The organism is Prosthecodimorpha hirschii (genome assembly GCF_001305515.1).
Taxonomy (GTDB): Bacteria; Pseudomonadota; Alphaproteobacteria; order Rhizobiales; family Ancalomicrobiaceae; genus Prosthecodimorpha; species Prosthecodimorpha hirschii.
In genome coordinates this window covers 57672-115342 of sequence record NZ_LJYW01000001.1, presented here as the reverse complement: position 1 = coordinate 115342, position 57671 = coordinate 57672, and the positions used below count along the sequence as shown (strand labels likewise).

At 65.7% G+C, this 57671-nt stretch carries 46 protein-coding genes and 1 tRNA gene (2 of these 47 cut by a window edge); 14 read left to right on the top strand and 33 right to left on the bottom strand.

The genetic code is table 11. From position 1 onward, the window contains the following. The 3 genes from gatA to ABB55_RS00440 form a co-directional block, all read right to left on the bottom strand. Positions 1-814 carry the 5' portion of an Asp-tRNA(Asn)/Glu-tRNA(Gln) amidotransferase subunit GatA gene (gatA, locus tag ABB55_RS00450; RefSeq protein ID WP_054357045.1) on the bottom strand. The gene continues 665 nt to the left of window position 1, outside the view, so only the first 814 of its 1479 coding nucleotides appear in the window; its start codon is at positions 812-814; the stop codon falls past the left edge of the window. 49 nt (positions 815-863) lie between these two features. Beyond that, positions 864-1151: an Asp-tRNA(Asn)/Glu-tRNA(Gln) amidotransferase subunit GatC gene (gene gatC / locus ABB55_RS00445; RefSeq protein ID WP_054357044.1), complete on the bottom strand. Its 288-nt coding sequence runs from the start codon at positions 1149-1151 to the stop codon at positions 864-866. A gap of 95 nt (positions 1152-1246) precedes the next feature. Further along, positions 1247-1969 (bottom strand): metal-dependent hydrolase, encoded by a 723-nt coding sequence (locus ABB55_RS00440; RefSeq protein ID WP_054357043.1) that lies wholly within the window; start codon positions 1967-1969, stop codon positions 1247-1249. Between the two features lie 256 nt (positions 1970-2225). On the opposite strand from ABB55_RS00440, the gene ABB55_RS00435 reads away from it, so the two are divergent. The 5 genes from ABB55_RS00435 to ABB55_RS00425 all read left to right on the top strand — a co-directional run bounded on the left by ABB55_RS00435 (position 2226) and on the right by ABB55_RS00425 (position 5432). Further along, positions 2226-2666 carry a hypothetical protein gene (locus tag ABB55_RS00435; RefSeq protein ID WP_054357042.1) on the top strand — a complete coding sequence of 147 codons (441 nt, stop codon included), beginning with the start codon at positions 2226-2228 and terminating at the stop codon, positions 2664-2666. Positions 2667-3012: 346 nt separating this feature from the next. Beyond that, entirely contained in the window at positions 3013-3309 is a 297-nt protein-coding gene (locus ABB55_RS29445; protein WP_152981858.1) for a hypothetical protein, read from the top strand. After that, positions 3306-3881 carry a hypothetical protein gene (locus tag ABB55_RS29440; RefSeq protein WP_152981857.1) on the top strand — a complete coding sequence of 192 codons (576 nt, stop codon included), beginning with the start codon at positions 3306-3308 and terminating at the stop codon, positions 3879-3881. Before ABB55_RS29445 ends, ABB55_RS29440 begins: the two co-directional genes overlap by 4 nt. Before the next feature lie 307 nt (positions 3882-4188). Beyond that, positions 4189-4689, top strand: coding sequence for a Holliday junction resolvase RuvX (gene ruvX, locus ABB55_RS00430; RefSeq protein ID WP_054357041.1), 501 nt, complete (start codon positions 4189-4191; stop codon positions 4687-4689). Between the two features lie 122 nt (positions 4690-4811). After that, the gene (locus ABB55_RS00425; RefSeq protein WP_054357040.1) at positions 4812-5432 is read left to right on the top strand and encodes a glutathione S-transferase family protein; all 621 of its coding nucleotides are present in this window, start codon (positions 4812-4814) and stop codon (positions 5430-5432) included. Between the two features lie 41 nt (positions 5433-5473). Here ABB55_RS00425 and dprA read toward each other — a convergent pair whose 3' ends face one another. From dprA to ABB55_RS00400, 5 genes are all read right to left on the bottom strand, one after another. Beyond that, entirely contained in the window at positions 5474-6697 is a 1224-nt protein-coding gene (gene dprA, locus ABB55_RS00420) for a DNA-processing protein DprA (protein ID WP_244471934.1), read from the bottom strand. Between the two features lie 435 nt (positions 6698-7132). Further along, positions 7133-10801 (bottom strand): transcription-repair coupling factor, encoded by a 3669-nt coding sequence (gene mfd, locus ABB55_RS00415; protein WP_083463222.1) that lies wholly within the window; start codon positions 10799-10801, stop codon positions 7133-7135. 120 nt (positions 10802-10921) lie between these two features. Beyond that, positions 10922-11221: an FAD assembly factor SdhE gene (locus tag ABB55_RS00410; protein ID WP_054361750.1), complete on the bottom strand. Its 300-nt coding sequence runs from the start codon at positions 11219-11221 to the stop codon at positions 10922-10924. A 160-nt stretch (positions 11222-11381) separates the two neighbouring features. Further along, positions 11382-13730, bottom strand: a complete 2349-nt coding sequence (locus ABB55_RS00405) for a leucine-rich repeat domain-containing protein (protein ID WP_054357039.1) — start codon at positions 13728-13730, stop codon at positions 11382-11384. A gap of 431 nt (positions 13731-14161) precedes the next feature. Next, positions 14162-15184, bottom strand: coding sequence for an AraC family transcriptional regulator (locus ABB55_RS00400; RefSeq protein ID WP_054357038.1), 1023 nt, complete (start codon positions 15182-15184; stop codon positions 14162-14164). Between the two features lie 203 nt (positions 15185-15387). Between ABB55_RS00400 and ABB55_RS00395 the strand changes: the two genes are divergently transcribed. Continuing rightward, complete coding sequence (locus ABB55_RS00395; RefSeq protein ID WP_054357037.1) at positions 15388-16875, top strand: flavin-containing monooxygenase; 1488 nt, start codon at positions 15388-15390, stop codon at positions 16873-16875. Between the two features lie 44 nt (positions 16876-16919). After that, complete coding sequence (locus tag ABB55_RS00390) at positions 16920-17369, top strand: cupin domain-containing protein (RefSeq protein WP_054357036.1); 450 nt, start codon at positions 16920-16922, stop codon at positions 17367-17369. A 63-nt stretch (positions 17370-17432) separates the two neighbouring features. Here the strand turns inward: ABB55_RS00390 and ABB55_RS00385 are convergent, their stop codons facing one another. Beyond that, positions 17433-18542: an anhydro-N-acetylmuramic acid kinase gene (locus tag ABB55_RS00385; RefSeq protein ID WP_054361749.1), complete on the bottom strand. Its 1110-nt coding sequence runs from the start codon at positions 18540-18542 to the stop codon at positions 17433-17435. Positions 18543-18672: 130 nt separating this feature from the next. On the opposite strand from ABB55_RS00385, the gene tyrS reads away from it, so the two are divergent. Both tyrS and ABB55_RS00375 read left to right on the top strand, forming a co-directional pair. After that, positions 18673-19926, top strand: a complete 1254-nt coding sequence (gene tyrS, locus ABB55_RS00380; protein WP_054357035.1) for a tyrosine--tRNA ligase — start codon at positions 18673-18675, stop codon at positions 19924-19926. A 255-nt stretch (positions 19927-20181) separates the two neighbouring features. Next, positions 20182-20946 carry a helix-turn-helix transcriptional regulator gene (locus tag ABB55_RS00375; protein ID WP_054357034.1) on the top strand — a complete coding sequence of 255 codons (765 nt, stop codon included), beginning with the start codon at positions 20182-20184 and terminating at the stop codon, positions 20944-20946. A 176-nt stretch (positions 20947-21122) separates the two neighbouring features. Here the strand turns inward: ABB55_RS00375 and iaaH are convergent, their stop codons facing one another. The 6 genes from iaaH to ABB55_RS00345 form a co-directional block, all read right to left on the bottom strand. Then, positions 21123-22613 (bottom strand): indoleacetamide hydrolase, encoded by a 1491-nt coding sequence (gene iaaH / locus ABB55_RS00370; protein ID WP_083464023.1) that lies wholly within the window; start codon positions 22611-22613, stop codon positions 21123-21125. A gap of 519 nt (positions 22614-23132) precedes the next feature. After that, entirely contained in the window at positions 23133-23453 is a 321-nt protein-coding gene (locus ABB55_RS00365) for a hypothetical protein (protein WP_054357033.1), read from the bottom strand. A gap of 185 nt (positions 23454-23638) precedes the next feature. After that, positions 23639-24367 carry a helix-turn-helix transcriptional regulator gene (locus ABB55_RS00360; RefSeq protein ID WP_054357032.1) on the bottom strand — a complete coding sequence of 243 codons (729 nt, stop codon included), beginning with the start codon at positions 24365-24367 and terminating at the stop codon, positions 23639-23641. Between the two features lie 16 nt (positions 24368-24383). After that, a complete protein-coding gene (locus tag ABB55_RS00355; protein WP_054357031.1) occupies positions 24384-26471 on the bottom strand; it encodes a molybdopterin oxidoreductase family protein in 2088 nt (695 codons plus the stop codon). Positions 26472-26600: 129 nt separating this feature from the next. After that, positions 26601-28220 carry an NAD(P)H-hydrate dehydratase gene (locus ABB55_RS00350; protein WP_083463220.1) on the bottom strand — a complete coding sequence of 540 codons (1620 nt, stop codon included), beginning with the start codon at positions 28218-28220 and terminating at the stop codon, positions 26601-26603. Between the two features lie 91 nt (positions 28221-28311). Then, positions 28312-29169 carry a dienelactone hydrolase family protein gene (locus ABB55_RS00345; RefSeq protein ID WP_054357030.1) on the bottom strand — a complete coding sequence of 286 codons (858 nt, stop codon included), beginning with the start codon at positions 29167-29169 and terminating at the stop codon, positions 28312-28314. Between the two features lie 470 nt (positions 29170-29639). Between ABB55_RS00345 and ABB55_RS00340 the strand changes: the two genes are divergently transcribed. The 3 genes from ABB55_RS00340 to ABB55_RS00330 all read left to right on the top strand — a co-directional run bounded on the left by ABB55_RS00340 (position 29640) and on the right by ABB55_RS00330 (position 32857). After that, complete coding sequence (locus tag ABB55_RS00340) at positions 29640-29978, top strand: P-II family nitrogen regulator (protein ID WP_054357029.1); 339 nt, start codon at positions 29640-29642, stop codon at positions 29976-29978. A gap of 96 nt (positions 29979-30074) precedes the next feature. Further along, the gene (gene glnA, locus ABB55_RS00335) at positions 30075-31484 is read left to right on the top strand and encodes a type I glutamate--ammonia ligase (protein ID WP_054357028.1); all 1410 of its coding nucleotides are present in this window, start codon (positions 30075-30077) and stop codon (positions 31482-31484) included. Positions 31485-32200: 716 nt separating this feature from the next. Next, positions 32201-32857 (top strand): pyridoxamine 5'-phosphate oxidase family protein, encoded by a 657-nt coding sequence (locus ABB55_RS00330; protein ID WP_054357027.1) that lies wholly within the window; start codon positions 32201-32203, stop codon positions 32855-32857. 182 nt (positions 32858-33039) lie between these two features. Here ABB55_RS00330 and ABB55_RS00325 read toward each other — a convergent pair whose 3' ends face one another. Both ABB55_RS00325 and dnaE read right to left on the bottom strand, forming a co-directional pair. Then, positions 33040-33879 (bottom strand): aldo/keto reductase, encoded by an 840-nt coding sequence (locus ABB55_RS00325; RefSeq protein ID WP_054361747.1) that lies wholly within the window; start codon positions 33877-33879, stop codon positions 33040-33042. Between the two features lie 41 nt (positions 33880-33920). Next, positions 33921-37370: a DNA polymerase III subunit alpha gene (dnaE, locus tag ABB55_RS00320; protein ID WP_054357026.1), complete on the bottom strand. Its 3450-nt coding sequence runs from the start codon at positions 37368-37370 to the stop codon at positions 33921-33923. Positions 37371-38005: 635 nt separating this feature from the next. Between dnaE and ABB55_RS00310 the strand changes: the two genes are divergently transcribed. Further along, positions 38006-38080 (top strand) — tRNA-Glu (locus ABB55_RS00310). 240 nt (positions 38081-38320) lie between these two features. On the opposite strand, the gene ABB55_RS00305 is transcribed toward ABB55_RS00310, so the two are convergent. The 6 genes from ABB55_RS00305 to ABB55_RS00270 form a co-directional block, all read right to left on the bottom strand. Then, entirely contained in the window at positions 38321-38983 is a 663-nt protein-coding gene (locus tag ABB55_RS00305) for a DarT1-associated NADAR antitoxin family protein (RefSeq protein WP_054357024.1), read from the bottom strand. Between the two features lie 660 nt (positions 38984-39643). Next, positions 39644-40459, bottom strand: a complete 816-nt coding sequence (locus ABB55_RS00295) for an NAD-dependent epimerase/dehydratase family protein (RefSeq protein WP_054357022.1) — start codon at positions 40457-40459, stop codon at positions 39644-39646. Further along, positions 40456-40830 (bottom strand): MarR family winged helix-turn-helix transcriptional regulator, encoded by a 375-nt coding sequence (locus tag ABB55_RS00290; RefSeq protein ID WP_244471933.1) that lies wholly within the window; start codon positions 40828-40830, stop codon positions 40456-40458. Before ABB55_RS00290 ends, ABB55_RS00295 begins: the two co-directional genes overlap by 4 nt. Positions 40831-41171: 341 nt before the next feature. Next, a protein-coding gene (locus ABB55_RS28600) for an IS630 family transposase (RefSeq protein WP_152981856.1) occupies positions 41172-42234 on the bottom strand; the annotation gives its coding sequence in 2 pieces (ribosomal slippage) (positions 41172-41748 and positions 41747-42234; 1065 coding nt in all). An 83-nt stretch (positions 42235-42317) separates the two neighbouring features. Continuing rightward, positions 42318-43130, bottom strand: a complete 813-nt coding sequence (locus ABB55_RS00275) for an alanyl-tRNA editing protein (protein ID WP_054357019.1) — start codon at positions 43128-43130, stop codon at positions 42318-42320. A gap of 77 nt (positions 43131-43207) precedes the next feature. After that, positions 43208-44305, bottom strand: coding sequence for a TauD/TfdA family dioxygenase (locus ABB55_RS00270; RefSeq protein WP_054357018.1), 1098 nt, complete (start codon positions 44303-44305; stop codon positions 43208-43210). 132 nt (positions 44306-44437) lie between these two features. Between ABB55_RS00270 and ABB55_RS28595 the strand changes: the two genes are divergently transcribed. Continuing rightward, positions 44438-46831, top strand: a complete 2394-nt coding sequence (locus ABB55_RS28595) for an NACHT domain-containing protein (RefSeq protein ID WP_160321135.1) — start codon at positions 44438-44440, stop codon at positions 46829-46831. 152 nt (positions 46832-46983) lie between these two features. On the opposite strand, the gene ABB55_RS00265 is transcribed toward ABB55_RS28595, so the two are convergent. From ABB55_RS00265 to ABB55_RS00230, 10 genes are all read right to left on the bottom strand, one after another. Continuing rightward, the gene (locus ABB55_RS00265; RefSeq protein WP_244471932.1) at positions 46984-48060 is read right to left on the bottom strand and encodes a tyrosine-type recombinase/integrase; all 1077 of its coding nucleotides are present in this window, start codon (positions 48058-48060) and stop codon (positions 46984-46986) included. An 11-nt stretch (positions 48061-48071) separates the two neighbouring features. Beyond that, positions 48072-49138 (bottom strand): IS630 family transposase gene (locus tag ABB55_RS28590; protein WP_152981855.1). Its coding sequence is split into 2 segments (ribosomal slippage): positions 48072-48652 and positions 48652-49138, totalling 1068 coding nucleotides; the frame shifts between segments, so codons are not numbered across the junction. Between the two features lie 398 nt (positions 49139-49536). Next, the gene (locus ABB55_RS00250) at positions 49537-49884 is read right to left on the bottom strand and encodes an ArsC family reductase (RefSeq protein ID WP_054361745.1); all 348 of its coding nucleotides are present in this window, start codon (positions 49882-49884) and stop codon (positions 49537-49539) included. A 517-nt stretch (positions 49885-50401) separates the two neighbouring features. Continuing rightward, positions 50402-51313: a nucleotidyl transferase AbiEii/AbiGii toxin family protein gene (locus ABB55_RS00245; protein WP_054357015.1), complete on the bottom strand. Its 912-nt coding sequence runs from the start codon at positions 51311-51313 to the stop codon at positions 50402-50404. Continuing rightward, the gene (locus ABB55_RS00240; protein ID WP_054357014.1) at positions 51303-51914 is read right to left on the bottom strand and encodes a type IV toxin-antitoxin system AbiEi family antitoxin domain-containing protein; all 612 of its coding nucleotides are present in this window, start codon (positions 51912-51914) and stop codon (positions 51303-51305) included. The genes ABB55_RS00245 and ABB55_RS00240 overlap by 11 nt, the downstream gene beginning before the upstream one ends. 112 nt (positions 51915-52026) lie before the next feature. Further along, positions 52027-53010 (bottom strand): DUF4365 domain-containing protein, encoded by a 984-nt coding sequence (locus tag ABB55_RS28585; protein WP_083463217.1) that lies wholly within the window; start codon positions 53008-53010, stop codon positions 52027-52029. 58 nt (positions 53011-53068) lie between these two features. Then, positions 53069-53695, bottom strand: coding sequence for a hypothetical protein (locus ABB55_RS29435; RefSeq protein ID WP_152981854.1), 627 nt, complete (start codon positions 53693-53695; stop codon positions 53069-53071). After that, on the bottom strand, positions 53692-55443 hold the full coding sequence (locus tag ABB55_RS29430; protein ID WP_152981853.1) for an Eco57I restriction-modification methylase domain-containing protein: 1752 nt from the start codon (positions 55441-55443) through the stop codon (positions 53692-53694). Before ABB55_RS29430 ends, ABB55_RS29435 begins: the two co-directional genes overlap by 4 nt. Further along, positions 55406-56242 carry a phospholipase D-like domain-containing protein gene (locus ABB55_RS00235; RefSeq protein WP_054357013.1) on the bottom strand — a complete coding sequence of 279 codons (837 nt, stop codon included), beginning with the start codon at positions 56240-56242 and terminating at the stop codon, positions 55406-55408. Before ABB55_RS00235 ends, ABB55_RS29430 begins: the two co-directional genes overlap by 38 nt. Continuing rightward, a protein-coding gene (locus ABB55_RS00230; RefSeq protein ID WP_054357012.1) for a hypothetical protein crosses the window boundary here: on the bottom strand, positions 56239-57671 show its 3' portion. The gene runs 808 nt beyond the window's last position; 1433 of the gene's 2241 nt are visible here — the last part of the coding sequence; its start codon lies beyond the right edge, outside the window; its stop codon occupies positions 56239-56241. Before ABB55_RS00230 ends, ABB55_RS00235 begins: the two co-directional genes overlap by 4 nt.

The window sequence follows — 57671 nt, the reverse complement described above, 5'->3', positions numbered from 1 at the left end:
GATATTCCTTCGGGATGCCGATCACCATGCCCTTGACCGAGCGGCCGACCGCGGCCTCGTAGTCGGGCACCGGCCGATCGGCCGAGGTCGTGTCCTTCGGGTCGACCGAGGCGAAGCTCTTCAGGAGGATGGCGGCGTCGCGCACGGTCCGGGCGAAGGGGCCGGCCTGATCGAGCGAGGACGCGAAGGCGACGATGCCCCAGCGCGAGCAGCGACCATAGGTCGGCTTGATGCCGACGATGCCGGTGAAGGCCGCTGGCTGGCGGATCGAGCCGCCGGTGTCGGTGCCGGTCGCGCCCGCGCAGAGCCAGGCCGAGACCGCCGTTGCCGAGCCGCCCGACGAGCCGCCGGGCACCAGGGACCGGTTGTCGCCCTGGCGCCGCCACGGGTTGGTGACCGGTCCGAAGGCCGAGGTCTCGTTGGACGAGCCCATGGCGAATTCGTCGTTGTTCAGCTTGCCGAGCATCACGGCGCCGTCGGCCCACAGATTGGCGGTGACGGTCGATTCATAGGACGGCACGAAATTGCCGAGGATGCGCGAGCAGGCGGTGGTGCGGACGCCCTCGGTGCAGAACAGGTCCTTGACGCCGAGCGGGATGCCTTCCAGCGCCCTGCCCTCGCCGCGCGCCAGCCGCTCGTCGGAGGCCTTGGCCATGGCACGCGCCTTCTCGGGCGTTTCCAGCACATAGGCGCCGAGGCTGCGGCCCTTCTCCATGGCGGCGAGATAGGCCTCGGTCAGTTCGGTCGCCGTGAAGGCCTTGGCCTTCAGCTGGTCGCGCGCGTCTGCGATGGACAGGTGGGTCAGATCGGTCACGGTCGGGACATCCGGGAGGGCGGAAACGGGCGGGCTGCGCGGCGGCGGATTATTCGACCACCTTCGGAACGACGAAGTAGTGGTCCTCCGTCATCGGCGCATTGGCGACGATCCGCTCCGGATAGCCGCCGTCGGTCACGGCATCCTCGCGCATCTTCATCACCATCGGGGTGACCGAGGTCATCGGCTCGACGGCCGAGACGTCGACCTCGCCGAGTTGCTCGACGAAGCCCAGGATCGAATTGATCTCGCCCTGCAGCTTGGCGACTTCGGCCTCGTCCACGGCGATGCGGGCGAGATGGGCGACACGGCGGACGGTGTCGAGATCGACGGACATGGGCGCGGCTTCCGGCGGATGGAGGATGGCGAGCCTTCTAGCACCGGCCGGCGCGCCGGCGCAACGCCGCCGCCCCGTGCCGGTCCTGCGGCGCCTCAGCCGATCTCGACGCTGCCGCCGGGTTCGGGGGTGTGGATGCGGACGCCGGAGCCGTGCATGGCGGCCACGAAGGCGTCTGGGGTCTGGTCGAGCAGGCCGAAGGTCATGTAGTGGCAGGGAATCACGTCCGTGAAGGCGAAGAAGCGCCGTGCGGCCAGCGCCGCCGAGCGCGCCCCCATGGTGAACCGGTCGCCGATCGGCAGGATGCCGATGGTCGGCTCGTACAGTTCGGCGATCAGCGCCATGTCGGAGAAGATATCGGTGTCGCCGGCATAATAGAGCGTCGGGCCGGTCTTCGGCGCGATCACCACGCCGTGCGGGTTGCCGAGATAGGCGAAGGTGCCGTCGCCATTCGACTTGGCGGAGGAATGATGCGCCGGCGTCAGGCTGACCGCGAAGGCGCCGAGATCGACGGTTCCGCCGGAATTCATCGGGTTGATGGTCTCCACGCCATGGGAATTGGCCCACATCGCGATCTCCCAGTTGGCCGTCACGGCCGCCCCAGAGGCCTTCGCGATCGGGATGAGGTCGCCGATATGGTCGTCATGGCCGTGGCTGATGACGATATGGTCGAGGCCGATCGCGGCCTCCTCCGGCGTGATGGTCGCCTTCGGATTGCCGGTCAGGAACGGGTCGATCAGGATTTCGACCTTGCCCTTGTCGGTGTCGGCCGGGATTTCGAGGCGGAAGCAGGAATGTCCGTACCACGTGATCTTCATGCGGGTCCCCCGGCGGCCATGGCGGTGCGTCCGTTGCTGCCGCTCAACAGTCTGGCGCCACTATAGCGCCGCGCGCCCGGCCGTCCATGCGCCCGCGATGCTGGTCATCGATGCCGGTCATCGATGCCGGGCCGGCGCGACTTGCCGTTGCGGCGCCGGTGAAGGATGCTGGCAGCGGCTGCAGCCCGGACGGCGTTCCCGTCCACAAGGCCGCCCCTCGATCGAACCCGGCCCCATCCCTCCAGCGAGGCCAGCGATGACCAGCTTCGGTTCCTTTGCCGCACCGTCCTTCTGGCTGCCCGGAAATTTCCAGACCATCGCCCCGGCGACCAACTGGGGCACCCAGATCACCGTCAACTACCAGGGCAACGCCGCCATCGAGCGCGACGTGCAGAGCGAGGTGGCGAGCTTCGGCAAGCAGCTCGGCATCGTCACCGAGGCGGTTCTGGCGCTGGCCGGCCCGCTCACCGGCGCCCTCGACGCGGATGCCGATGCCAAGGAGAAGGTCGTCCGGCTGGCGACGCTGGCGGCCCGGGTCGACGCCGTCAAGGCACGCCACGGCGCGGCGATCGAGACCCAGATCCGCGAGCAGGTCCAGTCGCTGGCCGCCACCGACCGCGATGCGGCCGACCGGCTGCTGCAGACCCTCCGCCGCGAACTGGCCGAAAGCGCCGATCCCGACGACAAGCCGGTCTGACGCACGCGGGAACACGTGGCACCGGCTCGCGCGAATGCGGATTGTGTCTAGCAGGCCGTTGAAAAGCGAACATATTCATGGTTCGAAATTAACGCATTCTTTAAAGACCCATACAGAAAACCAAGTTTCGTCTGACGAGCGAGTTCCCCTCCAGTTTGCGCAACAAACTGCAAGCAGTCCGGCCTAAACGCCCTTCTTTTCAACAGCCTGCTAGCCAATTGCTCTTTATCGTCGGAGCACAATTTGCCCCCTTTTAATACAATGAGATGTGCGCTATCGTATTCCGTCGGGTAATGGGAGCGTATTTTGAGAATTATGTATTGACAGTAACTGTGGAGGATTGAAAATGGCGGGGAGATCGAAGAAAAAAATTGGCGTTTCTAAATTCATAAAAAGTCTATTTTTGAGAATATCTGTCGGCTTCGGAGCGTTAATGGCGGCATGGGGTGGTACAATCGCTGTTATGGAAGACATAGAGAAAAAATTCTCGTCTACTAAGCATATTTATGAAGATTTAATATACGTCGGAGACACACTTAAATATTTGGCGACCTGTAAGTACGTCTCAGGAAATCGTATATACACATGTGGCGATCTAGAAGATATATTCTCGGCAGAAAGAGTCAACGGAGATGCAAAATGAATTACTTTGGTATATTCGGAGCTGCGTTGTTATTGAGCTGCGCCAATACTATGGCGGAGGATTGCTCATCCGAACAGTTGGTAAACAAGCCCGGTATTGGAAAGAAGATGATTGAATGTATGATCCAGTTAAACAAGGAAAATGAGGCGTTGAAGAAACGAGTTGATGAATCTGAAAAGAACGTTCTGATTTTTGGTAGGGTTGGCGTCAGTGGAGTAGCTCAAGGTTATATAATTGTTTCAAATAGTCAAGTTGAAGCTGAGATTAAGAGAATCGATATTGTACCTGATAAGAAGAATTCAAATATTATGTTGTCGGCTAAGGGTGCTTACCAATTAACGATCAGAGCGTCAAGTATACGTAGTTTTGATGTTCATAAATGCTATTTTTCTGCTATTAGTAGAATAGATAGAGAGGGCATGGATAATAATGAGCCGCCTGTTTATATGAGGACATTTTTCGCTGAGACAAATGATGGACCAACGATAATATTCAACCCGGTGAGTATTGTTTCGAAGGATAGCGTGAACGCGGAATTTGAGTTTTTCGGTGTATGTAGGATGAAGGGCTAGTTTTGAGATTCTGATGGATTTCCCCAATTACGTGTTTATGTTAATAATTGTGTCGTGCCATGCGTAGTGGGCGCCGGCACCTTAGCAGTCTGCCGAAACGCAATAGTGGCCATGGTTCGACAGGATTGCATTCCTAGAATAGCCGATACGGAGAACCAAAGTTCGTCTTGCGAGCGGAATCCCTCCTTCAGTTTGCGCTCAAAAACGCAAGCAGCGCGGCCTTTACGCCTTTTTCAATAGCATGCTAGTGCTTCGGTCGACCGGGTGGACCCCGCGTCCCCTTCGATCGAACCGCGAGACCCCGCCCTTGGCCCAGGACCATGCCGTCGCCCTCGAAGACCTGACCGCCGGGCTGAAACCCGGGGCGCGGCTGATCGGGATCGATCTCGGCACCAAGACCGTCGGGCTCGCCCTGTCCGATCCAGGCCGGCGCATCGCCACGCCGCTGGAGACCATCCGGCGCACCAAGTTCACCGCCGATGCCCAGGCGCTGATCGCGATCTGCGCCAGGCATGCCGTCGGCGGCCTGGTCATCGGCCTGCCGCTCAACATGGACGGCAGCGAGGGGCCGCGCGTGCAGTCGACCCGCGCCTTCGTCCGCAACCTTGCCCCGCTGACCGCCCTGCCGATCGCCTTCTGGGACGAGCGCCTGTCGACGGCCGCCGTCACCCGCACGCTGATCGAGGCCGATGCCAGCCGGGCGCGCCGGGCCGACGTGGTCGACAAGCTCGCCGCCGCCTTCATCCTGCAAGGTGCGCTCGACCGCCTCAACCGGCCCGCGCGCGGCTGGGCCACCGAAGAGGATTGAACCGCTCCGGGCCGGGTGGACAGGGGTGAGTGTTCACTTTATGTTCTAATTACGGTATCGCGTTCGCGCCCCGTGTCGGGGGCCGATCGATCCGATAGCAGTCTGAACCGGGAGTTCGAGGAATGGTCACGCTGTATTGGGCGCCGCAGACGCGCTCGCTTTCGATCCTGTGGCTGCTGGAAGAACTGGGCATCCCCTACCGGCGGGAGCTGGTCGACATCCGCGCCGGCCGGCAGTCCGACCCGGAATTCCGGGCGATCAATCCGATGATGAAGGTGCCGGCGCTGACCGACGGGCCGGTCAAGGTCGCCGAGACCGGGGCGATCGTCGCCTATCTGGCCGACCGCTATACGGCCGCCAGCCTCGCGCCCGCGGTCGACGATCCCGCGCGCGGCGACTATCTGCGCTGGCTGTTCTTCGCGGGCTCGTCGATCGAGGCGGCCTATGTGCAGATCTTCACCAAGCTGGAGATGAACCCGACCTCGGCCGGCTGGGGCAGCGCCGAGCGCGTGTTCGACGTGATCGAGGCCGGCATCACCGGCAGCGGCGGCCCCTGGCTGCTCGGCGAGACCTTCTCGGCGGCCGACATCTCGGTCGGCTCCGGCCTTCGCTTCGGTCTCCTGTTCAAGATCGTCGAACCGCGCCCGGCCTTCACCGCCTATGTCGAGCGCTGCACCGCCCGGCCCGCCTTCGCCCGCGCGCAAGCGATCGAAGCCGAAGCCCTGGCGGCGCGCGGCGGCTGATCGCACACGGAGGGCGCCGTCCGGATGCGACGGCGCTGCCGTCACATCAGCAGGCTGACCTTGCCGCCGGCATGGCGTTCGAGCCGGCCGGCGAGCGACAGTTCGAGCAGGACGAGCTGGACCAGGCCCGGCCGGGCGCCGGTCGCGCGGATGATCTCGTCGACCGCCACCGGGGTCGGGCCGAGCGCCTCCAGGATCGCGGCCCGCAGATCGGCCGGGGCGTCGCCGGTCGCCCCGTCGCCCTCCCCCGGCCCGGCCGGCGGCTCCCAGGCGGACGGCGGCGGCGGATCGCGACCGAGCTGGGGGCCGAGCGCCTCGACGACATGCTCGGCCGAGGCGACCAGGGTCGCGCCGTTGCGGATCAGGTCGTTGGTGCCCTCCGCGCGCGGATCGAGCGGCGAGCCGGGCACGGCGAAGAGATCGCGGCCCTGCTCGCCGGCGAAGCGGGCGGTGTGCAGCGAACCGGACCGGCGCGCCGCCTCGACCACGACCAGCCCCATGGAAATGCCGGAAATCAGCCGGTTGCGACGCGGGAAGTCGCGGGCGCGCGGCTCCCAGCCGAAGGGCAGCTCGCTGACGATCGCGCCGCCGGTCGCGACGATCCGGGCGACCAGATCGGCATGTTCCGGCGGATAGACCCGATCGAGCCCGCCGGCGAAGACGCCGATCGTGCCGGTCTCCAGGCTGGCCATGTGGGCGGCGGCATCGATGCCGCGCGCCAGCCCCGAGACGATCGCAAAGCCCTGCGCGCCGAGGTCGCGCGCGAACTGCCCGGCGATCTTGCGGCCGGCCAGCGAGGCATTGCGCGAGCCGACGATGCCGACGGCCGGCCGGGTGAAGACGCCGGCATCGCCGGCGACCGCCAGGATCGGCGGCGGCCCCTCCACGGCGCGCAGATAGGCCGGATAGTCCGCCTCGCCGAGCGCGACGAAGCGCGCGCCGGCACGCTGCGCGGCCGCCCATTCGAGATCGATCTCGGCATCGGTCGGGATGCGGATGCGGTTCGCGCCGCCGCGCCGCGCCAGATCCGGCAGCGCGTCGAGCGCATCGGCGGCCGAGCCGAACCGATTGAGCAGCTGGATGAAAGTGTTCGGCCCGACATTGTCGGCGCGGATCAGTTTCAGCCAGCTGCGACGCTGCCGCTCGGTCAGCCGGATGTGGAACTGCCCCTCGGGCGGCCGGGTTTCCTCCGCCAGCCCGATCGGGGCCAGGGCGGCCATGGCGCGCCCCTGCGGGCGCTCGGACGGAAACAGGGGCACTGTCACGCGGCACTCTCCAAAGCCGACATCTTCGCCCGGCTGCGGAGAGAATACAACTCCAGGATACATATTTGCATCATAGGTCGCCGGCTCTCCGCTTCGCGACGGCCGGGGATCCGCCGAGAGATCCGACCGCATCCGGCGGCTTCGCGCCCCGCACCATCCCACCCCGCACCATCCCCTCAGAACCGCAATCCCGGACAAGGCCCGCAGGGCCGCCGATCCGGGACCTACTCGCTTCGCAACCGAGTCAAGATCACGCGCGAACTTGGGGCCTCGAGACATGTCACCGTGAGAGCAGGTCCCGCGTCGGGTCCGGCCCGGATCGGCCCTGGCTTGGCCGAGGCCTCCTGCCCGCGCGCGCCGCATGCGATCCGGCGCGCCGCGCCCCGCCGACAGGTCGCGCCCCACGGGCAGGCCACCCAACGGCAGGCCGGCGGACTATCGCCCGCGCTTGCCCTTGCCGATCGAGCTCAGCGACGGGAACCGGCCGCGCGGGACGACCGGCGGCGGGGCCGGCGGCGGCGTCGGTTTCAGGTTGAGCCGCTTCGGGTCCGCCGGCGCGCTCGCGGCCGGGGCCGGCTTGCCCTTCTGGGCGGCCGGAACCGGCACGTCCTTGCCCTCGGCGATGCGCACCAGCTGAGTCAGCACAACGGCAGCGCCCTTCAGCCGCTGCTCGGCCTCCGGCCAGTCGCGCGACAGGACGATCTTCTGGTCGGGCCGGATCTTGGCGAGCGAGCCCTGCTCGCCGATCCAGCGCACCAGACCGGCGCCGTTGGCGAACTTGTTCTCGCGGAACGAGACCACCACGCCCTTCGGCCCGACATCGATCTTGTCGACATGGGCGCGCCGGCACAGGCCCTTGATGAAGACGATCTTCAGGAGATGCTCGACCTCCTCCGGCAGCGGGCCGAAGCGGTCGATCATCTCCGCCCCGAAGGCGTCGATCTGCTCGGTCGTCTCCAGGTCGGCGAGGCGCCGGTAGAGGCCGAGGCGCAGTTGCAGGTCGGCCACATAGGTCTCGGGGATCAGCACCGGCGTGCCGACCGTGATCGAGGGCGACCACTGCTCCTCGGCGACCGCGTCCGGCTCGCCGGACTTCAGCGAGGCGACCGCCTCCTCGAGCATCTGCTGGTAGAGCTCGTAGCCGACCTCCTTGATGTGACCGGACTGCTCGTCGCCGAGCAGGTTGCCGGCGCCGCGGATGTCGAGGTCGTGGCTGGCCAGCTGGAAGCCGGCGCCGAGGCTGTCGAGCGACTGCAGCACCTTCAGCCGCCGCTCGGCCTGCTGGGTCAGCGGCCGGTCGGCCGGCACGGTGAACAGCGCATAGGCGCGCAGCTTCGAGCGGCCGACGCGGCCGCGCAGCTGGTAGAGCTGGGCGAGGCCGAACATGTCGGCGCGGTGGATGATCAGCGTGTTGGCGGTCGGGATGTCGAGGCCGGATTCGACGATGGTCGTCGACAGGAGCACGTCGTACTTGCCCTCGTAGAAGGCGTTCATCACGTCTTCCAGCTCGCCCGCCGCCATCTGGCCATGGGCGGTGCAGACGCGCACCTCCGGCACATGCTCGGCCAGGAACGTGGCGCGCGCGGCGAGATCGGAGACGCGCGGCACGACATAGAAGCTCTGGCCGCCGCGATAATGCTCGCGCAGCAAGGCCTCGCGGATCACCAGCGGATCGTAGGGCGAGACGAAACTGCGCACCGCGAGCCGGTCGATCGGCGGCGTGGCGATGACCGAGAGTTCGCGCACGCCGGTCAGGGCCAGCTGCAGGGTGCGCGGGATCGGCGTCGCGGTCAGCGTCAGCACATGCACGTCGGCCTTGAGCTCCTTCAGCCTTTCCTTGTGCTTGACGCCGAAATGCTGCTCCTCGTCGACGATCAGCAGGCCGAGATCGCGGAACTTGACGCTCTTGGCGAGGATCGCGTGGGTGCCGACGACGATGTCGCAATGGCCGCTTTCGAGCTTCTGGCGGGTCAGGTCGGCATCCTTGGCCGAGACCAGCCGCGAGAGCTGGCCGACGCGGAACGGCAGGCCCTTGAAGCGCTCCGAGAAGGTGCGGAAATGCTGGCGCGCCAATAGCGTCGTCGGCACCACGACGGCGACCTGCTTGCCGGAACCCGCCACCGTGAAGGCCGCGCGCAGCGCCACTTCGGTCTTGCCGAAGCCCACGTCGCCGCAGACCAGACGATCCATCGGCCGCCCGGCGGCCAGATCCTCGTGCACGGCCTCGATCGAGGCCAGCTGGTCGTCGGTCTCCTCGTAGGGGAAGCGCGCCGCGAACTCGTCGGCGAGGCCTTCGACCGGGGTCAGCACCGGAGCCGGCTTCATCAGGCGGGCGGCGGCGGTCTTGATCAGGCTGTCGGCGATCTCGCGGATGCGGCTCTTCATGCGCGCCTTGCGCGCCTGCCAGGCGACGCCGCCGAGCTTGTCGAGCTGCACCTCGGTGTCGTCCGAGCCGTAGCGGGTCAGGAGTTCGATATTCTCGACCGGCAGATAGAGCTTGTCGCCGCCCTGATAGACCAGTTCCAGGCAGTCATGCGGTGCGCCGACCGCCGTGATGGTCTTCAGGCCGGTGAAGCGGCCGATGCCGTGATCGACATGGACGACGATGTCGCCTTCCGAGAGGCCGGAGACCTCGGTCAGGAAGTCCGAGCCCTTGGCGCGGCGCTTCTTCGGGCGGACCAGACGGTCGCCGAGAATGTCCTGCTCGCCGATCACGGCCACGTCGTCGAGCTCGACGCCGGCCTCGATGCCGAGCACGCCGACCCCGACCGCGCCCTTCGGCAGGGCCAGCAGTTCGGGGAAGGTCTTGACCGGCTTCAGGTCCTTCAGGCCGTGGTCGCCGAGCACCTGGGACAGGCGGTCGAGCGCGCCGTCGCTCCAGGCGGCGATCATCACGCGCCGGCCGGCCTTCAGCAGTTCGCCGACATGGGCGACGACCGCGTCGAACACGTTGACGTCGCCGGCCTGGCGCTCGGTCAGGAAGCTGCGCCCCTGCCGGCCGCCGAGATCGACCGTGCGGGTCGGACCGTCCGGCACCGCGAAGGGGGTCAGGGCCGCCGTGCGCCGGTCCACCATCCGGCTGCGCCATTCCTCGGCCGTCAGATAGAGCGCGGCCGGCTCGACCGGCTTGTAGGGCACGGCCCCCGGCTGCGGCGTGGACTGCGCCTCCCGGCGGGCCTGGAAATGCTCCTCGATCTGCCCGAGCCGCTCGGTCAGCGTCTCCTCGACATGGGCTTCCAGCGCGACGGTCGCCTCGCCCAGATAGTCGAACAGCGTCTCCAGCCGCTCGTGGAACAGCGGCAGCCAATGTTCCATGCCGGCATAGCGGCGCCCCTCGGAGATCGCCGCATAGAGCGCGTCGTCCTTGGTGGTGGCGCCGAAGCGGGCGACATAGGCGCGGCGGAAGCGGCTGATCGTCTCCGGGACGATGGTCACCTCCGACATCGGCAGCCATTCCAGCCGCTTCAGCTGGCCGGTGGTGCGCTGGCTCTCGGCATCGAACTTGCGCACCGATTCCAGCGTGTCGCCGAAGAAGTCGAGCCGCACCGGGCTGTCGGTTCCGGGCGCGAAGAGATCGAGAATGCCGCCGCGCACGGCATATTCGCCGGTCTCGCGCACGGTCGGGGTGCGGTTGAAGCCGTTATTCTCCAGCCAGCGGACGAGGTCCGCCATGTCGACGCGGTTGCCGGGCGCGGCCGCGAAGGTCTCGGCGGCGACCATGCTGCGTTCCGGCACGCGCTGGACGATCGCATTGACGGTCGTCAGCAGCACGACCGGCCTGGTCGTCGCCTGCGGGCGGACCAGGCGCGACAGTGTCGCCATCCGGCGCGCGACGATCTCCGGCGTCGGCGAGACCCGGTCATAGGGCAGGCAATCCCAGGCCGGGAAGGTCATCACCTGGATGTCGGGCGCGAAGAAGCCGAGCGCGGCCTCCAGGCCCGCCATCCGGTTGCCGTCGCGGGCCACCGCGACAAGGCTCGGGCGCCCGTCCTTGGCGCCGGAGGCCCGTGCCAGATCGCCGATGGCCAGCGCTTCGAGGCCGTCCGGCAGGCTCGCCAGCGTGACATGGTCGGTGCGGTCGAACAGACCCTTGAGCGGCTTCATCGGAGCGTCCGGACTGGAAGGGGGAATGTCTGCGGGTGGTCTCGCACCGCGCCGCGCGAGAGGTGCGTGGCGCGAGGGGCGCGCGTGCGGTCGGCGCACGCGGCCCGGACGATCGGTGGATCAGCGGAACACGATCCCGCCCGGCGCTGTCTGGAAGGCCTTCAACTGGCGGAAGACCGGCGTGTCGTAGTTGCCGGGCGTATCCTGGCGGTCGATGATCCAGGCGAAGAGGTCGGTGTCGGGCACCTCCATCAGCTGGACGAAATCCTCGAAATCCGCCTCCGACAGGTCCGCCAGATGCGCGTCCGCGAAGGTGCCGAGCAGGAGATCCATCTCCTTCGTCCCGCGATGCCAGGCGCGAAACAGCGCCCGCTTGCGCGCGGGCGCAAGCCCGTCGGAGGAGATCTGCGTGCCGGACATGGAGAAAGCCTCGCGAAAATAGCAGACGGCCGCCGGCGCCGGATCGGGCACCGTCGGTGATGGACGGCATCCGCCGCGAGCCGAGATATAGCGCGGGACGGCGGGGATGTCAGGTGGGGGGAAGGGCGCGGGACTTGCGGAATTCGTCGGCTTCGCTTTCCTAATAGTCGAACCAGGGCGTAGCATCTCCTGCTAATCGATGCACCGCACCATCCGGATCGATCCGGCAGGGAACATCGGGCAAGGGCCGGTCGGGCGGCCAGGTCGCCTCTCGCAGATCCAGTTCTTCCAAGGAGGCGGGGAGCGATGCCGCTGACCGGCGCAGGTCGAGCCCCGTCAAGCGCAGTTGAGCAAGATGCGGCAGACGGGACAGCGGCGATGCGTCCGAGACGCCGGTGCCAGAGAGATCAAGCGTCTCCAGCGCCGTAAGGCTTGACAGCGGCGATACATCCGTCACGCCGGTCTTGGCGAGACTGAGCGTCTTCAGCGCTGTGAGGCCGGACAACGGCGACAGGTCCGTCACGTCGGTGTCGGTAAGATCTAGCGTCTCCAGCGCCGTCAGGCCGGATAGCGGCGACACATCCGCCACGCTGCTATTGCTGAGATGGAGCGACACCAGCGCTGTGAGGCCGGATAGCGGCGACAGGTCCGTCACGCGGGAGTTGAAGAGATGGAACTCCGCCAGTGCCGTAAGGCCGGTCAGCGGCGACAGGTCCGTCACGTTGGTGTTGCTGAGATTAAGCTCCTCTAGTGCCGTGAGGCTGGATAGCGGCGACACATCCGTCACGCCGGTGCCAAAGAGAGAGAGCGTCCCGAGCGCCCTAAGGCCAGACAGCGGCGACACATCCGTCACGTGTGTGTTACCGAGACGGAGCACTTCTAGCGTCGTAAGGCCAGAAAGTGGCGACACATCCGTCACGCCCGTGCTGCGGAGATCGAGCCTCTGCAGCGCCGTGAGGCCGGACAGCGGCGACAGGTCCGTCACGCCGGTCCCGGATAGATTGAGGTGGCGGATATGAGGAGCCCAGGCCGACGGCGGAGCCACGCCGGCCAGGATCAGCGTCCTCGCCTCGGCTTCGTAGTCGATCTCGCCGCCTTCCTCCGTGTCCGCGGAACCGTCCACAGTCGAAACGTCAGGAAGCACCGTGCGCGCAGCTGGCACCGGCTTGCGGCTGAGCATGTCGATCGTGCCGCCGATCAGGCGGCGGATGTCCTGGTGGCGGGCGGCGAAGTCGGCGATGGGGGCGCAGTGCGCCTGCAGGAAGGTCGCAGCCTGCCTTACCCATTCGAGATTGGCATCGCCGGCTATAGTCGACAGGACCCAAACGCCGCCGCCAACCGTGCCAACCTCGCGCAAGGCCGACACCACCGCGCGCGCCAGCGCGCCGATGGCATTGGCGCCGACACCCGCTGCGGCGGCCACCACTTCCGCAGCCGGCGTGGACGCCTCCGGGTTCGGGTCGTCCGGGCCCGGTAGCGGCCGCGACGCGGCAGCGAGGATCGGGCGAGCCGAGGGCGCGAACGGCGCTCTTTTATCCGCGAGTTTGTCCAGCGCCGCCCGCGTGACGACTGCCTCGGCGACCGGATCGGCGATCTCGCGGGCGCTCTCGCGGTTGCGGGCGCTCAGCCCGCGCCATTCCTGGAAGCCGAGACCGTAGAGCTCGACCAACCCGAGCAGCTTGTCGATGCCGGCGAGCAGGTCCGGCTCGATCGGTTCCGTCATCGTACCGGGAGCCGGCGGCGCGGCGAAGCGCGCCTGCAGGGATTCGAGACCGAGTTTGGCCACCCAGAGACCGGTAACATCCGTGCCGGCGACGGTGTCGCCAAGGAAGGTCTTCAGGTCCTGGTATTCGTCGAAGACGCTCGGATGCGTGTTCTGCAGTCCGGCGATGCGGCGATCGAGGCGATCGGCCGCCCGCTTCACTTGGCCATGCAGATTCGCCTGCCCCGGATCGATCCGCTCCGCTGCCGCCGGGGGATCGTCGACCGGCGCGAAGCCGTCCGGTGTCAGCCCGAAGGTCGGGCCGGGCGCAGGGTTGAAGCGCGGATCCGGCGGCTGACGCAGCCAGGTCGCGATCGCGGCCTCGCTTTGGACGATGACGGCATGCCAGCCGTCGCGCTGGGGGTGCCAGTCGCGCACGGGAAGGAGATCCCGATTGGCATCCGACGGCATCGCCTGCCGCGCGCCGAAGCGACGCTGCCAGCTGCATTTTTCCAGGATGACGGTCAGCACCAGCGCGCCGCGGCCGCGCTCGGCCTGCTCGATCGCCGGCGCCTCGCTCTCGGTGATGTAGGTGGAGGCGAGAGACGCGGCGGAGACCAGTTGGACGAAGATGTCGGAGTCTGCAATCGCCCGCCGGATGCTGGGGTCCCACCGCTGTCCGGCCTGGATCTCCGCATCCCACCACAAGGTCAGCCCGAAATGACGAATCGTGTCCGCCAGCCACATCCGAAGCTGTTCGGCGGCCTTGGCGTCCTGATGCGCGTAGGAGACGAACACCTGCGTCATGCAACGATTTTGACCGACCCGCGGCACCGATGCAACCGAAGCGGAGAGCCGCCGGAGCGCGGGGCCGGACCCGAGACGGCTACTCTGGCGCCCGAAGACGCACCCCACCGGACCTTCAGGAGTTGCCCTCCATCGAAACCCACCCCCTTCCCCTTCGCCCCCCTCAGGGGGGAGAAGGTGCCCGAAGGGCGGTTGAGGGGGACGATACCGCAGGTTTCACGCGACCCGCGGTCCTGGCCCCCTGCCGAACCGAAAAGCCAAACGATGCTGCGGCCTTACACCCCCTCATCCGGCCTTCGGCCACCTTCTCCCCCCTTCAGGGGGAGAAGGGGATGCCGCGAGGGCGGAGCGAGCGCGGCTGCGCTTGACCGGTCGGTCACGGTAATGCCGGGGCGTGGGCTCCGGCGACGATCGGTCCCGCCCGGCGCCCGCTACGAAACGGAGCGTCCGGTCAGTTCTGCGGCGCGCCGGAGGGTGACGCTCGGGGGCTCGCCGAAGGCGGTGCGGTAGTCGGTGGCGAAGCGGCCGAGATGGCCGTGTCCGGTCGCGAAGGCGACGGCGCCGACCCCCTCCCCGGCCTCCCCGCTGCCGAGATGGAACCGCGCCAGCGCGAGCCGGCGGCGGCGCCAGTATTGCAGCGGGCTGGTCCCGAACCGGTCGCGGAAGGCGAGTTGCAGGGAGCGCACCGAGCAGCCGGCGGCGCCCGCCACATCGGCGATCGTGAACGCGCCGGCCAGATGCGCATCGATGAAGCCGCAGGCGCGGCGCAGCTGCCGGGACGAGGGCGGTGCCCCGGCGGCGGCGATGGCATGCTGGACGTTGCTCGGCTGCCCGTTCAGCAAGGCGGCGATCAGGCCTTCCTCGATCAGGCGCTGCCGCGCCGCATCGCCCCCCGCATCGCGCGAGGCCGCAAAGGCCTGCCCGGCCTCGGCCGCAGCGAAGCAGGCCAGCACCAGCGTGCGGAAATGCGCCGTTACCGGCCGGTCGAAGCGCAATTCGGGCTCGAACAGGATCGGCGCCGACAGGTGATGCCCGGTCAGGCTCTCGGCCACGCGGGTCAGCGCGGCGCGGTCGATGCGCACCAGGAGCTTGGTGCAGGTCTCCGACCAGCGCATGCGCGTGTGCAGCGTCGGATTGAGGATCGTGCCGAGGCCGGGCGCGACCTGCACCGAACGGCCGCCGTTGCGCACATCCGCGCTTCCCTCCACCGGCATCTGCACCAGATAGAAGCTCGACAATTCGCCGGGCTCGATCGCGACCGGCGCGCCGTAGCGCAGATAGTTGAGCGAGACCTCGCGGCCCGGCGCATGATTGTGGATGGCGGCCAGCCGGGTGGCCGGTCGGTCCAGATCGAGACGATGCGGACAGAAGGCGCGCGCCACGAAATCGCGCGCCTCGTCGAGGGCCTCGGATTGGAACAGTCGCAGGGCGCCGAGGCGCTCCCTTGACGACATGGCTTGGCCATGCGGCATATCCGGAATTGTACGAGGGCTGAGCCGGCTTTCAACCCGAATTGCTTTGATCTTGAAATTTTCGCTTTCCGGATAACGCCGGCGTGCCGACCGGCCGCATGCTCCTTGTCGGCGGGTCGTTCGGCTCGTCGTCGGGACCCGGGATGGTCCCGGCCTTGCGTCGGTTTCATCGGGCGGAGGGGCTCATGGTCGCGCAGAAGACGATCGCCGTGATCGGTGCCGGCGTTAGCGGTATCGCCGCCGCCAAGGCCTTTGCGGCTCGCGGGCACAAGGTGACGGGCTTTGAAGCCGGAGAGGTCTTCGGCGGGGTCTGGGACCCGGCCAAGTCCTATCCGGACGTCCAGACCCAGTCGCCGAAGGAACTCTATCGCTTCACCGACATGGCCATGCCGGACGACTATCCGGAATGGCCGAAGGGGCCGCAGGTGCAGGCCTATCTGGACGGCTACGCGCGGCAGCATCGCCTGGCGCCGCTGTTTCGCTTCCGCACCCGTGTCGACGCCATGGAGCGGCGTCCGGACGGGCGGCCCGGCTGGCGCCTCTCGGTGACCGGCCCCGCCGGCGCCACGACCGAGGATTTCGACTTCGTCGCCGTCGCGGTCGGCAACTTCTCCGAAAAGCATCTGCCGGAATTCGGCGGCGAGGACCGCTTCCGGGCAGCCGGCGGCACCCTCCTGCACTCGTCGGACTATCGCGATCCCGCGCAGATTCGCGGCCGGCGGGTGGTGGTGCTCGGGGCGTCGAAATCGGCCACCGACATCGCCGTCAACGCCGCCCGCAGCGGCGCGAAGGCGGTGACGCTGGTCTGCCGCGAGGCGGTCTGGCGGGTGCCCTATTTCGTCGGCGGCATCAACTTCAAGCGCCTGCTCTACATGCGCGCCCAGGAGATGCAGTTCAACGGCTGGGGCCGGACGCCGGCGCAGAAGCTCCTCCAGGCGCTGACCGCGCCGCTCGTCTGGGCCAATTTCCGCGGCCTGGAGACGCTTCTGAAGCTGCAGCTGGGCTTGAGCCGCTGGGACATGGTGCCGGACGTGCCGATCGAGAAGGACGTGTCCTGCTCGATCCCGATCGTGACGCCCGGCATGTTCGAGGCGTTCCGGAGCGGCGCGATCCGGCCGGTGCGCGGCACCTTCGAGGGCTATGACGGGACAGGCCCGCGTCTGACCACCGGCGAGACGATCGGCGCCGACGTGGTCATCCTGGCGACCGGCTGGAAGGGCAGCCTGCCCTTCCTCGGCGAGCCCTGGCGGTCGCGGCTGATCGCCCCGGACGGGCTCTACCGGCTGCACCGCTTCGCGGTCAATCCGGACCTGCCCGAGCTCGGCTTCGTCGGCTTCAATTCGAGCTTCTGCACGGTGCTGACCTCCGAGATGCTGGCCGAATGGCTGGTGCGTTTCGCCGACGGCCAGCTCGCGCGCCAGCCGAGCCCGGCGGCGATGGCGGCCGATATCGAAGCGATGCTGCACTGGCGCCGCGAGGAGCGCCCGGCGGCGCGCAAATATGGGGGCTTGTGCGTCGCCCCGTTCCACTTCAAGCATTTCGACGAGCTTCTGGCCGACATCGGCGCGACGATCCGCAAACGCGCCAACCCGCTTGCGGAATATTTCTCCTTCCCGGATGCGCCGTCCTTCGGACGCTATCTCGCCTCGGCGCCGCAGTACCGGGCGGACTGAGCCCATCACCAGGCCCGAAAGGGCCGCCACCAGGAGGATACCGCATGAGCGATCTGGAAAAGGGAATCACCCGCAGCGGCGAGGGCTATGCCGGCACCCAGTGGAACATCCTCGGCCAGCTCTATTTCCCCAAGGCCAGCTGCGAGTCGACCTTCGCCTTCGAGACCAACAGCGATCCCGGTCAGTTCGTGCCGGTCCACATCCATCCGACCCAGGACGAGTTCATCCTGGTGCAGGAAGGCGTGCTCGACCTGAAGCTCGACGGCGTCTGGACCCAGGCCAAGGCCGGCGATCTGGTGCGCATGCCGCGCGGCATCCCGCACGGCTATTTCAACAAGTCCGACAAGCCGGCGCGCGCGCTGTTCTGGGTCTCGCCGGCCGGCAAGCTGGAAGACCTGTTCATCGCGCTCAACGACCTGACCGACGTGGCCGAAGTGGTGCGCCTCTCCGCCGCCCACGATGTCGACTTCCTGCCGCCGGAAGCCAGCGCCTGAACGCAGCCGCACGGGACACGAACAAAGCCGGGACGACGGCATCGTCCCGGCCGGAAGCCACCGTCAGGCGAGCGCCAGCACCCCGCCGCGGCAGGGATGCGGCACGCCGGTCGTGCCGGGATAGCTGAGCGGCAGTCCCTCGAGGTGGCGCACCGCCAGGAAGGCGAAGGCCTGCGCCTCCAGGAAGTCGGTCGACCAGCCGATCTCGGTCGCCGCCACGACGCGCGTCTGCGCGCGCTGGCTAATCATCGCCAGGAGGGTCGGATTGCGCGCGCCGCCGCCCGCGACGACCAGCGTCTCCGGCCGGCGCGGCACCACGGCCAGCGCCTTGGCGACGGTCGCGGCCGTGAAGGCGGTCAGCGTCGCCGCCCCGTCCTCGACCGACAATCCGGCGACGGGCGCCCGCGAGAAGGCGTTGCGGTCGAGCGATTTCGGCGGCGCGGCCTCGAAATAGGGATCGTCCATCAGGCGGTCGAGCGCAGCCGCGTCGACGCGGCCCGATGCGGCCAGGCGCCCGTCCTGGTCGAGCGTGCGGCCGGTCTTCTCCAGGCACCAGTCGTCGATCAGCGCATTGGCCGGGCCGGTGTCGAAGGCGATCAGGTCGTCGGCACCGGTGCCGGCCCCGCCGATCCAGGTCAGGTTGCCGACGCCGCCGAGATTGAGCACGCCGACCGGCCAGGCGAGACCGGCGCGTGCCGCCAGCGCCGCGTGATAGACCGGCACCAGCGGGGCGCCCTGCCCGCCTGCCGCCACGTCGGCGGCGCGAAAATCGTAGACCACCGGCACGGCGCAATGCCGCGCCAATGCCAGCCCGTCGCCGATCTGCACCGTCAGCCGGCGCGAAGGATCGTGGAACACGGTCTGGCCGTGGAAGCCGACCACCGAGACGGAATTGCGGTCGAAACCCTCCTGGGCGAAGAAGCGCGCCAGCGCATCGGCGTGCGCCTCGGTCACCACCCGCTCGGCCTCGGCCAGGACCGGCGGCCGCTCGGCGCGATCGCGCAAGGCCGGGCCGGCGGCGAGCGCCGCACGCAACAGCCCGCGCTCGGCCTCCGAATAGGGCCGGAACAGGGTCGGACCGAAATCGCCGACCACGACCCCGTCGGTCTCGATCGCGGCCACGTCGACCCCGTCCATCGAGGTGCCGCTCATCATGCCGACGGCCAGCCGCAGGTCGCTCACGTCATTCGCCCGTTCACGTCTGGCCTCACCGGGTGAATTCCCCCGCATTCGGTGCTATGGACCCGTCTCCGCCGCGCCGTCCCGTCATGGCCGCGCCGCAGGTCCACAGGGTTCACGCATCATGACCGGTTTCAAGTCCGACTTCCTCCGGGTTCTCTCCGAACGCGGCTTCATCCACCAGATCTCCGATCCGGAGGGGCTGGATGCGGCTTTCGCCAAGGGGCCGGTGACGGGCTATATCGGCTTCGACGCGACGGCGACCAGCCTGCATGCCGGCTCGCTGATCCAGATCATGCTGCTCCACTGGATGCAGCAGACCGGCAACCGCCCGATCGCGCTGATGGGCGGCGGCACGACCATGATCGGCGATCCGTCCTTCAAGGACGAGGCGCGCAAGCTCCTCACCATCGAGGACATCGAGCACAACCTCGCCGGCATCCGGCAGGTCTTCGCCAAGTTCCTGCGCTTCGGCGCCGGGCCGACCGATGCGCTGATGATCAACAACGCTGACTGGCTCCTGAAGCTCAACTATTTGGAATTCCTGCGCGATGTCGGCCGGCACTTCTCGGTCAACCGCATGCTGAGCTTCGATTCGGTCAAGCTGCGGCTCGACCGCGAGCAATCGCTGTCCTTCCTCGAATTCAACTACATGATCCTGCAGGGCTACGACTTCGTCGAGCTGAACCGGCGCACCGGCTGCGTGCTGCAGATGGGCGGCTCCGACCAGTGGGGCAACATCGTCAACGGCATCGATCTCGGCCACCGCATGGACGGCGTGCAGCTCTACGCGCTGACCTCGCCGCTCCTGACCACCTCGTCGGGCGCCAAGATGGGCAAGACGGCCTCCGGCGCGGTCTGGCTCAATGCCGACCTCCTGTCGCCCTACGACTACTGGCAGTACTGGCGCAACACCGAGGACGCCGATGTCGCGCGCTTCCTGAAGCTCTACACCACCCTGCCGATGGCCGAGATCGCCCGCCTCGCCGCGCTCGGCGGCGCGGAGATCAACGAGGCCAAGAAGGTGCTGGCGACCGAGGTCACCGCCCTGGTGCATGGCGCTGCGGCGGCGCATGAGGCGGCCGAGACGGCGCGCAAGACCTTCGAGGAGGGCGCGCTCTCGGCCAACCTCCCGACGATCGACATCCCGGCCGACGAACTCGCCGCCGGCATCGGCGTCCTCGCCGCCTTCGTCCGCGCCGGCCTCGCCGCCTCCAACGGCGAAGTCCGCCGCCTCCTGTCCGGCGGCGGCGTCCGCGTCAACGATGAGGCCGTCACCGACGACAAGGCCCGCCTGACGCCCGCCGACCTGACCCCGGAGGGCGTCGTCAAGCTGTCGCTCGGCAAGAAGAAGCACATCCTCGTCCGCCCGGTCTGAGCGGCGGGGCCGTCGGCATCTGGCAGGCCCCATCTGAACGGGATCGGACAGGCGCGGCGCGGGCCGGGCCTTCCGCGCGCCGGTCGCGCGGGCTACAGTCGGGTCGCGCCCCTTGCGGCCGCCCGACCGCATCCGCTTGCGCGCTTCGGCGCGACGGCGGCCGGCTTTGGCGGCGCGGGACGGTCGGTGCCGGACGGTCGGCGCCGGACGGTCGCCGCACCGCGGCGCGGATGCCCTGCCGACGGGAGGGAAGCCATGCATCTGACCTTCGACCAGTCGGCCGATCTGGCGCGTCTCTTCTCGCTCTTGCATGAGGAGGACGAGGAGCGGACGATCCGGCTCAAGGTCGGCGAGCTTCTCTTGCGGTTGACCGGATCGGACTATTTCGCCTCCTTCGTCTGGGACGAGGCGAGCCGGCGCTTCGCCCGGCGCCTGCAGATCGGCATGGACGAGGCCAATCTCGATCGCTACGACCGCCACTTCCAGTATCGCGATCCGATCACGCCGGCGCTCAAGCAGCGCGCCGCGCCGACCCTGGTCTCGGCGATCATGCCGCGCGCGGACTTCGTCCGGACCGAATTCTTCACCGATTTCCTGGCCCGCGACGGCCTCGCCTATGGCGTCAACATGTATTGCGTCGACGGCGTGCGCCATGTCGGCGACCTGCGCCTGTGGCGGGCGAGCCGCCGCGGCGATTTCGATACCGACACGGTCGACCTGCTGGCGCTGATCCGCCCGGCCCTGTCGCGGGCGCTCGCCAAGGCGCGCGATCGGGCGGGGTCTCCGGGCGTGCCGTCGATCCGGCTGTCGGCCCGGCAGCAGGCGATCGCCAAGCTGGTTGCCGCCGGCGCCTCCGACAAGGAGATCGGCCGCCTGCTCGGCATCGCGCCGACCACCGTGCGCAGCCATGTCGACCAGCTCAAGGAGCGGCTCGGTGTCGCCCGCCGCTCCGCGATCGGTGCCGCACTAGCCGAGGCCGGCCTGACCGATGTCGGCACGGCGGCGGCACCCAAGGGCTGAGGCCGCCGTCCGGACCCTCGTCGGATCAATAGTGCCGACGGTCATGCAATGACCGTCGGCATTCGATACGCGAATTTCTCATGCCGCTGACGCCTGTGAGAAATTCACGTTCCTTCAACGGCCCGATGCGTCAGCATCCCGGGCCGTTGGCATGCTGCCGCATCCCTATCGTCGGCTCACTTCGGCGGCGCGAGCGTGCCGAAGATCGCCTCGAGGGCCTGGCCGAGCGCCAGCAAGCGGCGGTCGGAGCCGGCGGGGCCGTCCAGTTCCAGGCCGACCGGCATGCGGCTCGACGCCGTCAGCCCGATCGGCAGGGTCAGCCCCGGCAGCCCGGCATTGCTGCCCGGATCGGTATTGCGGATGAAGGTCAGGAACACGTCGAGCGCGCTTGTCTCGGGCCCGGCCGTCAGCGCGACCTTCGGCACGGTCGGGAAGATCAGCGCGTCGATCCGGTTGTCCGCGAAGGCCTTGGCATAAGAGGCGATCAGCGCCGGCCGGCCGGTCGCGATGGCGGCCTCGTAGATCGGCTTGGCGTCGACCAGACCGTTCGGCCCGGGCAGCTTGCGCGGGAGGACCAGCCCGTCATAGGTGCCCTTCACGTCCGGGCTCTTGATGGCCGCCGCCACGCTCGCCACCGTCACGCCGGGCGCGTAGCGGGCGAGATAGGCGGCAAGATCGTCATAGGCCTCGTAGAGCGCGACCGGGAAGCTGACCGCCTGGTTGAGCGCGGCCAGATCCTTCAGGTCGACGCGGACGATCTCGACGCCGGCCGCCTCCAGCCTCCCCAACGCGGCCTTGAAGACCGCGTCGGTCTCCGCGTCGAGCCCCGCCGTCATGGCGGCATCGATGCCGAGCCGGACGCCCTTCAGCTCCGCCTTGCCGATCGCCGGCGCGCCGGTCACGACCCGGTCGATCAGTTCGAGGTCGGCGACGCTGGCCGCGATCGGGCCGACCGTGTCGCGGGTATGCGAGATCGGCACGACGCCGTCCTGGGCATAGCGCAACAGGGTCGGACGCAGGCCCGCGACGCCGTTGATGGCGGCCGGCAGGCGCACCGAGCCGCCGGTATCGGTGCCGAGCCCGGCCGAGACCGCGCCGGCGCCGACCAGCGCGCCGGTGCCGCTCGACGAGCCGCCGGCCATGCGGCTCGGATCATAGGCCGCGCGCACGCCGACCTGCGGGCCGGTCTGGTAGGTCGGGTTGTAGCCGGAAATGCCGAAGGCCAGTTCGTGCATGTTGGTGGTCGCGACCGGGATCGCCCCGGCGGCGACGAGGCGGTCGACCACCGGCGCGTTGGCGGCCGAGACGATCCCGGCGAGCGCGGGTGTGCCGGCGGCGGCCGGCAGGCCGGCGATCTGGATATTGTCCTTGACCACGAAGGGGATGCCGGCGAGCGGCCCGAGCGGCTTGCCTTCGGCCCGCGCCTTGTCGACGGCCTTCGCGGCCGCCAGCGCCCGCGCCGCATCGAGCCGCGCGACCGCATTGAGCGCGGAAGCCTTCTCGATCCGCTGCAACGCCGCGCCGACCGCCTGCTCGGCCGTCGTCCGGCCCGCGGCGATTGCCGCGGCCAGTTCGACCGTGGTCTGCCGACGTTCTTCGGCCTCGGCCGTCGAAACGGTGCCGGCGACGAGCGCCAGCGCGACGATATGGCGATGGAATCCTGACATGGCGGACATGCCCTCCTCTGGACCGATCCGGCCATTGGAACGCTGCCGCACCCGCCGCGCCATCCTCAAGAATGAGGAGGGGCGGCGGATCAAAGGGAGGCGGTCAATCCGGCAGCCGATCGGCCAACCCGGCCGCTACCGCGATCCGCTGCCACAGCCAGTGGATGGCGTGTGGACACCTGCGGCCCGGCTTGTGGACGAGCCCTGAACAACTGCTCGGGACCCACCCTGTGGGACGATCCTCAGGGATACGGTAGCGCATGACTTTTCTCGTCTGACCGACAGGGAAAAGGTGGAACCGCTGCGGCACACGGCCGGGCCTGCGATCCGCTGCCGCCGCCTGTGGACGACATGTGGAAAACAGCGACCGGGAATGTGGGCAAGCGCTGGACAACCCGTCCCGCCTCGGCGCCACGCCCCCTCAGTCCGCAGTATAGGACGCCGCCGTCTCTCCGATCGAGAGAAGGGCAAGGCAGGGCGGGATCGGAGACGACGGGCGCGGTCGGCAGGCCGCTCCGCTCACTTCGGGCAGCGGGCCGAGGTTTCGGTGACCGTGCGGATCCAGGCGTCGGGCAGTTCGGTCAAGGTGGCGATGTCGGGATCCTTGACGGTCTTCAGGAAGCGCTCGGCGGCGCAGGTGCAGGAATCGACCAGCTTGCCCTTGTCGACGCCCTCGCGCCCGTTCAGGCCATAGATGCAGTAGTCGGCGAGAGACCGGCGGACCAGGTCGCGGGTGACGGGCTTCTCGGGGATGCCCTCTGCGGCGGCAGGCGCGAGGGGCGCAAGGAGCAGGACGGCGGCGACGGCGAGGCGGCTGCAGGTGGCGAGACGGGACGACATGCACGAACTCCGGCAGCGGCCACACCCCCCGCGGGCCGCATCATGGGAACAGGCTCGCCCCGCCGGTCTCCGCAGCCGTTGGCGTGCGCGGGGCCGGACGAGGTCGAATTCGGCGATCGGTGTCCTGACGGACCGACACAGTCGGTGACAGGCCGGCTCCCTCTAATCCATGCCTGCACCATCCCTCAAGGGGCCGGCGACGATTTCTGCGACGTAGCGTCATGGCGCGACCTTTCTGCCGCCATTTCCGCTTGCCAGCTTTTCAGGAGGACGGAACGCCGGGCCGGGTAGCGCTGGTCGAGTTCGGTCATCCGTTCGATGCGGTCGGCGCGGAAATGGCGGAACCCCTGGCGCAACTCGCACCAGGCGACGACCATCCGCGCCGCCTCCATATAGCCGACCGCGATCGGCCAGATGACGCGCTCGGAGGGGCGGTCCTGCAGATCGCGATAGGCGATCTCGAGCTTGCGCCCCGCGCGCAGGGCGCGCCGCACGACGGCGAGGTCGATCCGGTCGCGCGGCGGTTCGCGATAGTTCGGCGCGAACACCGAGGCGTCGGAGAAGACGGGCTTCAGGGCCGGGGGCAGGACGGCGAGGATCTTCGCGGTCGCGTCCTCGGCGGCGCGCACCAGACCCGGATCGCCGCGATCGCGCACGAAGCGGGCGCCGAGCATCAGGGCCTCCAGTTCGTCGGCGGTGAACATCAGCGGCGGCAGGTCGAAGCCCGGATCGAGCACGTAGCCGATGCCGGCCTCGCCGCGCACCGGCACGCCGGTTGCCTGCAGGTCGATCACGTCGCGATAGACGGTGCGCACCGAGACGTCGAATTCGCGCGCGATCGCCTCCGCGGTGACCGGATGGCGGTGCCGGCGCAGCATCTGCACCATGGCAAGCAGGCGTTCGGTACGGTTCATGGCCGGTGCGGCCCCATCACGCCGCGCGGATCCAGACCTTGTTGTCGTGGAAGGCGGCGCCGCCGAAGGGCGCGACCGGATCGGCGCCCGTCAGGGTGTTGATCCCCTCCCCGCCCTCGAAGGCCGCGTTGGGCTGGATGCCCTCGGTCACCAGCACGCCCGGTTGCACGCCGTCGAAGAGCTTGAGCGCGAGCACGACCTCGCCGCGCGGATTGCCGAGACGGACGCGGACCCCGGCGGCAAGGCCCAGCCGGGCCGCGTCGTCGGGATGCATCAGCACGGCCGGGGCGCCCTCGCGCTTGCGGCCCGACGGGGTCTCCGCGAAGGTCGAGTTCAGGTAGCTGCGCGCCGGCGGCGTCACCAGCCGGAACGGATGGACCTCGTCGGCCGCCTCGATCACCGCCCAGTGGTCGGGCAGCGCCGGCAGGTCGCCATGTGGACCCATCGGGCCGTCATTGGGCGCCTTGACCCGCGTCCAGTCCGGCTTGAAGCGGAACTTGCCGTCCGGATGGCCGAAACCGTCGAGATAGTGGGCGCGCTCGAATTCCGGCTGGCAGTCGATGAAGCGCTTCTCCTCCAGTTCGGCCAGCGTGCCCCAGCCGGAATGGCTGAGCAGCCAGTCGATATGTTCGCGCGGGCTCATGCGGAAGCCGCGATGCTCGAAGCCGAGCCGGCGGGCCAGTTCGACATGGACGAAATGGTTCTCGCGCGCCTCGCCGGGCGCCTCGACCAGCTTCGGGCCGAGCAGGATGAACTGGTGCCCGCCGCCGCGGTAGATGTCGTCGTGCTCCAGGAACATGGTCGCCGGCAGGACCACGTCGGCCATCCGGGCGGTGTCGGTCATGAACTGCTCGTGGACGGCGACGAACAGATCCTCGCGCGCGAAGCCCTGGCGGACGAGGCGCTGCTCGGGGGCGACATTCACCGGGTTGGTGTTCTGCACCAGCATGGCGGTGACCGGCGGGCCGCCGCGCAGGGCCTGCGCGTCGCCGGTCAGGATGGCGCCGATGCGCGACTGGTCGAGATTGCGGATCGAGCGGTCCTTGAGGTCGGCGCCCTCGATCAGCGTCTTGTCGAGATGGTAGATGGCGCCGTTATTGTGGAAGGCGCCGCCGCCCTCGTGCGGCCAGAGCCCCGCCACGGTGGCGATCGAGGCGGCCGCATGCATGGCGACGACGCCGTTGCGCTGCCGGGCGAAGCCGTAGCCGAGGCGCAGGAAGGTGCGCTTGGTGGTGCCGATCGCCCGCGCGAAGGCCTCGATCTCGGCGACCGAGAGCCCGGTGATGGCGGCGGCCCATTCGGGCGTGCGGGTCGCCAGATGGGCTTCCAGCTCGGCGGGCACGTCGGAATATTGGGCCAGATAGGCGCGGTCGGCGAGGTTGTCGCGGAACAGGACATGCATCACCGCGCAGGCGAGCGCGCCGTCGGTGCCGGGGCGCAGGAGCAGCGCCATGTCGGCCTGCTCCATGGTCGCGTTGCGGTAGACGTCGACGACCGCGATCTTCGCGCCCCGCTCCTTGCGGGCCCGGATGGCGTGGGTCATCACGTTGACCTGGGTGGCGACCGCGTTGGTGCCCCAGATGACGACGAAATCGGATTTCGCCATCTCGCGCGGATCGGGTCCGGCGAGACGCCCGGTGCCGGCGATATAGCCGGTCCAGGCCATGTTGGTGCAGATGGTGTCGAACTGGTTGGAATAGCGGCCGGCATGGCGCAGCCGGTGGATGCCGTCGCGCTGCACCAAGCCCATCGTGCCGGCATAATAGTAGGGCCAGACCGCCTCGGATCCGTGCTGCGCGGTCGCCGCCACGAAGGCCTCCGCGATCCGGTCGAGCGCCTCGTCCCAGCTCACGGGCCGGAACTGGCCCGACCCCTTCGGCCCGGTGCGGATGAGCGGCACGGTCAGCCGGTCGGGATGGTGGATGCGCTCGGCATAGCGGGCGACCTTGGCGCAGATGACGCCGGCCGTGTAGTCCATATCCTCGGAGCCGCGCACGCGCCCGATGGTGCGCTCGTCGAGGATTTCGACATCGAGCGCGCAGGTCGACGGGCAATCGTGCGGGCAGGCCGAGTGGCCGATGCGGACGGGGACGGGACGGTTCATGACGGCTCCGGTCGGATGAGCCCGCCAGTCTAGGCGATGGCTCCGCCGCATCAACCGGCAATGTTCCGCCGCAACCCTGCCCGGCCGTCTCCGTGGCACGGGCCGGTCCGGCCGGATCCCGCGCGGGGGTCAGTCCGTGCCGCCCGGCTCGTCCTCGTCGTGGCTGCCGACCAGGAGGCGGCGCGGCGGCAGGGTCGGGCCCTCGCTGCGGGTCGCGACCGGCGGCGGTTCTGCCGGCGGCAGGGCGGCGCGGCGGTAGAGATCGGCCAGCACCGGCTTCAGTTCGACCGCCAAATCCTCGGCGATCAGGCCCGGCCCGGCCCGACGGCCGCATTCGCCATGCAGCCAGACCGCCGCGGCGGCGGCCTCGAAGCCGGGCAGGCCGCGCGCCAGCAGGCCGCCCGCGATGCCGGCGAGCACGTCGCCCGAGCCGGCCGTGGCCAGATCCGGCGGCGCGTTGTCGTTGATCGCCGCCCGGCCGTCCGGCGCGGCCACCACCGTGTCGGCGCCCTTGAGCACGATGATCGCGCCCGACCGGCGCGCCGCGGCCATGGCCCGCTCGGTCTTCGGCCGGCCGGCCGACTGGCGTTCGCCGAGATCGGCAAAGAGCCGGGCGAACTCGCCCTCATGCGGCGTCAGGATGACCGGCGCGGGCCGCCCGCGGATGCGGTCGAACAGGTCTTCGGGAGCGTCGGCGAAGCTGGTCAGCGCGTCGGCATCGAGCACCAGGGCCGCACGGCCGGCGAGCGCGGCCAAGACCAGGGTCCGCGTGCCCTCCCCGACCCCGGCGGCCGGGCCGAGCACCATCGCATTGCGACGCGGATCGGCCAGCAGCGCGGCGAAGCCGGCCGGATCGGCGAAGGCCTCGACCATCACGGCGGTCAGGTGCGCGGCGGCGACGGTCGCGGCCGCCTCCGGAGCGACCAGCGTCACCAGTCCGGCCCCGACCCTGAGCGCCGCCTCAGCCGACAGCCGCGCCGCGCCGGTGCGCAGCGCCGGGCCGCTCAGCACCAGCGCATGGCCGCGCGAATATTTGTGGTCGTCGAGCCGCGGCGCCGGCAGCCGGTCGAGCCACAGCGGCGGGCCGTTGTGACGCAGCGCCGGGCCGATCTCGCGCAGCGTCCAGTCCGGAATGCCGATATCGGCCGTGATCACCGTGCCGCAATGGGCCCGGCCCGGCATCAGGAGATGGCCCGGCTTGCGCCGGAAGAAGGTGACGGTGGTCTCGGCATGGAGCGCCGCGCCGCAGACCGCGCCGGTGCGCCCGTCGATGCCCGACGGCAGATCGACCGCCACGACCGGCCGGCCCGACCGCTCGACCGCCTCGACCACCCGGCGCGCCTCGCCGTCGAGCGCCCGCGCCAGTCCCGCCCCGAACAGCGCGTCGACGACGACGCCGGCCTGCGCCAACATGGGAACGACCCGATCGCCGTCGAGGGCCTCGATCCCGCCGCGCCAGGCCGCCGCCGCCAGGGCGGCATCGCCGGCGAGCCGGGCGCGATCGCCGAGCAGGGCGAGCCGGACGGCATAGCCGCGCTCGGCCAGGATGCGGGCGGCCACGAAGCCGTCGCCGCCATTGTTGCCCGGCCCGCACAGGACGAGCACGCGCGTCCCGAGGACATGGCGGAACGCGGTCGCGTCCGCGACGGCGCGGCCGGCCCGCTCCATCAGCCGGATGCCGGGCGTGCCGGCATCGATCGTCAGACGATCGGCACGGCCCATCTCGGCCGGGGTCAGAAGTTCGTTCATGGCTGCGGATGGAACCGGATTTCACCGGCGGACGCAACGCCGCTTCCGGCAAGGCCGGACGCCGCGACCTCCCCGCGCGGCGACCGTGCGGTTACTTCCGATGCGCGGCCAGGAAGGCGGCGACGCGCTCGATCGCATCCTTGCGCGCGGCCGGATCGGTGCCGGTATGGGCCGATCCCGTGCCGCTGCCGGTGAAGGCGAGGCCGGCGACGGTGTGGACCTTGAGATCCGGATGGTCGAAATCGTGATAGGCGCCCGGATAGGTGACCAGCGTGACGCGATCGGGATCGCCGGCCGCCAGCCTCCGGCAGGGTTCGGCCGGCGTCCAGTCGTCGGCCTCGCCGATCAGCACCAGGAGATCGGTGCGGCTCGCCCAGCCGCCCCTCTCGGCCTGCACCCGGCAGCCCGGATAGAAGGCGATCGCTGCCCGGAAATCCGGCGCTCCGGGGGCACGGGCGGCCCGGCCGACCGCATTGAGGACCGTGCTGCCGCCATTCGACCAGCCGAGCAGGAAGATGGCCTCCCGGCGCACGTCCGCGCGCCCGGCGAGGTGATCGAGAGCCGCCATGGCATCGCCGATCCGCTCCCGTCCCGCGCGTGCGACCCGATCGGCGTTGCGGCACTGGCTGCCGGCGGCGCCGCGCGAGCCGAAGCTGTCCGGCATGACGACCCAGTAGCCGGCGCCCGACAGGCGCTCCGCCCAGTCCCTGAAGCGGGCGCCGACGCGCCCCTTCCCGTCATAAAGACCGGAGCAGCCGTGCAGCGCGATCACCGCCGGATGCGGGCCGGGCCCGGCCGGCGCCCAGACGAGCGCCCGCAGGGGCGGGCCGGAGGTGCCGGCCGGAATGGTCGTCTCCACGCCGGCCGCTTCGGCGGCACGGCCGGCCGAGACCGAGCCGAGCAGCATGACGGCCGCCGCCAGAAGCGCCGGAATCGGATGGTGGCCCATGGCGCCTTGCTCCCTGTTCGGCCGCGGTCCCTGTTTTCACGACGATCCCCGCCTTGGCCGGTGCGGTCGAGGGTCCGGCGCGAAGGCGCCGACAATGCGGCCCGGCTCTCATCGTCGCGCGCCAGCGACACGAAGTCGCGCCCGCAGCACCCGATCGGGCGTCCAACGGGCCTTGTCTTTTCGCCTTGGCGGGTTTTACCGCCCGCTTTTCCGAGGTCTCGCCCGCGGCTTCGACAAAGATGGCAGGTCGTATGGAATGCGGGCAGCCGGAATGGCGCCTTTTTGTGCAATTGCACATTCCATTGGCGATTGCCCGAACGATATCGGCTTTGCAAAATGACCTGTGGCCCGCGGGACATTGATTTCCCGGCTTTCGCGGGAACACGGTTTCCAATGGCACGCGGCGTGCTAATGACGGGCGCGGGGCCGGTTCAACCGGTCCCTCTCACATCTTCGGAGTGTCGGAGGCAATGAAGAAGATCGAGGCGATCATCAAGCCCTTCAAATTGGACGAGGTGAAGGAGGCCCTCCAGGAGGTCGGCCTTCAGGGCATCACCGTCACGGAGGCGAAGGGTTTCGGCCGGCAGAAAGGCCATACGGAACTCTACCGCGGCGCGGAGTACGTGGTGGATTTCCTGCCGAAGGTGAAGGTCGAGATCGTGCTTCCCGACGAGATGGTCGAGAAGGCGGTCGACGCGATCCGAAAGGCCGCCCAGACCGGACGTATCGGCGACGGCAAGATCTTCGTCTCCAATGTCGAAGAGGCCGTCCGCATCCGTACCGGTGAGACCGGGCTGGACGCGATCTAGTCACCCGCCTGGAAAACCCCGCCGAATTCCCGCCCAACGGCCGGATGTCAAAGGACCCGGCCACAGCCCTGAGAAGTCAAGAAAGGGAACCGTCCCATGAAGACCGCTAAGGACGTCATGAAGTTCATCAAGGAAAACGACGTGAAATACGTCGATTTCCGGTTCACTGACCCGCGGGGCAAGTGGCAGCATGTGACCTTTGACGTCACCATGGTGGATGAAGAGATCTTCGCCGAAGGCACCGCCTTCGACGGCTCGTCGATCGCCGGCTGGAAGGCCATCAACGAATCCGACATGATGCTCATGCCGGATCCGGAAACGGCCACCATCGATCCCTTCTTCGCCCAGACCACCCTGTCGATCGTTTGCGACATCCTCGAGCCGTCGACCGGCGAGCGCTACAACCGCGATCCGCGCGGCATCGCCAAGAAGGCCGAAGCCTACATGAAGTCGCTCGGCGTGGGCGACACCATCTATGTCGGTCCGGAAGCCGAATTCTTCATCTTCTCCGACGTGAAGTATTCGACCTCCCCGTACAAGACCGGCTTCCAGGTCGACGATCCGGAACTGCCGATCAACACCGACACCGACTATGACGGCGGCAACCTCGGCCATCACGTCAAGACCAAGGGCGGCTACTTCCCGGTGCCGCCGATCGACTCCTGCCAGGACATCCGCGGCGAAATGCTCGCCATGATGGCCAAGATGGGCGTCACGGTCGAGAAGCACCATCACGAAGTCGCCTCCGCTCAGCACGAGCTGGGCATGAAGTTCAACTCGCTCACGCTGATGGGCGACCAGATGCAGATCTACAAGTACTGCATCCATCAGGTCGCTCAGGCCTACGGCAAGACCGCGACCTTCATGCCGAAGCCGATCTTCGGCGACAACGGCTCGGGCATGCACGTGCACCAGTCGATCTGGAAGGGCGGCAAGCCGGTATTCGCCGGCAACCAGTATGCCGACCTCTCCGAGACCTGCCTGTACTATATCGGCGGCATCCTGAAGCATGCCAAGGCGCTGAACGCCTTCACCAACCCGTCGACCAACTCCTACAAGCGTCTGGTCCCGGGCTACGAGGCACCGGTTCTGCTGGCCTACTCGGCCCGCAACCGTTCGGCCTCCTGCCGCATCCCCTACACCACCTCGCCGAAGGCCAAACGCGTCGAGATCCGCTTCCCCGATCCGACCGCCAACCCCTACCTGGCCTTCGCCGCCTTGCTGATGGCCGGCCTCGACGGCATCAACAACAAGATCCATCCCGGCCAGGCGATGGACAAGAACCTCTACGACCTGCCGCCGAAGGAGCTCAAGAAGATCCCGACCGTGTGCGGTTCGCTGCGCGAAGCCCTCGAGAGCCTGAAGAAGGATCACGCCTTCCTCACCGCCGGCGGCGTCTTCGATGCGGACTTCATCGAGAGCTACATCGAGCTCAAGTGGGAAGAGCTGATGCGCTACGAGATGACCCCGCATCCGGTCGAGTACGAGATGTACTACAGCGTCTGATCCCGACAGGATCGGCCGAGATCGAGGGGCGCCCGCAACGGCGCCCCTTTTTCGTTTGCACCCCGCAAGCGACGATCCGTCTGCGGCCCCGTCGACCGACGACCGGCGGCCCTGGCGATCTGTGCCCCTGACGATGTGCGGCCCTGGCGATTTGCGGCTTGGAGACCGGCGCCCGCTAAGGTCGAGGCGTCCCGCGACGCCGGGCGGTGGCCCCGGTTCGCCGGGATCGGCCTTGGTCGATTGCCGAAAAACGCGTCTGAACGCGATCAGAAGCGGGCAATGTCAGCCCTGTCATGCCCGGGCTGTTGCCGGGTCCAGACGGTCCAAGGGTTGGCCTTGGCACGGGTCCCCCGGACCAGCCCGGGGATGGCGGAGGGGCGGGTTTGGCGTGTTGTTCAGAAGCCAGCGAGGCGCCCGTCCGGCCGCAGAGCTGGACGGATCGCATCCGCCAGTACGACCGGTCGCGCCGACGCCCGCCCTCGCGCAGTCCCTTTCGAGCCCACCACGAGAGCATCATCCGATCTGAAGGGATCGGATCATGCCCGCAAGCCTCGCTCACCGCCGCCCCCGGAGACAAGGTCGCCCCGGCCCCTGCGACGATCCGCGCCGCGTGGCCGGGAAGTCTTCCCGCCCCGGCGCGATTGCCGCGCCGTTCGGCCCCCGCCAGACTGGCCCGGCAACGACAAGGCGGCACGACCGCCGGGGAGGATATGACGATGCCGGAATTCTACGGCGAGGCGCAGCGCGCCCTGCAAGATCGCTTCGACACCCGCCGCCTGGCCGACCGGCTGACGGCCGCCATCGTCCACGACACCATCCTGGACGACGAGAAGGCCTTCATCGAATCGCGCGACATGGTCTTCGTCTCGACCGTCGGACCCGACGGCCAACCGACCGTCTCCTACAAGGGCGGCGCCCCGGGCTTCGTCCGTGTGCTCGACGAACGCACCGTCGCCCTGCCGAGCTATGACGGAAACGGCATGTTCCTGACCATGGGCAACATTGCGGCGACCGCCAAGGTCGGGCTGCTTTTCATCGATTTCGAACACCCGCACCGCATCCGCCTGCATGGCGAGGCGCGCGTCGCCGCCGACGATCCGCTCATCGCGAGCTGGCCGGGCGCGGACCTCGTGGTCCGGATCGCGGTCACCAATCTCTTCGTCAACTGCCCGCGCTACATCCACCCCCATGTCCAGTCCGCCCGCTCGCGCTTCGTGCCCGCCGCCGACGGGGCGGCGCCGCCGCCGGCCTGGAAGCGGATCGACGCGATCCAGGACGCACTGCCGGCCCGCGATGCCGACGTCGCGGCCCGCGCCGGCGGCGTGATCTCCATGGAGGATTACGGCCGCATCCTGCAGGAGGGTGGCGCCTGACGGTCACCCGATCCGGCGCCGGGATCAGGAGCCGGATCAGGCGTCCCGAACGGGCGCCGGATCCGAAGCCCTGATCGGCAACGCCGGGCACGCAGCCGGTCGCGGCTCCGCCCGCCGGTCACGGCATGCCCTGGTCACAGCAGACCCGGGTCACAGCAAGCCCCGGTCCCGGCAAGCCCTGATCACAGCATCGGCAGGCCCCGGCGGCGCGGTCCCTTCGGGAAGGCGGCGTCGAGCCGGGCTACGTCGTCCGGCGTCAGCACGAGATCGCCGGCGCCGGCATTGTCCTCCGCATGGGCACGGCGGGAGGCCTTCGGGATGGCGAAGACCGACGGCTCACGCGTCAGGAAGGCCAGCGCCACCTGGCGCGGTGTCGCATCGTGACGGGCCCCGATCTCGGCCAGAACGCGGCCGCCACGCGACGCCGCGGCGGGAAAGCCGGGCGATCCGAACGGCGTATAGGCCGTGACCGCCACGCCATGGGCGGCGCACCACGGGATCACCGCATGCTCGATCGCCCGCTCCTCAAGGTGATAGAGGACCTGGTTGCAGGTGATCCGACCCGGGCCGGCGATCGCCAGCGCCTCGTCGAGGTCGTCGACATCGAAATTCGAAACGCCCCAGGACAGGATCTTGCCGGCGGCAATCAGATCCTCGAAGGCGCCGATCGTCTCGGCCAGCGGGACAGACCCACGCCAATGCAGCAGATAGCAGTCGAGGCGGTCGGTCTTGAGCCGGCGCAGCGATCGCTCGCAGGCCGCCTTGGTGCCCTGGAGCGAGGCATTGTGCGGCAGCACCTTGGTGACCAGATAGACCGCGTCGCGCCGGCCCGCGATCGCCTCCGCCACCAGAGGCTCGGCCTCGCCGTACATTTCCGCCGTGTCGATATGGGTCATGCCGAGGTCGAGCCCGCGCCGGAGCGCCGCCACCGCCTCCGCCCGCTCGTCACCGTCGAGCTTCCACGTCCCCTGCCCGATCGCCGCGACCGCCGTCCCGCCGGCCCCGAATGGCTTGACCCGCATGCGCATCCCCTCCTGTCGTCCCGCCGCCGCCTTCGACGCCATCAAACGACCTGAACCTGCACGACCCCCGGCACGGCCTTGAGCGCGCCGGCGACCTGCGGCGAGACGCGCCACTTGCCGGGCAGCTTGACCTCGACCTCGCGCTCGCCCGCCCCGACCAGGAGCACGAAGGAGACCTCGCCCTCCCCGCGCGGCTCAAGCTGCTTGCCGAGGCTTTCGATCGGCTTCGGATCGCGCAGGAAGATCCGCAGGTTTTGCTTCGAACGGCTTGCAATGACTTCGAGCGGTTCGACCTTCTCGATGCGCACGCTGATGCCCTCCGCCCGCTCCTCGGCATTGGCGTAGAGAATGATCGAACGCCCGGTTTCCAGCAGGTCGCGGTAGTTGGAGAGCCCCTCGGAGAAGATCACCGCCTCGTACTGCCCGGTCGGATCGGACATGCGTACGATGCCCATCTTGTTGCCGGTCTTGGTCTTGCGCTCCTGGCGGCTGGTCACCGTGCCGGCCAGCCGCCCGAAATTGCCGCCGCGCTTGACCGATTCCTGGAACTCCGCCCACATCTGGACCCGCTGTTCCTCGAGCACCTTGCGATACTCGTCGAGCGGATGGGCCGACAGATAGAAGCCGATCGCCGCATGCTCGCGCTGCAACTGCTCGGCCGGCGTCCAGCCCTGCTCGGGAAGCCGCAGCGGCTTCTCGGCCCCGCCCCCCGCGAACATGTCGAAATGGCCGTCCTCGCTGTCCTTGCGGACCCGGTTGGCCTCGCCGACGATCTGGTCGAGGCCGTGGAACAGGCGTCCGCGATCCGGCTCCAGGCCGTCGAAGGCGCCGGCGGCGACCAGGCTTTCGAGCGTGCGCTTGTTCAGCTGGCGCGGATCGATGCGCCGCGCGAAGTCGGAAATGTCGCGGAACGGCCGCTCGGTGCGGACGGCGACGAGATGGTCGACCGCCTGGGTACCGACCCCCTTGACGGCGGCGAGCGCATAGATGATCCGCCCCTTGTCCGCATCGAAAGCGGTGCCCGAACGGCGGATGTCCGGCGCCATGACGGGGATCGAAAGCCGCATCGCCTCGCGCCGGAAGTCGCTCAGCTTGTCGGTATTGGACATGTCGAGCGTCATCGAGGCGGCCAGGAACTCGACCGGATAGTTCGCCTTCATCCACGCGGTCTGGTAGGCGACCAGCGCATAGGCGGCCGCGTGGCTCTTGTTGAAGCCGTAGTCTGCGAATTTCGCCAGGAGATCGAAGATGGTATCGGCCTGTTCGCGTGCCAGCCCCTGCTTCAGGGCGCCGTCGACGAAGCGGACGCGCTGGGCATCCATCTCGGCCTTGATCTTCTTGCCCATCGCGCGCCGCAGCAGGTCGGCTTCGCCGAGCGAATAGCCGGACAGCAGCTGCGCGATCTGCATCACCTGCTCCTGGTAGACGATGATGCCGTAGGTCTCCTTCAGCACCGGCTCGAGCAGCGGATGCAGATAGTCCGGCGTCTCCAGACCCTGCTTGCGCGCGCCGTAGACCGGAATATTGGCCATCGGGCCGGGTCGATAGAGGGCGACCAGCGCGATGATGTCCTCGAAACGATCGGGCTTGATGTCCGCGATCGCCTTGCGCATGCCCTGGCTTTCCAGCTGGAACACGCCGACCGTCTCGCCCTTGGCCAGCAGCTGGTAGGTCTTCGGATCGTCGAACGGCAGCGCCGAGAGATCGACCGCGCGGCCATGCTCCTTCAGGACCAGCGCCACCGCGGTCTGCAGCACGGTCAGCGTCTTCAGGCCGAGGAAGTCGAACTTCACCAGCCCGGCGCTCTCGACCCATTTCATGTTGAACTGGGTGACCGGCATGTCCGAGCGCGGGTCGCGGTAGAGCGGCACCAGGTCGTCGAGCCGCCGGTCGCCGATCACGATGCCGGCGGCATGCGTCGAGGCGTGCCGGTAGAGCCCCTCCAGCTTCATGGCGATGTCGAGTAGCTTCTCGACGATCGCCTCCTGTTCGCGCGCCTCCTGCAGGCGCGGCTCGTCGCTGACCGCCTGGGCGAGCGTGACCGGATTGGCCGGGTTCTGCGGCACCAGCTTGGCCAGCCGATCGACCTGACCATAGGACATCTGAAGCACGCGACCGACGTCGCGCAGCACGGCCCGCGCCTGCAGCGTTCCGAAGGTGATGATCTGGGCGACCTGATCGCGGCCGTATTTCTGCTGGACGTAGCGGATCACCTCGTCGCGCCGGTCCTGACAGAAGTCGATGTCGAAGTCCGGCATCGAGACGCGTTCGGGATTGAGGAAGCGTTCGAACAGCAGCGCGAAGCGCAGCGGGTCGAGATCCGTGATGGTTAGCGACCAGGCGACCAGCGAGCCGGCGCCCGAGCCGCGGCCCGGCCCGACCGGGATGCCCTGCGCCTTGGCCCATTTGATGAAGTCGGACACGATCAGGAAGTAGCCCGGGAACTTCATCCTGACGATGATCGAGAGCTCGAAGGCGAGCCGTTCGCGGTAGTCCTCAACGGAAAGGCCCGGCGCGGTGCCGTGAATGGCAAGCCGCTGCTCCAGGCCGGCCTCGGCCTGCGCGCGCAGTTCCAGCGCCTCCTCGCGCTCGGCCGTCTCCGCATCCTGGCCGACGCCGGCGAAACGCGGCAGGATCGGCTTGCGCTTGAGCGGTCGGTAGGAACAGCGCCGCGCAATCTCGATCGTGTTGGCCAAGGCCTCGGGCAGATCGGCAAACAGCGCGAGCATCTCGGCCCGGCTCTTGAACCCGTGCTCCGGCGTCAACCGCCGCCGGTCCTCCTCGGCGACGACCCGGCCCTCCGAGATCGCGATCAGCGCATCATGCGCCTCGAAATCCTCGCGGCTGCGGAAGAAGGGCTCGTTGGTCGCCACCAGCGGCAGACGCAGGTCATAGGCGAGCTCGATCAGATCCGCCTCGATCGCCTGTTCGGCCTCGATCTTGTGGCGCTGCAGCTCGACATAGAGCCGGTCGCCGAACAGCTGCGCCAGCCGCTCGAGACGTGCCCGGGCCAGGTCGGCCCGCCCCTCCGCGAGGGCGCGGTCGATCGGACCGCCGGGACCGCCGGACAGAGCGATCAGCCCCGCGGCATGGTCGCCGATAAAGTCGACCGACACATGCGCATCCTCGGTCCCCTCCGTGCCGAGAAAGGAATGCGACACGATGCGGACGAGGTTCGCCCAGCCTTCCGCCGTCGCGGCGATCAGCACCAGTGCGGGCCGCTTCGGGTTCAAGGCCGTCCGCCGGCCCGGTTCGACCGGCTCGCCGAAATCGACCGCCACCTGGCAGCCGACGATCGGCTGGATGCCCTTCTCGGACGCCTTCTCGGAGAATTCGAGCGCCCCGAACAGATTGCCGGTATCGACCAGCCCGAGCGCCGGCTGCGCATCCGCCTTGGCGGCCTCGATCAGCTTGCCGAGCGGCAGCGCCCCTTCCAGCAGGGAATAGGCCGAATGGGCCCTGACATGGATGAACCCGACTTCCCCGCCCATCCGCCTGCTCCGATACCGCTCTTCGCCACGAGCCCCGAACCGGCCTGCAGCGCCGGCTCAATGCCACCCGGCCGTGGCCATCCGGGCGCCGGCACATTCCGGCCCCTCGAATCGCCGGGCTCCTCATCACCGCCTGCAGCCGAATCGCCGACCGCAAGATCCGGGCGCTCCGCGGAACTCTTCCGCGCAAGGTCCCCGCAAGGCAACGCATCAGTCCCGGTCGTCCCCGTATCGGCGAGGCTTGTGGATAACCGGGCGCTCGGCTATTCCTGTTTTGTTCCGAGCTCAACCAGCATGCAGGATCACGTCGACCCAAACCGCCAGCATGGCCATGAAGGACAGCAGAGCCCCCGCCGACGCCACCTCACGCATGAACATCATCATGTCGACCTCCCGAAACCGGCCGCCAGCGGCCGTTGTCCCCATAATGTTCACTCTTTGTTCTGGCGTCAAGCCCCACCCGTCCACAGGCAACGCAGGTTTATCCACAGGGTCGGTTCGGCGCGTGTGACGCCCCGTCGGCTCAATGCCGGCACCTGGGGGGCGATCGCCTGTTGAAAGATCGAATGAAAGGGATGATCGCCGTCGAAACCGTCTTGTCCAACCGGCCGAAGCCGCCTATACACCGCTCGCCCGCGCCCTTCGTCTATCGGTTAGGACGGCAGCCTTTCACGTTGCAAAGACGGGTTCGACTCCCGTAGGGCGCGCCACGGCACTCAGTTTTCTCTCCGGACCAGCTGGAATCCCGTGCCGACGGACCGCGCGTCCCGGGCGCTTTCACGCTCGGACGGGCTTTTGATCCGCGGGTTTACAGGTCAGTCCCGGATCGCCGGCGCGGATTCTGATCGGGCCCGTTCGGCCCGAGAGGATCGACGGGCCCCGCGGATATCTCTGTTTCCATAACGCTTCCGATCGGCACCGGTCGCACCGGTTCCGGGGACATCGTCACCTCACGCCTGGTCGGCGCTTTCGGCCTTGGTCACCGCGGTGCGGAACGCGGCGAAGGACTTGAGGGCGGAGACGAGAGCGCCGCGCTTGCATAGGGCGACATAGAGCGCGCAGGACTTCGCCTGGCAGTTCAACGAGCGCTCGGGATTGAACTCGATATCGGAAAACCCGGAATACTGAAGAATCGCGTTGCTCTCGGACGGAAGCCCGTTCAGTGCCGTGATGTAGAGCCAATCGTAGAAGACGGTCGGGGGATCGATTGGGTAATCGGTGCCCTGGAGCCGGAATTGGACGAGACGGCCCGATTGACGGAGCCGTTCGTCTCTCTTGGCCGACCGGCTGTCGGTCTCGTAGAGATCCGTATAGGGGCCACCACCGGTAAAGACCTTGCTGCCCTGGAAGGCGCATTCCACGGTCGTGTTCAGTCCACCCATGTCGGTCCTGAGATTGAAGGCACTCAAGGCCCGGCCCACCGCATGATCCGATTGGCCGGAAACCTCGAGAACCGGCGCGATACCGGATAGCTTCGCGGCTTCGTGCAGAGCCAGGACGTTCTTCTTCTTTTGCGTTGACGAGAGTCCGGCATGCCATTTGAAGGCCATGCTGATGGCGCGCACCCCGTGCGGTTCGGTTGGCATCGGCACAAAGATGGGACGCTCAGCCATCACCCTATGTCCTTGTCCGGTTTAACGAAATCATGCCAACGGCCCAGGATGCTGACGCATCGGACCGTTGAAGCAAAGCGAATTTCTCATAGGCGACAGAGGCATGAGAAATTCGCGTATCGAATACCGGCGATCATTTTCAATGACCGTCGGTATCAGGCCCGCCCTCGGCCGGGCAACCGACCGACGATCGGCGCCGATGGGGACGCTCCCGGCCCTCCGAACCGACCCTATCTCAGCGACATGGGCCCGTCTCGACAGCGCGCGGCTTGCCCGGCCGCGCGCCCTCCCCGGCGATCCCGAACGACTGAATTCCGATCGTCAGGCGCAGCACCAAGGAATTCGGGCCGACCGGGCGCGGGCGTAACCTCAGCGCCGACACCGGCCTCGTCTGCGTGTCGGCGCCATCGGCGGCGGCGCCCCTGGCCCCAACCCCGCGGCCGCCGAGCCCATCGCCTGGACCGCCTCGAAGGACCGACGGGGCGATCATGGTGCCGAGGTAGGCCGGCAGCGACCGTTCCGAACGTGCGCCCATCATCTCGAGGCCTTGCCGGCGAAGCTGGCGGCAGTCTGCGCCTTCAAACCGGGTCATACGGCGGACTGCTCCCCGGACGCTCCGAATGGAACTGGCCGTCCGGTGGGGTCCGCACCTTCAATGGTTCAAAGAAAGCCGTCTTGAGCGGCCTGGTAGACCGTCCTCACGGTGGGGGCGAAGCCCAGACGGCGCGCGAGTGCCGTGTCGACCTGCAGCGCCCAAGGGGCGGCAAGCGGCTCCGCAGAGGCGTCCATGGCGCCGCCGCCGAGCGCGATCAGATCGAGCATGGAGGCCGGCAGATCGTCGGCGATGTTGACCACACGACCGTCAAAGCGCCCGTCGAGTGCCAGGACCATGGCCGTGGCGATGTCGCGATGTTGAATCGTGCTCATCCGCATCGCCGGATGCCAGCCGGCGCCCGCAGCATGGCCCGGCAATGCCGCGAGGTGCCCGTCACCGTCCCCATAGACGAACGGAAAGCGCACGACCGACCATGCCAGACCGCTTTCCCGCAAGGCCTGTTCGGCCGCGACCTTGCTCGCCGGATAGGCCTGGGACGGATTGACACGGTCGTCCTCCCGGCCGGGCCGCGCCTGATCCTTGGCATAGACGTTGCTCGTACTGGCCAGGATGACTCGGGCCTTGGGCGCATGGCTTTCGACCGCGGAAATCAGGCGGCGCACGCCATCGAGGTTGCTCTTCCAGATCAGCGCCTCGTCCGGGGTGCGGAAGACGGCCGCGAGGTGGATCACCGCCGATATCCCGGCAAGCGCCGACGCGAGCGCGGCGGCATCGAAGAGGTCGCCGTCGACAGGCTCGGCGCCGGCCGGAACGGTCTTGCCACCGCGTACCAGCGCCCGGCAGTCATGGCCGGCCGCCAAAAGACGGGGCAGCAGGCGCTCGCCGACGAGGCCGGTCGCCCCGGTGAGAAGAATGGTCATGAGATCTCTCCCTTGTCGATGAAGGCATCGAGCCGTTCGGTCGCGATCCGCAGGACCCGCACCGCGATCTCCCGCTCCGCGTCGCTGATGCCCGCGAAGGCGGCCTCGTTGATGATCGCGGAGAGGTCGGGAAGCTGCGCCCACAGCGCGGATCCGGCCGGGGTGATGTGCAGGAGCTTGCGACGCTGGTCCGCCGGGTCGATGACCTGCTCGACCCACCCTTTCCGAACCAGGACACCGACGATGACGGTCAGGGTCGCGCGCTCGATCTGCAGCAGCCGCACGAGGTCGCGCTGCAGGGTCGGGCCGTGATGGACGAGCTGGTGGAGGATGTACCATTGCGTAGAGCCGAGATCGAACGGCCGCAACATGGCTTCCATCGCGGCCCGGCCCGCGAAGTAGCAGCGCTTCGCCCAGGCTCCGACCGCACCCTGACGACTTTCGAATATTTTGTTAGGCATCTAGCTTATATGCTAGAGAGCTAGCAGTCTGTCAACCGCGGGATGCCCGGTGTTTGGAGCGGCTTGGCGCCTGGAGCGGCCTGGCGAGGCGCCCGGGATTTCGGCGGTGCGCGCGAGGACGGCCGGGAGCAGCTTGAGCCGGCCCGGTCGGGAGTGGGTGTCGGACCGGTCGCTCCGGAAGCAGATTCGGAGAGTAATCGTTCGATAGACAATCGGTTTCTTTAGAAATCGTATAATACCAACGGCCCTCATTATTGACCGATGTGAGCCCAGTCTCGCATTCCGATGGACGTGATCACGGCTGGGGCTGCGGTGAGGCTTTTCCATGCGTCGCAGGCTGCCTCGATGATGTCGGGGTAAGCGTCGAAGACGCGGTTGGAGAGCCAGTTTGCCCTGAGGTACTGCCAGACGTTCTCGACCGGGTTCAACTCGGGAGAGCGCGACGGCAGCAGGATCAGGGTGATGTTCTTCGGGACCCGCAGTTTGTCGGTCGTGTGCCAGCCGGCGCGGTCGAGCAGCAGGACGGCGTGGGCGCCGCGGGCCACGGTGCGGCTGATCTCGTCGAGATGGGCCTGCATCGCGGCGGTGTCGGCGAAGGGCATCGCAAGAGCCGCCCCGACGCCGCGGGCCGGACAGATGGCACCGAACAGGTAGGCGCTTTCGTAGCGCTGGTCGGCCGGTTGACGAGGCCGCGTGCCGCGCCTGGCCCATTGCCGGACGAGGCCGTTCTTCTGCCCGATCCGGGCTTCATCCTGGAACCAGATCTCCACCGGCTTGCGCTTGCGCACGTGGCCGAGATGGGCCTTCAGCGTTGCGGGGAAGTTTTTTGAAAGCCTCCATGGTCTCGGCCTTCTGGCCGGGATGGCGAGGCCGCGCGCTGATGTGGGAGAAGCCGATCTGCTTCAGGAGCTTGCCGATCGTACGCTCGTGATAGACGACGCCGAAGCGCTCTTCGATCACCCGTTTGAGATCGATGCGCCGCCAGCGTACGACCCCATCCCTGGCGCGGTCGGGGCCGGTCTCGACGATCTCGCCGAAGGCCCGAAGCTGCTCGGCCGTCAGCCGAGCGACGCCGCCCTTGGCCCGAATGTCCTTCAGCCCGTCAGGCCCCTGTTCGTTGAACCGGTGCACCCAGTCGCGCAGCGTCTGCCGATCCATGCCGCCGATGCGCGCTGCCTGCTCGCGATCCATCCCGTCGAGAACCGCCGCCAGCGACAACAGCCGCCGGCTCTGGTTCGCGTGCCTCGAACCGGCGGCGAGGCGCCGGAGATCCGAAGCCGTGTAGTCCGTCCGAAGCTTCACCGCAGCAGCCATGGCGCGAATCCTCCTCGCGCCAGGGAATCACCTCAAAGCCGAATCGGGGATCCCGAGAGAGTCTCAGTTCGCGGCCGTTGGTATTAGTCGGCAAAAGCCGAAAGATCGACATGGCTCGAAACTCGGAGATGTTTGTCGCCGAACCAATACATCCATGTCGGAGTGCGGCGGGCCGATATCTGGACCTCCATGTCCTTCGACTGCGTCCACTTTGTGAATTCAAAAGGACCGATTTCGCGCGTCGATTTCGCGTGGGAGCCGGAGCAAGGGTTCGCGTCAATCCCAGCGATTTCGACGATGCGGATTTTGCCGGTGAGACCAAGGTCAGAATCCACGCGCCAATGACGGAACCTTCCCGCCGCGTCAGCAACAGATTTAGCCGAAACGACTGAGATGGAAGCGTCGCGGAGCACGAAGTGCCGGGTGAGGCAATCCACCGACGACATCAGTTCGTCCGTGACCGCCGTCGAGGTCTTGAACTTCACCGAGACGGTGACCCCATCGTCGGCGATCAACGCCCCCTTGCTGTCGAAGTCCGCGAGCACATGGCGCGCGGCGGCCATCATGAGGTGCGTGAGGCTGTGGGATCGGGACAAGGCCGCGCGGCGAGGTGCATCCACTTCGAGGAGCGCCATGTTCCCGATCTCGACGTCGCCCACGCGAGTGCGGTCGACAATAACCCACGTCTCGCCACCCTCCTTGACTACGTTCAGAACGTTCGACGTCTCGTTGCCGATGCTGATGGTCCCACGGTCATGGGGCTGGTCGCCGCCCGCCGGGCGGAAGATGTTCTGGCCGAAGGCGATCGCGGTCCGATGGGCGCTCTCGAACTTCATCGCGCGGATCGTGGTCGGATGAACCGTAAGGTCGGGGTACTGATTGAAGATGTTGGTCATGGACGGAGTCCTTTCTGAATTTGGAATGCGAGGGGCGCGCGCGACCGCCGGCGCTTGCGCCGACGGTCGCTTTTCCGTCAGTCGATGAGATAGCGACCGCCGAGAGCTTCAGCGGGCGCGAGGTAGACCCGCACGTAGTAGCGGTCCGATCCATCGAAGTTCGCTGCGTAGGCGCGCCGGCGATGCATCATCCGGGTGTTCGAGTAGATCAGCAGGTCGCCGGGTTCCGAGTGGATTTCCATCACGGACTTCGTACCGGCAACGATCTGATGGAACTTATCGAGCGCGGCCTGGGCATTCGCATCCGTGCTGCTGATGTTCGCGGCATGATAACGGGAGTGCATTCGTCCAAGAGAATCCGGCACCAGGACCGGCACGCCCGCCACCGCGATCTGGCCACCCTTCTGGTGGCTGTCCGGCCAGCGCACATCAAACACGGGCGCTTGGAGAATGCGCGCGGGCTCGGGTCCGTGCGACGCGTCCAGTTCCGGGAGGATATCGTCGAGCGCCGCCGTCTCCATCGGGACGTCTCGGCGAGGGCGGATGCACACGAACGCCTGATAAGGGTTCATGAATGGTGCACCGGGTTCGAACCAAGCCTCATGGATCATGGCCTGGTTGGCATTGTCGTTGTGCATCCCGAGGTCGTTCGCCGAACCTTGGCTCGATGCCTTACCCTTCAGCTCCGCCACAGGCACGACAGCACGGAGGATCAGGCCGCGGTTCTCGGTGCCGTAGGCGAAGGGAACCAGATTTGCCGCCGACCCAAGCAAGGCGACCAAAAAACCGGTCTGCGGACGGACATCGGGCTCGAAAACCATGCCGTTGAGCGGCGTGGCGATCAGCGGGCACGGACGCGGGAGGCCCTTGATGATGATCTGCGGGACGGCCTTGCGGCTCAACGCCCGCACGATGTCATAAGTTGACGGGAGGTGCTTCTGGACAATGGCCGCAGCCTCAAGGCCGAAAGCCGTGGTTTCGGCGTCGATCTGGCCGAGGGAGGAGAGGGCTTGTGCGGCGCAGAAGGCTCGCTCCTCCTCGTTCTCCGGCAAATGAACGGTCGCGCTCTTGGCGTTGCCGGCCTTCGAGAACTCAAGTCGGACAGAAGGTTCGGTGAACTGCTTAGTGCGGCGTTTCGGCTTCGGCCGGGACATCAGGCGGTCTTGACTGGGCATTACCAACTCCCTTGTTGAAGTCGGTCTGCCAAGTCTCATACTTTACGCGAAACGGGTTGCTGGTGGATGGAAATGGTTGGAAATGCTGAGATCCGCGCTGGGCTCCTTTTCGGGGCGCTCTTGCGGGAGCTGATGAACGCCGGCTACAGGCCCGGTGAAAAGCGCGTCGAACAATCGGCCGGGCCTGGCGGACAGGCTCTGGTCATAGGTCGGCCCTGGGGCAAAAAGGAATTGGCTGACGCGCTGCGGATGACTCCGCGGCAGGTTCAGAACTGGCTTGACGACGAGAGTTTGCCGGAGATCAACGGCGACGCGCTGCTTACTCTGGAGCGCGTGTTCTTCGGATCGAACCAGCGTTACATGCGAGACATCCGCATCGAGCTCCGGCGGGCACTTGACCGCAGCCATCAAATCCGACGCAGTTCCAAGCCAGACAGACCGGCTCCGTCCACATTGAACAGCGACTGGGACAAGAACCACAAGCGCCTAACTGGCCTTCTCGATGCCCCGGTCCCGGGCGACTCGGTCCCGTCAAGCCGAATCTATGTGTCAATCAGAGCCCGACATGAGGAAACTTGGGATCGTCTCCCAGCACAGTACCGAAATGAAGAAACGAGGGATCAGGATGGGTATCGCCGGAAACTCACATCCATTGCCGTTGACCTAGAGGCTAGCCTTCTTGAATGGCTTTACGGCGAGATCGAGAGTTTTGATGCGGTCCGGCTCATTCGAAGCGGACCTGGCGGCGGAAAATCCACTGCCGCGCGGCATCTCGCGAAGACGGTAATCGAACGAATTGGCGAGTGGAAGGTCGGATATCCCGGGGTTAGCTACGTACTGTTCATCCCATTGCAACATCTGGACGCGGGACAACGAGACCTACCCACGAGCCTTAGCGCATACCTGACGGGGATTGCAGGATTCCAACTTAGCCCCCTGAGCAATCCCAGCATGTTCAGACGTACATCCCGACTGCTCATTATCTTGGATGGTCTTGATGAGATTGGCCCAGCAACCGAGGCTAATCTAGAAGCGCTGAGACTTGTCACCTCACTTCAGAAATGGCTGGGCGCAGTGAATGCGGAAGAGACAAGGATCACTGCGGCAGTCTTTGGTCGCGACGCCTCAATGCAGCATGTCGGCCGACATACGCCTCTTGCGCCGCACCAGACCCTCCAGCTCCTCCCCTATCGTGTGCGGGACCCGACTATCCGCGGTCAGCAGGAACTCATTAGCGCTGACCAAAGGTATGTATGGTGGCGTCTTTGGGCGAAAGCAAAATCACTTTCGACTGACCCGCCACGAGCCCTGAATGTGCCCGCTCTGTCAGAACTGACAGATGATCCTCTACAACTCTTTCTTCTTGCGAGTACCGGGGCCTATGCTGACGAAAGGGTTCTCGAGGGGCGTCGCACGGACTTTTTTCACTTAGTACGCGATAGAGTTATCACCAACTGGCACAACCGGGTGGGACGAGTTGCTGCCGAATTCGGGCCGAACGACAGCATCGTGCGCTTGCTGGAGGCCGTGGCGATCGCGGCTTGGCGCGACGGCGGACGTGTGACGACAATTGGCAAAATACTCGAATACTGCGGCGAAGACACAACACTGACAGCGGCGTTAGGAAGATTGGTGGAATCGCAAGACATCGGACGAGCGATGCTGATGTTCTATACTCGCGCCAAAGCACCTCTCGAAGGAGGAGACGGAGTCGAGTTCACTCACAAGTCGCTATGTGACTTTATGATTGCATGTACGCTAGCGCGTCGCACTTTGATTGCTATTCGTCAGGTCGGAGCCGGTTCGCCAATCACTTTTGACGCGTGGGCCGACCTTTTTGCAGATGGCCAAATGTCTGACGAAATCGCCCACTTGACGAGGAATGAGATCGAACGCGCGTTCAAAGGCTTCGACGGCTCGCCAAGCATTGGACCCTTATGGTCGGGAGTTATGAACACCCTTCCAGCAAGCTGGGCCAATGCCCGTGAACACGGCTGGGGACGCGACGAAACGGCGATTGCAATGCTGGCCTTTGTGCGCAGCCTTTTCTTCAAGAAGTATCTGCTAGAACCTGTTTGGATACATGCAGAGACGCCTAGGGTAGTGATCGGTCGAATCAGCCAACTAGCGTCCTCATCGGAGTGGTATTGGCGTTATCCGTATCGGTCTTTTGTTCCAAAGGTGGCGAACAGCTGGGTACGCCAACTTCATCACGTCGACTTCTCCGCGCAACAATTGTTTTCTATGTCGTTTATACAGCTTGATTTGTTCGGCTGTTCGTTCGATAGGGCTAACTTGTCAGCCTCACGTTTTGTCGATTGTATCCTATGTTCCGTGCAATTCAAAGGAGCCGATCTTCGAGGCACTACCTGGGATGGCACTAATGTTTCAGGGGCGAACTTCGCTGGAGCCGATATTCGAGGTGCTGACTTTAGATTTGCCAACGGTCTGGTCGCACACCAGTTCGAGGCGGCCACGCGCGATAGTACTACGCTTCTGCCCTATCTGGGCCGGGATTGGCGCTAAATGCCCCGGCGCAAGCGCAAGCGGGCATCTGCTGATGAACGTAATGTAGGCTCTCCATCATCGGCTTCAGCACTCGCTCCGGGCACGCTCCGCAGCCTCGTTGCCATTAATGTTTAGAGATGGCCTGAAGCAAGCGACTGTTGAAGCGGTTGCTACTGACCAAGGGTGGATGTCGTGGGCAAACTCGGCTTGGCCCGAAGCATATCTCCGACCTGTTCCAGCCCGGCGCGCAGCGGATCGTCGAGCAAATGGGCGTAGCGCTGCGTGGTCTGAACCTGAGTGTGGCCAAGAAGCTCGCCGATCATCGGCAGCGTCATGCCGCCTGAAACTAGCAGCGACGCGAAGGTGTGGAGTAGATCGTGAATACGGACGGCGGGCAGTTCGGCCTTCGCCCGCACATCTTCCCAGAACCGCTTGATGTCCTGAAGCGGCTTTCCTTTGGCATCGCCCGGAAACACCCACTCGCAATCTTCGGGCAAGCGCAGCCGGATCGTGCGCAGCAGCGCGGTGGCGGAAGCGCTGATCGGCGCGCGATGCAGGCGGCGCTGCTTCGTGGTGGCCGCGGGTTTGATCCAGACGGCGGCTTCGAGATCGAATTGGTCCCACCGCGCGCCCAGCACTTCGCCGCGTCGCGCGCCTGTCAGCAGGATCAGGCGCGCTGCATCAGCGGCGCGCCGGTTCGGATGGGAGTCGAGCGCGGCGGACCGCCGCCCGATTTCATCGGTTGAGAGATAGCGGTCCCGAGGCGCTTCGGCATTCCGGGCAAAACCGGCGGCTGGGTTGTCGGTGCGGATACGCCAGCGGATCGCAAGGTTGAACATCTTGCGCAGGATTTCGCCGACGCGGTTGGCCCGCACCGGCGTCGGCTTTCGGCCTCGCTTTCCCGGAGTGCCACCGGCGATCTGGCGCAGAAGCCGATCAACATTATCAGGCTGGATCTCCGCCGCCTTGCGCGGACCCCAGGCCGGTTCGACCAGCTTGCGCAGCATCGAAGCCTGATCGTCCCGGTTCCGCTTTGCGAGCTTGGCGGCATGTTCTTCCAGATAGCGGTCGATGAGCTGCCGGACGTTCGGCGACTCGCGAGCCTCGTCCCGTTCGGCCATCGGATCGCGACCCTGGTCGATCTCGCGCTTGAGGCGCTTGGCCTGTTCCCGGGCAGCGGTGACCGACCAATCCGGCCATACGCCGATGGTCAGGCGGCGCTCCCGCGCCTCGATCCGATAGGTCATACCAACGGCCCTCATAGTTGACCGATATGAGCCCAGTCTCGCATTCCAATGGATGTGATCACGGCTGGGGTTGCGGTGAGGCTTTTCCAGGCGTCGCAGGCTGCCTCGATGATGTCGGGGTAAGCGTCGAAGACGCGGTTGGAGAGCCAGTTTGCCCTGAGGTACTGCCAGACGTTCTCGACCGGGTTCAACTCGGGAGAGCGCGACGGCAGCAGGATCAGGGTGATGTTCTTCGGGACCCGCAGTTTGTCGGTCGTGTGCCAGCCGGCGCGGTCGAGCAGCAGGACGGCGTGGGCGCCGCGGGCCACGGTGCGGCTGATCTCGTCGAGATGGGCCTGCATCGCGGCGGTGTCGGCGAAGGGCATCGCAAGAGCCGCCCCGACGCCGCGGGCCGGACAGATGGCACCGAACAGGCAGGCGCTTTCGTAGCGCTGGTCGGCCGGTTGACGAGGCCGCGTGCCGCGCCTGGCCCATTGCCGGACGAGGCCGTTCTTCTGCCCGATCCGGGCTTCATCCTGGAACCAGATCTCCACCGGCTTGCGCTTGCGCACGTGGCCGAGATGGGCCTTCAGCGTTGCGGGGAAGTTTTTTTGAAAGCCTCCATGGTCTCGACCTTCTGGCCGGGATGACGAGGCCGCGCGCTGATGTGGGAGAAGCCGATCTGCTTCAGGAGCTTGCCGATCGTACGCTCGTGATAGACGACGCCGAAGCGCTCTTCGATCACCCGTTTGAGGTCGATGCGCCGCCAGCGTACGACCCCATCCCTGGCGCGGTCGGGGCCGGTCTCGACGATCTCGCCGAAGGCCCGGAGCTGCTCGGCCGTCAGCCGAGCGACGCCGCCCTTGGCCCGAATGTCCTTCAGCCCGTCAGGCCCCTGTTCGTTGAACCGGCGCACCCAGTCGCGCAGCGTCTGCCGATCCATGCCGCCGATGCGCGCTGCCTGCTCGCGATCCATCCCGTCGAGAACCGCCGCCAGCGACAACAGCCGCCGGCTCTGGTTCGCGTGCCTCGAACCGGCGGCGAGGCGCCGGAGATCCGAAGCCGTGTAGTCCGTCCGAAGCTTCACCGCAGCAGCCATGGCGCGAATCCTCCTCGCGCCATGGAATCACCTCAAAGCCGAATTGGGAATCCAGAGAGAGTCACAGTTCGCGGCCGTTGGTATAATATACTAATTTAAGACATGTTGACCGGCGCTCATGATAATTTTTACTATCATATTTATAAAATACGACTTCATTTTAAAAGTTTGCCGCGGTGCGCAGCGCCGATCTGCGGGTTTTTGAAATGCTGCCCGTCTTCCTGCCAGTCAAATGTATGGTCCGGCTGCGATTTGGTCCGCCTGGGCCTGCTGGCGAACACCGACGGCGCAAGACCGCCGAGCCTCGAAGGTCCGACCGTCTGCAACCCCGTCTTGGTCTCGGTCGACGGGTCCCGCCGGCCTTCGGCCGAAAGACCGCGGTCGCGGCGTGCCTCCATTCACCCGATGAGGCGCGAATAGGTCTCGGGCTTGAAACCGACCAAAATCTCGGCCCGGCGCGTCAAAACGGGCCGTTTGATCAACGACGGATGCGCGACCATGAGAGCGATAGCCTTCGCCTCGGTCAGGTCCTGCCGATCGGCCTCGGACAGCTTCCGGAACGTCGTGCCGGACGTGTTCAGGAGCGTCTCCCAGCCGACGGCCGCCGCCCAGGCCGAAAGACGATCCGCCGTCACGCCTTCGACCTTGTAGTCATGGAAGACGTAGTCGATGCCTTGCGCCTCAAGAAACGCGCGCGCCTTCTTCATCGTGTCGCACGCCTTGATGCCGAATATCTCCACCACCATCGGGATCTCCGAGCCGGTCTTGCGGGGCACGTCACCGGTGACCAGGATCAAGAATAGCCGATCCGCAGGAGACCCGATTCCCCGACAGCGGGCAAACGGGCGCGCCATGATGACGAAACCCTCCCGATCGAACGCGCGCAACGCCGACGACCCCGCACCCCCCAACACTCAGCGCCGACCTTGGGCTGTGAAATCGAACCCCGCTGCATCACCCGATGTTGGAAGTCCTGGCAATGAGATCAGGGGGCGTTATTCCCACTCGATAATTAACCGGAGCGGTAAGGATTTGAATTTTCAGAGAGTGTAAAACGGAGAAATAGGCAATTACCGTCAGATATACCGTCTGAATCGCACGCAATTGATTTTCCACAATAAATGTGTCGCGGTGCGCGGCGTCGATCTGTACGTTTGCATTATATACGAAGCGCGGGAGAAATAGCTATGCCCAATCGCAAAAGCTCGCGATTGACTGAGATAGATAACGACGTCGTGTGCGCGTTCCTCGCTGTTCTGCAGGCTACGCATTCGATGCACTCCAGCCCTCACCGGGCTTCCAACGCTCATCTCTTTCAGCAGGCTCGATCAGGGGAAGCAGAAATCCGGCGAGGCCGGACACGACGGCAGCCAGCTCCGTCGGCGCCGCGGCCATTCGCTCTCGCCCCAGGAAGGCCTTCCATTGCCGCCCCCAGGCATCGGCGTAAGCGTCACTCAGACCGATCGGCTTCTCGGTTGGAAGCCTGGTCTCGCGTCGCGCAAAGGTCTGACGAACAGCCTCTGCAAGCGATGCCCGATCAAATTCGAACGTCTGCGCGATCAACCAGAGATCGTAGAAATCCTTCAGCCGGCTGTTCGCAATACCGAGTTGGACGAGCGCCTGGAATTTCTCGGCAACCACCGTCGTCACCGGATAAGCGCGCAGGCGGGGTGCTGGCGCGTCGAGCAGTGGCGGATACACGATCTCGACGGGTCCCGGCGTGACGGCGTCACCAAAGCCGATGTCGACCTGGATCGGAACGCGGGCGCCTGCGATCGACGCGGAGGTGCGCACGCGGATGCCGCCGTATTCAACGTCTTCCCGGATCGGAACAGCCGTGATCGCTCCGATATCGAACTCCACGCCATCATCATCGACCGGTTGCCCACAGATCTCCCGAAAGACCCCGCCGATCGCGTCCGGGCTGTTCTCGCCATAGCCAAGGAAATCGAGATCGCGTGTCGGCCGGAACGGGTCTTCCACCCAGGTCACGAACAGCATCGCCCCTTTCAGAACGAAGCGGTCGCGATGGGGTGATTGGCTCAGTCGATAAAGAAGCCGCTCCAGCGCATAGCGCGTCAGCAAAATCTGAAAATCCGTGCGTTCGACGCGAGACCGGTCGAGCAGACGAGCCCGGACCGAAGCGCCGACGTTTTTCCTGGGTTCACGCGCCATCGGACACCATCGCCTCCACATAGGGCTTCATGGTCGACCAGATCTTGCCTTTCGTCCCATAAGTCCATAGCTGGTCGCTCGTGACTTTCCGCTGTCGAAGTCCCTCACGCAGGCCCTCCAGAGCGACGTCCAGTCCGACCTTCGCCCGGTAGCGAAAGCAATCGACGATTGTCCGCGCCGGATTAGTGACTGCCACCTCGACGCCTTCGATGGAGTGCCGCTCGACACCCTCTGTCAGCGAGGGGCCGGTGAAGCGCACAAAGCGAATGGGTGGATAGTCGATCTTGGGACGCCAAGCGGTGCGATCGATGGCCATCCAAACGGCCGACGGCATTTGCAGAGTCAGCTCATGGAATTGCAGCGCCGAGATCAGGCAGATGACGCCTTTGGGAATGAGTGCCGACGCTTCAGCAAGCACACGGGCGGCATCGCCCGGGCTATCCGCGAGCTGATAGAGACCGCGCGCGGGGCGAACGACCGCCCCGTCCCGGACAAGACGCGCCAGCGTTTCCGGGCCGATGCCGTGGGCGGCAAAGTCCTTCAGCCGCATCATCGGGCACGTTTTCAGCAGCTTGAGCGCTTGAGCGCGTTGAGAATCCATGGCCGTAGCGATGTGATGTTTCCTCGGCAAGTTTAAGAGACAGCAGAGGTTCTATCACAACGCCAAGAAAAGACAAAATGGGGCACTGATTCCTCTGCGCTCGCAAGCCCTTTCAATGTCGTTTGCCTGTATCTCGACGCCAGAAGCCCCACCAAACTGGATCACGCCGATACCACTCAAATAGCGCCCCTGCAATTTGGCGAACTGAAGGGGCAAACCTGTCATTGTCACGAATAACGGAAGGAATTCGCAGGCTTTCTGAGCTCTTACCAAAGAGCGGCATTAAGCTGTAACCAACGCTAGGCCGATCGAAGTCACCGTCGGGCAACATCGAAAGTAGTTTGGAAATTTCGTCAACGTTAAAGGTCAAAACCTTTGCGATCGCTGGAGCACGAACTTCTTCGGGAATCTCGTTGGAATAATAACCGATATCGTCGTGACCTAGCAGCTTTGCTAGGGCAATGGGAAGGCTGAGTGTCAGTTGCTCAACCGGCTTCGACTTAAATGCCTCGATCAGACACTCCCATGCCGCAGCCTCGCGATAGTAGCGCGCTCGGATGGCGCGAACACCAATGTCATGTGTCTCAATGTCCCCGCCCATGACCCACGTGCATAATCGTTCAAGGGGAACGCTCGGTGGCTCCCCAAGAAGCGTCGGAACCAAAATCGACGCGAAATCTGTTTGGTTAAACTGATTCCAAAGCCCCTTTGCGAACGTAAATGTGGTCCCCTTCTTGGGATTTGCCACTCGAAATTCCCGAGCGGCGGTTTGCAAATCTATCCACCAGGCCGATTTTTCAGCTGGGTCATAGACCACGCCAAGCGTTACAAGGTCATGTTCAGCCCAGAAATAGATGTGAGAGGCTGTCGCAGGCAAACCACAGGTCGTTGGCGAAACATAGCTAACGCCGGACTTGATCTGAAGCGCGACTTCGCGTGGGCGAACCTCACCATTCACAACCAGCATCATCGTGGCGTCATGTCCAAAATCGTGCTGCAGGTTGATTTCTTTCAGCAGGCAGCCCGCTCCCTCCACGACATCGCGCACATAGTTTACCCCGGCACGCTCAGTAACGAGGTTTCCGCGCGTTCTCATTGGACATACCGAACGGTCGTTATTAGCAAACCAGTTTCCTTTTTCGATTTGGGGCGAACTAGCGCCATAAAGCGACCCACGGTTTTACATGCGCCCACCACTCTGCTGGCGTCAAAATTCGCAAAGGTACTTGTCGTAGCTGATCTCGCTTCTTAACGATCGTTGCCCTGTCACAAGTACAGAAAACATCGCAACCAAATCCAATTGCATTCCCTATTAACTCGCGGTCGGCTTTGTCTGGCAAAGCAGCTACAAAAGGCGCTTCGATCAACTTGCGCCCGAAATCGGCAGCATATCTGTGATCATCGTCATCGAGGTTTTGGTTTACGAGAGCGAATGCGTATTCCAAGAGCTCGCCTGGCAGCGAACTGTCTCTCGTGCGCGACAATTCATCGAGTGTCTTCCGTGACCCCAAAATGTCCCAGTCTGCCCGTGCGCCGACATAGAACACGTGCATAAGCGCCTCTATGTCCACTGCCAGCGTAGCGTCAACTTCCTGCGGAATTGATGCGTGGTCGAAGATAGTCTCACAGTACTTCATAAGTATATTTATTACGTTTGTATCCAAGAACACCCGTTTCGGAATTCTCTCAAATGGAAAGCGCTTACAATCCTCGCTGTGCTCCTCCGCTGCTTGGCAAAGTACATACCTTCCCGTACTGCGGTTCCAACTCTCGAGCGTCATAGCGGCACCATCGTTTTTCGCGGTTGGACCCTCTTCTCGGAATCATCATGTGGCCGGCACGCGCAAATAGTCGGGCGCGCCTCCAGCTTAATCGTCTCCAGAAGTCTCACCGAAATTGACGCCGAACCGCATACACGATCGAGCGCAGCGCTGACCGCAGCTTTGTTCAGCGCCTCAGCCAAGGACTCAGGTGATGCAGCGTCAGGGGTATCTGGAACGAGTAGGATGACATGATTTTCCCCAATGATACCGCCATTGTTCTCGATAAAATCTTTGGAGATCGAGGCAGCATTGAGCCTCCGTTTCTGACCTCGCGACGAAGTTCTCTGAACAGCTACGCATGCTGTGCGAACCACATAGGGTGCATCTGCCGGAGCATCAGCCCAACCGTAGCCTTTGAAGGCGGCCCCCCTTTCAAAATCGAAGGTACCTTCGGGAGTAATCGCCTTCGCCCATATAAGTGGATACCGTCCCTTAGCTGCTCGTTTGTGCATGCGCGTTGGTTGACGGTTTGCCACGAGATAGCCGACAGTCGCCCGGTACCCCCAGTCCTTAAGTGTGGAGGAACGTGCCAGCTCCACTCCAGGCAATTGCCAAGGTGCTCCGTCTGTCTCAATGTGAGCAGCACCTTTGGAAATGAAGTTTCCGTCGCGACGGAAGACACCGCTTGCCGCCATGCCTGCAGGCGGCTCGATCAACGCTTCCACTCGCCGCCGCAGAACAATGAAGCAAGCGTCTTGGATAGCATCAAGGAACACATCGCTCCGCTTTTCGACAAGATCCACGACTAGAACCTCGGCAAGCTGCAGGACTCGTCTACGAAAAGATTCGAATTCAGGACCACCCAAAAAGGACGCAGGAATAACGTAGCCGACCATGCCGCCTATTGGCACTTCCTCAAGAGCCCGCCTTACAAACAACGCATAAAGATTGACCCTGCCGGACGTGATTTCACCAAAGATCGGCCTTGATAAACGTCTGTCACAAGCACCTAGACGAAGAAATGGCGGATTCCCCACCTCATGATCGATGTCGTCGTCCGAAGAAATCCTGACGTCGAGACTGTCACCCACCTTAACCAATCTTAGGTGTGCGACCGACTTCGGAACAAATCCAAACTCGCACACTAACATTCGCCTTAGTAGAGCATTAGCGATCGCGGCGAGATCCGGTTCGATCTCCCTACCAATCAAGTGAACACGCAGCCGGTGCGTAATCTCGTCGTCCGTCAGCCCTAGCTTCTTCCAAGCTGACACCTTAATGCGAGCAAGTGGCACAAGAAAAGCCGCGCCGCCAGCAGCAGGATCCCGGAGCCGGTGTCCCACAAGGTCAACGCCACAGGATGCAAGACGAGAGACCAGATGGTCTACCAGATGCGGTGGAGTGAAATATGCACCCAGGCTCTTGCGACGATCAGCTGGAATCAACGTCGCATACGCGCTAGCGACAGCGTGATCGGCCCAAGCGGCTGGAAGCGCCTCGATGAGTTTAAGAAGATCGCCCGGCTCGCGCTTGATCAGGCTTAGACACACCCGCAAGGCTTCAGACTGGTTCAGCTTCTTTCTGCGAAATGCTGCAAGAAACCTATCGAACGATGTGATCGCATCTGCCGAGTGGAGCAACGCGATAGCGTCGACCGATGGTTCAGTTGAGCTGAAGTTGTTTCGAGAAATAGTCACGGTGTTGAGCGCCTCTTTTAGATATATCGGGCTAAGGGCGACGCCCAAGCGGCACAGCAATGCGCTCAACGCCCCTAACGATACTCGCTACGACACGCGCAGCACGACCGTCTGTAAGGATTCCGAGCTCCATCGAATGTCGAGCAAACGCAGTCATGTTGGCACTTCCAACGTAGGCGAGGTCTTGGTCCGCCAACAGGATCTTTGCGTGAAAAGTCTCATAGCCCCCCTCGACTGGCAACGTGTAGTTCAAAACCTCGACGTTCTGCTGACGAAGGTTTGCCCAGGCTCGATCGACGGCAGCACGAGCTGATCCCGCTCTTCGAAAGATGAGGCATCGTCTATGCGCGTGTGTCCGGCGGAATAAATCAAGTGCGATGACCAGCCCTTCGTCGTTCAAGAATGGTGTCATAATTGTAAAACTGTTCGCAGCGGCATCCGCCAACTTTTCAAATGCGTCTTTTGTTGAAACCAGCGCGGCATATGCCAATCCTGTCGCGGGCAACACCTCCCAGATAGCACTCGGTGAAGGCGGCATTGTCACTACGGCGGTAGCCATGCCACCATCCGGCATGGTTGCCCGCATCGCGGATGCGCCATCAAGAAATGACGTCAGCCCGGATGGTATCTGCCTCGGCCCAACCAGCCAACCGGCCTCCGTGCGGCTCAGCCAACCTCGAGTAACAAAATCCGCCGCGACCCGCAGGATCGAACCAGTTGGCCAGTCAGCAAGGCTGTGGACGTCAACTGCGTTGCCTTGTCGGCCCTCCATTACGCGTGCAAGTGCTGCTGCGGTAGGGCAATCCGCACCGAGCCCGAGCACCAGAGAGCGGGCCAAGTCAACACCAATTGCGGCGCCCGCAGTCATGGCCTCTCCACATCCGCGCGTACCGGATGCTCCGCGCGACGTTCCGCAACGGTGTAGTATCCGCTTAATTCCGCCCCCACCACGTCCCAACGGGGTGCTCCGCGTCCGATGAGCACTGACCGCGACAACAGCTCGTTCCGCGTTAGGCAAGCATTTTCCGGGATGAGCACGCAGTCAGGACACGCTCCTCCACGATGGTTGCACACGCTTTCGGAGCCGCATCGAAGACTGGCCGGATTGACCATGCGGTCGAGGACTTCATTGCCAAACACTGGGTCCCCGCGATCGCGCCACATGGACGACAGGTTGCCTAAATCCATGGTCATGCCACGGCGATAAACCAGAAATGCCAAATCCGGAACAAACAGGTGCTCGCCGAACGAGCCGAGATCGAGGCCCGACATAGAAGCGGAAACTCCAATGAGATGGTGCGCCATCGTGTGCAAGAGCGTGTAGACGAATGGATAAGCCTGGCGCGGCACTGTTCTTTCGCGCCGATATTCATCGAGAAAGCGCGAAAACCGGGAGTTCGGATCGTTCTCGATCGCGGAAAACTCTTCTATAAGGCTTCCGCCAAGTCGAACGCCCGGAACCGCGGGCGCGACAGCAACTCCGTTTTCCGCGAGCCATTCCCGCACGGTGTCTTCGTCTAGCCGCACATAGAAGCCTTCGTTCGACTGTAACAAACAAAGGACCGGATGGCGGGCGGCCTCGCCGACTTCCACGCGGTCGAACAATCGCAGCCGCACAGGCATCTCCGCATCACCCGCCTTGTCGCGCTTGACCGTGGGCGAGGACGATGTTCTCGTATAGGCAAATGTATATTCGCAAATTCGGACATCCCGGATCAGGCGCATTTCCGAAATGCCAAGAAGGTCTCTCCGGCGCCGTACTTCCGTTCTTAACCGGTCGACTTCGCGTTCAGACAACCCGTCAGGGATTAGGAACGGGTCAAGAATCGTCACATCGACGGAGACTTCCTTGCCGTCATTGAGCTGCCCCCCACGCAGCTTCTCTTGCAATAGCGTTTCATGCTCAACGGCCATACGAATAGGATCGAAGCGCCGCACAAAGCGTTGACGCTCTCGGCACGCAGTCGCGATCCCAGGTGTTGCTTGCTGGCGGCCTGCGAACACTGAAGCGTTCCAGTCTTCGTCTAGGCGGGTCAACGCCGATCGCGATGCGTCGATCATTTCGCGTGGCGTTGTGCCTCCTGCCTCGAGCATTTCGACCAACGCCCGCATGTGAACGTAATTGTCCCACTCCGCCCCCCGGCCGGCTGCTTGTAATAGCGCGGCCTTTTCCGCGTCAGCTAGATGGGTTGGCGGATAGCCATAGGTGGTGGCAATAAAGCTTTCGAGCTGGTTGATCTGAGCGGCGCCAAGCAGCGAGGCATACATGTCTTGGTCGAAGACCAGAAGTCGGTCGC

What these genes read in the sequence shown, in the direction of transcription:
- ABB55_RS00235 (WP_054357013.1), bottom strand. Translation starts at nt 56,242, where the DNA reads ATGACTGCGGGCGCCGCAATTGGTGTTGACTTGGCCCGCTCTCTGGTG.
- ABB55_RS00355 (WP_054357031.1), bottom strand. Translation starts at nt 26,471, where the DNA reads ATGAACCGTCCCGTCCCCGTCCGCATCGGCCACTCGGCCTGCCCGCAC.
- tyrS (WP_054357035.1), top strand. Translation starts at nt 18,673, where the DNA reads ATGACCGGTTTCAAGTCCGACTTCCTCCGGGTTCTCTCCGAACGCGGC.
- ABB55_RS29445 (WP_152981858.1), top strand. Translation starts at nt 3,013, where the DNA reads ATGGCGGGGAGATCGAAGAAAAAAATTGGCGTTTCTAAATTCATAAAA.
- ABB55_RS00345 (WP_054357030.1), bottom strand. Translation starts at nt 29,169, where the DNA reads ATGGGCCACCATCCGATTCCGGCGCTTCTGGCGGCGGCCGTCATGCTG.
- ABB55_RS00295 (WP_054357022.1), bottom strand. Translation starts at nt 40,459, where the DNA reads ATGACCATTCTTCTCACCGGGGCGACCGGCCTCGTCGGCGAGCGCCTG.
- ABB55_RS00425 (WP_054357040.1), top strand. Translation starts at nt 4,812, where the DNA reads ATGGTCACGCTGTATTGGGCGCCGCAGACGCGCTCGCTTTCGATCCTG.
- ABB55_RS00265 (WP_244471932.1), bottom strand. Translation starts at nt 48,060, where the DNA reads ATGACCTATCGGATCGAGGCGCGGGAGCGCCGCCTGACCATCGGCGTA.
- ABB55_RS00245 (WP_054357015.1), bottom strand. Translation starts at nt 51,313, where the DNA reads ATGGCGCGTGAACCCAGGAAAAACGTCGGCGCTTCGGTCCGGGCTCGT.
- ABB55_RS00275 (WP_054357019.1), bottom strand. Translation starts at nt 43,130, where the DNA reads ATGACCAACATCTTCAATCAGTACCCCGACCTTACGGTTCATCCGACC.
- ABB55_RS00270 (WP_054357018.1), bottom strand. Translation starts at nt 44,305, where the DNA reads ATGCCCAGTCAAGACCGCCTGATGTCCCGGCCGAAGCCGAAACGCCGC.
- ABB55_RS00305 (WP_054357024.1), bottom strand. Translation starts at nt 38,983, where the DNA reads ATGGCTGAGCGTCCCATCTTTGTGCCGATGCCAACCGAACCGCACGGG.
- ABB55_RS00290 (WP_244471933.1), bottom strand. Translation starts at nt 40,830, where the DNA reads ATGTTGCGGCCGTTCGATCTCGGCTCTACGCAATGGTACATCCTCCAC.
- ABB55_RS00340 (WP_054357029.1), top strand. Translation starts at nt 29,640, where the DNA reads ATGAAGAAGATCGAGGCGATCATCAAGCCCTTCAAATTGGACGAGGTG.
- ABB55_RS00390 (WP_054357036.1), top strand. Translation starts at nt 16,920, where the DNA reads ATGAGCGATCTGGAAAAGGGAATCACCCGCAGCGGCGAGGGCTATGCC.
- ABB55_RS00395 (WP_054357037.1), top strand. Translation starts at nt 15,388, where the DNA reads ATGGTCGCGCAGAAGACGATCGCCGTGATCGGTGCCGGCGTTAGCGGT.
- dnaE (WP_054357026.1), bottom strand. Translation starts at nt 37,370, where the DNA reads ATGGGCGGGGAAGTCGGGTTCATCCATGTCAGGGCCCATTCGGCCTAT.
- ABB55_RS29440 (WP_152981857.1), top strand. Translation starts at nt 3,306, where the DNA reads ATGAATTACTTTGGTATATTCGGAGCTGCGTTGTTATTGAGCTGCGCC.
- ABB55_RS00435 (WP_054357042.1), top strand. Translation starts at nt 2,226, where the DNA reads ATGACCAGCTTCGGTTCCTTTGCCGCACCGTCCTTCTGGCTGCCCGGA.
- ABB55_RS00350 (WP_083463220.1), bottom strand. Translation starts at nt 28,220, where the DNA reads ATGAACGAACTTCTGACCCCGGCCGAGATGGGCCGTGCCGATCGTCTG.
- ABB55_RS29435 (WP_152981854.1), bottom strand. Translation starts at nt 53,695, where the DNA reads ATGACGCTCGAGAGTTGGAACCGCAGTACGGGAAGGTATGTACTTTGC.
- mfd (WP_083463222.1), bottom strand. Translation starts at nt 10,801, where the DNA reads ATGAAGCCGCTCAAGGGTCTGTTCGACCGCACCGACCATGTCACGCTG.
- ABB55_RS00250 (WP_054361745.1), bottom strand. Translation starts at nt 49,884, where the DNA reads ATGGTGGTGGAGATATTCGGCATCAAGGCGTGCGACACGATGAAGAAG.
- ABB55_RS00330 (WP_054357027.1), top strand. Translation starts at nt 32,201, where the DNA reads ATGCCGGAATTCTACGGCGAGGCGCAGCGCGCCCTGCAAGATCGCTTC.
- gatC (WP_054357044.1), bottom strand. Translation starts at nt 1,151, where the DNA reads ATGTCCGTCGATCTCGACACCGTCCGCCGTGTCGCCCATCTCGCCCGC.
- ABB55_RS00365 (WP_054357033.1), bottom strand. Translation starts at nt 23,453, where the DNA reads ATGTCGTCCCGTCTCGCCACCTGCAGCCGCCTCGCCGTCGCCGCCGTC.
- ABB55_RS00375 (WP_054357034.1), top strand. Translation starts at nt 20,182, where the DNA reads ATGCATCTGACCTTCGACCAGTCGGCCGATCTGGCGCGTCTCTTCTCG.
- ABB55_RS00440 (WP_054357043.1), bottom strand. Translation starts at nt 1,969, where the DNA reads ATGAAGATCACGTGGTACGGACATTCCTGCTTCCGCCTCGAAATCCCG.
- ABB55_RS00240 (WP_054357014.1), bottom strand. Translation starts at nt 51,914, where the DNA reads ATGGATTCTCAACGCGCTCAAGCGCTCAAGCTGCTGAAAACGTGCCCG.
- ABB55_RS00410 (WP_054361750.1), bottom strand. Translation starts at nt 11,221, where the DNA reads ATGTCCGGCACGCAGATCTCCTCCGACGGGCTTGCGCCCGCGCGCAAG.
- ABB55_RS00400 (WP_054357038.1), bottom strand. Translation starts at nt 15,184, where the DNA reads ATGTCGTCAAGGGAGCGCCTCGGCGCCCTGCGACTGTTCCAATCCGAG.
- ABB55_RS00405 (WP_054357039.1), bottom strand. Translation starts at nt 13,730, where the DNA reads ATGACGCAGGTGTTCGTCTCCTACGCGCATCAGGACGCCAAGGCCGCC.
- ABB55_RS28585 (WP_083463217.1), bottom strand. Translation starts at nt 53,010, where the DNA reads ATGAGAACGCGCGGAAACCTCGTTACTGAGCGTGCCGGGGTAAACTAT.
- ABB55_RS00360 (WP_054357032.1), bottom strand. Translation starts at nt 24,367, where the DNA reads ATGAACCGTACCGAACGCCTGCTTGCCATGGTGCAGATGCTGCGCCGG.
- iaaH (WP_083464023.1), bottom strand. Translation starts at nt 22,613, where the DNA reads ATGTCAGGATTCCATCGCCATATCGTCGCGCTGGCGCTCGTCGCCGGC.
- ABB55_RS28595 (WP_160321135.1), top strand. Translation starts at nt 44,438, where the DNA reads ATGAACGCCGGCTACAGGCCCGGTGAAAAGCGCGTCGAACAATCGGCC.
- glnA (WP_054357028.1), top strand. Translation starts at nt 30,075, where the DNA reads ATGAAGACCGCTAAGGACGTCATGAAGTTCATCAAGGAAAACGACGTG.
- ABB55_RS00325 (WP_054361747.1), bottom strand. Translation starts at nt 33,879, where the DNA reads ATGCGGGTCAAGCCATTCGGGGCCGGCGGGACGGCGGTCGCGGCGATC.